General features: G+C 70.1%; 43 protein-coding genes and 5 pseudogenes (2 of these 48 cut by a window edge). 31 read left to right on the plus strand and 17 right to left on the minus strand.

What is annotated here, in order from left to right; translation table 11 throughout:
- The 6 genes from B085_RS0104480 to B085_RS49115 all read left to right on the plus strand — a co-directional run.
- Nucleotides 1-333: the 3' portion of a carbohydrate ABC transporter permease gene (locus B085_RS0104480; protein ID WP_018557361.1), read on the plus strand. Its footprint begins 645 nt before the window's first position; only the last 333 of its 978 coding nucleotides appear in the window; its start codon lies beyond the left edge, outside the window; it ends in the stop codon at nucleotides 331-333.
- Entirely contained in the window at nucleotides 330-1,157 is an 828-nt protein-coding gene (locus B085_RS0104485; RefSeq protein WP_018557362.1) for a carbohydrate ABC transporter permease, read from the plus strand. The genes B085_RS0104480 and B085_RS0104485 overlap by 4 nt, the downstream gene beginning before the upstream one ends.
- Nucleotides 1,158-1,236: 79 nt before the next feature.
- Nucleotides 1,237-2,997, plus strand: coding sequence for an amylo-alpha-1,6-glucosidase (locus B085_RS0104490; RefSeq protein ID WP_018557363.1), 1,761 nt, complete (start codon nucleotides 1,237-1,239; stop codon nucleotides 2,995-2,997).
- 520 nt (nucleotides 2,998-3,517) lie between these two features.
- On the plus strand, nucleotides 3,518-4,519 hold the full coding sequence (locus B085_RS0104500; protein WP_018557365.1) for a hypothetical protein: 1,002 nt from the start codon (nucleotides 3,518-3,520) through the stop codon (nucleotides 4,517-4,519).
- A 254-nt stretch (nucleotides 4,520-4,773) separates the two neighbouring features.
- Nucleotides 4,774-8,541 (plus strand): S8 family serine peptidase, encoded by a 3,768-nt coding sequence (locus B085_RS0104505; protein WP_234018493.1) that lies wholly within the window; start codon nucleotides 4,774-4,776, stop codon nucleotides 8,539-8,541.
- 119 nt (nucleotides 8,542-8,660) lie between these two features.
- A complete protein-coding gene (locus tag B085_RS49115) occupies nucleotides 8,661-8,951 on the plus strand; it encodes a hypothetical protein (RefSeq protein WP_026250667.1) in 291 nt (96 codons plus the stop codon).
- A gap of 1,487 nt (nucleotides 8,952-10,438) precedes the next feature.
- Here the strand turns inward: B085_RS49115 and B085_RS50440 are convergent.
- Entirely contained in the window at nucleotides 10,439-10,798 is a 360-nt protein-coding gene (locus tag B085_RS50440) for a hypothetical protein (RefSeq protein WP_018557369.1), read from the minus strand.
- A gap of 579 nt (nucleotides 10,799-11,377) precedes the next feature.
- Between B085_RS50440 and B085_RS0104525 the strand changes: the two genes are divergently transcribed.
- Both B085_RS0104525 and B085_RS45445 read left to right on the plus strand, forming a co-directional pair.
- Nucleotides 11,378-11,806 carry a hypothetical protein gene (locus B085_RS0104525; RefSeq protein ID WP_018557370.1) on the plus strand — a complete coding sequence of 143 codons (429 nt, stop codon included), beginning with the start codon at nucleotides 11,378-11,380 and terminating at the stop codon, nucleotides 11,804-11,806.
- Between the two features lie 157 nt (nucleotides 11,807-11,963).
- On the plus strand, nucleotides 11,964-15,728 hold the full coding sequence (locus B085_RS45445) for an endonuclease/exonuclease/phosphatase family protein (RefSeq protein ID WP_158689655.1): 3,765 nt from the start codon (nucleotides 11,964-11,966) through the stop codon (nucleotides 15,726-15,728).
- Between the two features lie 801 nt (nucleotides 15,729-16,529).
- Here the strand turns inward: B085_RS45445 and B085_RS0104535 are convergent.
- Nucleotides 16,530-17,579, minus strand: coding sequence for an aldo/keto reductase (locus B085_RS0104535; RefSeq protein ID WP_018557372.1), 1,050 nt, complete (start codon nucleotides 17,577-17,579; stop codon nucleotides 16,530-16,532).
- A gap of 126 nt (nucleotides 17,580-17,705) precedes the next feature.
- Between B085_RS0104535 and B085_RS0104540 the strand changes: the two genes are divergently transcribed.
- A complete protein-coding gene (locus tag B085_RS0104540; protein ID WP_018557373.1) occupies nucleotides 17,706-18,176 on the plus strand; it encodes a MerR family transcriptional regulator in 471 nt (156 codons plus the stop codon).
- A gap of 300 nt (nucleotides 18,177-18,476) precedes the next feature.
- On the opposite strand, the gene B085_RS49120 is transcribed toward B085_RS0104540, so the two are convergent.
- The 3 genes from B085_RS49120 to ctaD form a co-directional block, all read right to left on the minus strand.
- Nucleotides 18,477-18,632 (minus strand): hypothetical protein, encoded by a 156-nt coding sequence (locus B085_RS49120; protein ID WP_018557374.1) that lies wholly within the window; start codon nucleotides 18,630-18,632, stop codon nucleotides 18,477-18,479.
- 63 nt (nucleotides 18,633-18,695) lie between these two features.
- Nucleotides 18,696-19,073: a hypothetical protein gene (locus B085_RS0104550; protein ID WP_018557375.1), complete on the minus strand. Its 378-nt coding sequence runs from the start codon at nucleotides 19,071-19,073 to the stop codon at nucleotides 18,696-18,698.
- On the minus strand, nucleotides 19,070-20,797 hold the full coding sequence (ctaD, locus tag B085_RS0104555; protein ID WP_026250669.1) for a cytochrome c oxidase subunit I: 1,728 nt from the start codon (nucleotides 20,795-20,797) through the stop codon (nucleotides 19,070-19,072). The genes B085_RS0104550 and ctaD overlap by 4 nt, the downstream gene beginning before the upstream one ends.
- 854 nt (nucleotides 20,798-21,651) lie before the next feature.
- On the opposite strand from ctaD, the gene B085_RS50445 reads away from it, so the two are divergent.
- Nucleotides 21,652-21,909 (plus strand): OsmC family protein, encoded by a 258-nt coding sequence (locus B085_RS50445; protein WP_018557377.1) that lies wholly within the window; start codon nucleotides 21,652-21,654, stop codon nucleotides 21,907-21,909.
- 11 nt (nucleotides 21,910-21,920) lie between these two features.
- Here B085_RS50445 and B085_RS0104565 read toward each other — a convergent pair whose 3' ends face one another.
- Complete coding sequence (locus B085_RS0104565) at nucleotides 21,921-22,187, minus strand: metal-sensitive transcriptional regulator (protein ID WP_018557378.1); 267 nt, start codon at nucleotides 22,185-22,187, stop codon at nucleotides 21,921-21,923.
- Nucleotides 22,188-22,389: 202 nt separating this feature from the next.
- Here B085_RS0104565 and B085_RS0104570 point away from each other — a divergent pair, with 202 nt between their 5' ends.
- The 6 genes from B085_RS0104570 to B085_RS0104595 all read left to right on the plus strand — a co-directional run bounded on the left by B085_RS0104570 (nucleotide 22,390) and on the right by B085_RS0104595 (nucleotide 27,471).
- The gene (locus B085_RS0104570; protein WP_018557379.1) at nucleotides 22,390-23,763 is read left to right on the plus strand and encodes an MBL fold metallo-hydrolase; all 1,374 of its coding nucleotides are present in this window, start codon (nucleotides 22,390-22,392) and stop codon (nucleotides 23,761-23,763) included.
- Nucleotides 23,764-23,809: 46 nt separating this feature from the next.
- The gene (locus tag B085_RS0104575) at nucleotides 23,810-24,175 is read left to right on the plus strand and encodes a rhodanese-like domain-containing protein (protein WP_018557380.1); all 366 of its coding nucleotides are present in this window, start codon (nucleotides 23,810-23,812) and stop codon (nucleotides 24,173-24,175) included.
- Nucleotides 24,172-24,918, plus strand: a complete 747-nt coding sequence (locus tag B085_RS0104580) for a sulfite exporter TauE/SafE family protein (RefSeq protein WP_018557381.1) — start codon at nucleotides 24,172-24,174, stop codon at nucleotides 24,916-24,918. The genes B085_RS0104575 and B085_RS0104580 overlap by 4 nt, the downstream gene beginning before the upstream one ends.
- A 41-nt stretch (nucleotides 24,919-24,959) precedes the next feature.
- The gene (locus tag B085_RS0104585; protein WP_018557382.1) at nucleotides 24,960-25,529 is read left to right on the plus strand and encodes a rhodanese-like domain-containing protein; all 570 of its coding nucleotides are present in this window, start codon (nucleotides 24,960-24,962) and stop codon (nucleotides 25,527-25,529) included.
- 296 nt (nucleotides 25,530-25,825) lie between these two features.
- Nucleotides 25,826-27,265: an MFS transporter gene (locus B085_RS41215; RefSeq protein WP_078619790.1), complete on the plus strand. Its 1,440-nt coding sequence runs from the start codon at nucleotides 25,826-25,828 to the stop codon at nucleotides 27,263-27,265.
- The gene (locus tag B085_RS0104595) at nucleotides 27,262-27,471 is read left to right on the plus strand and encodes a hypothetical protein (protein WP_158689656.1); all 210 of its coding nucleotides are present in this window, start codon (nucleotides 27,262-27,264) and stop codon (nucleotides 27,469-27,471) included. The genes B085_RS41215 and B085_RS0104595 overlap by 4 nt, the downstream gene beginning before the upstream one ends.
- 117 nt (nucleotides 27,472-27,588) lie before the next feature.
- On the opposite strand, the gene B085_RS0104600 is transcribed toward B085_RS0104595, so the two are convergent.
- Nucleotides 27,589-28,080 carry a MarR family winged helix-turn-helix transcriptional regulator gene (locus tag B085_RS0104600; RefSeq protein ID WP_037731305.1) on the minus strand — a complete coding sequence of 164 codons (492 nt, stop codon included), beginning with the start codon at nucleotides 28,078-28,080 and terminating at the stop codon, nucleotides 27,589-27,591.
- 123 nt (nucleotides 28,081-28,203) lie between these two features.
- On the opposite strand from B085_RS0104600, the gene lgt reads away from it, so the two are divergent.
- The 3 genes and pseudogenes from lgt to B085_RS51845 form a co-directional block, all read left to right on the plus strand.
- The gene (lgt, locus tag B085_RS41220; RefSeq protein ID WP_051101949.1) at nucleotides 28,204-29,181 is read left to right on the plus strand and encodes a prolipoprotein diacylglyceryl transferase; all 978 of its coding nucleotides are present in this window, start codon (nucleotides 28,204-28,206) and stop codon (nucleotides 29,179-29,181) included.
- Nucleotides 29,145-29,343 (plus strand): annotated as a pseudogene (locus tag B085_RS50450) (IS5/IS1182 family transposase); the annotation flags it as partial. The gene lgt and the pseudogene B085_RS50450, both read left to right, overlap by 37 nt.
- 3 nt (nucleotides 29,344-29,346) lie before the next feature.
- Nucleotides 29,347-29,433, plus strand: a pseudogene (locus B085_RS51845) (integrase); the annotation flags it as partial.
- Between the two features lie 32 nt (nucleotides 29,434-29,465).
- On the opposite strand, the pseudogene B085_RS48025 reads toward B085_RS51845, so the two are convergent.
- A pseudogene (locus tag B085_RS48025) lies at nucleotides 29,466-30,014 on the minus strand (IS982 family transposase); the annotation flags it as partial.
- A gap of 68 nt (nucleotides 30,015-30,082) precedes the next feature.
- Here B085_RS48025 and B085_RS0104615 point away from each other — a divergent pair.
- The gene (locus B085_RS0104615) at nucleotides 30,083-30,550 is read left to right on the plus strand and encodes an SRPBCC domain-containing protein (protein ID WP_018557388.1); all 468 of its coding nucleotides are present in this window, start codon (nucleotides 30,083-30,085) and stop codon (nucleotides 30,548-30,550) included.
- 36 nt (nucleotides 30,551-30,586) lie between these two features.
- Here the strand turns inward: B085_RS0104615 and B085_RS0104620 are convergent, their stop codons facing one another.
- Together B085_RS0104620 and B085_RS0104625 are read right to left on the minus strand one after the other, a co-directional pair.
- Nucleotides 30,587-31,384 (minus strand): DUF4232 domain-containing protein, encoded by a 798-nt coding sequence (locus B085_RS0104620; protein ID WP_018557389.1) that lies wholly within the window; start codon nucleotides 31,382-31,384, stop codon nucleotides 30,587-30,589.
- Nucleotides 31,385-31,518: 134 nt separating this feature from the next.
- Entirely contained in the window at nucleotides 31,519-32,913 is a 1,395-nt protein-coding gene (locus B085_RS0104625) for a serine/threonine-protein kinase (protein WP_026250670.1), read from the minus strand.
- Between the two features lie 9 nt (nucleotides 32,914-32,922).
- On the opposite strand from B085_RS0104625, the gene B085_RS0104630 reads away from it, so the two are divergent.
- The 3 genes and pseudogenes from B085_RS0104630 to B085_RS48030 all read left to right on the plus strand — a co-directional run.
- Nucleotides 32,923-33,510 (plus strand): RNA polymerase sigma factor, encoded by a 588-nt coding sequence (locus B085_RS0104630; protein WP_051101950.1) that lies wholly within the window; start codon nucleotides 32,923-32,925, stop codon nucleotides 33,508-33,510.
- Between the two features lie 204 nt (nucleotides 33,511-33,714).
- Nucleotides 33,715-37,470, plus strand: coding sequence for a kelch repeat-containing protein (locus tag B085_RS0104635; RefSeq protein WP_018557392.1), 3,756 nt, complete (start codon nucleotides 33,715-33,717; stop codon nucleotides 37,468-37,470).
- Nucleotides 37,471-37,657: 187 nt separating this feature from the next.
- Nucleotides 37,658-37,777: pseudogene (locus tag B085_RS48030) on the plus strand (TIGR00730 family Rossman fold protein); the annotation flags it as partial.
- 223 nt (nucleotides 37,778-38,000) lie between these two features.
- Here B085_RS48030 and B085_RS0104640 read toward each other — a convergent pair.
- Genes B085_RS0104640 through B085_RS0104655 form a run of 4 tightly spaced genes read right to left on the minus strand, consistent with a single transcriptional unit; the run spans nucleotide 38,001 to nucleotide 42,802 of the window.
- Nucleotides 38,001-38,909, minus strand: coding sequence for a carbohydrate ABC transporter permease (locus B085_RS0104640; RefSeq protein WP_018557393.1), 909 nt, complete (start codon nucleotides 38,907-38,909; stop codon nucleotides 38,001-38,003).
- Nucleotides 38,906-39,871, minus strand: a complete 966-nt coding sequence (locus B085_RS0104645; protein ID WP_018557394.1) for a carbohydrate ABC transporter permease — start codon at nucleotides 39,869-39,871, stop codon at nucleotides 38,906-38,908. The genes B085_RS0104640 and B085_RS0104645 overlap by 4 nt, the downstream gene beginning before the upstream one ends.
- A 10-nt stretch (nucleotides 39,872-39,881) precedes the next feature.
- Nucleotides 39,882-41,237, minus strand: a complete 1,356-nt coding sequence (locus B085_RS0104650; RefSeq protein WP_018557395.1) for an ABC transporter substrate-binding protein — start codon at nucleotides 41,235-41,237, stop codon at nucleotides 39,882-39,884.
- A gap of 59 nt (nucleotides 41,238-41,296) precedes the next feature.
- Nucleotides 41,297-42,802: an alpha-N-arabinofuranosidase gene (locus B085_RS0104655; RefSeq protein WP_018557396.1), complete on the minus strand. Its 1,506-nt coding sequence runs from the start codon at nucleotides 42,800-42,802 to the stop codon at nucleotides 41,297-41,299.
- 288 nt (nucleotides 42,803-43,090) lie between these two features.
- On the opposite strand from B085_RS0104655, the gene B085_RS0104660 reads away from it, so the two are divergent.
- From B085_RS0104660 to B085_RS0104680, 4 genes are all read left to right on the plus strand, one after another.
- Nucleotides 43,091-44,122, plus strand: a complete 1,032-nt coding sequence (locus B085_RS0104660; RefSeq protein ID WP_018557397.1) for a LacI family DNA-binding transcriptional regulator — start codon at nucleotides 43,091-43,093, stop codon at nucleotides 44,120-44,122.
- A gap of 1,166 nt (nucleotides 44,123-45,288) precedes the next feature.
- A complete protein-coding gene (locus B085_RS0104670) occupies nucleotides 45,289-46,230 on the plus strand; it encodes an ABC transporter ATP-binding protein (protein ID WP_018557399.1) in 942 nt (313 codons plus the stop codon).
- Nucleotides 46,227-47,588 carry an ABC transporter permease gene (locus B085_RS0104675; RefSeq protein ID WP_018557400.1) on the plus strand — a complete coding sequence of 454 codons (1,362 nt, stop codon included), beginning with the start codon at nucleotides 46,227-46,229 and terminating at the stop codon, nucleotides 47,586-47,588. Before B085_RS0104670 ends, B085_RS0104675 begins: the two co-directional genes overlap by 4 nt.
- Before the next feature lie 6 nt (nucleotides 47,589-47,594).
- On the plus strand, nucleotides 47,595-50,369 hold the full coding sequence (locus tag B085_RS0104680; protein WP_026250674.1) for a bifunctional YncE family protein/alkaline phosphatase family protein: 2,775 nt from the start codon (nucleotides 47,595-47,597) through the stop codon (nucleotides 50,367-50,369).
- A gap of 146 nt (nucleotides 50,370-50,515) precedes the next feature.
- On the opposite strand, the gene B085_RS41230 is transcribed toward B085_RS0104680, so the two are convergent.
- From B085_RS41230 to B085_RS0104695, 3 genes are all read right to left on the minus strand, one after another.
- Nucleotides 50,516-50,815 (minus strand): hypothetical protein, encoded by a 300-nt coding sequence (locus B085_RS41230; RefSeq protein WP_018557402.1) that lies wholly within the window; start codon nucleotides 50,813-50,815, stop codon nucleotides 50,516-50,518.
- Between the two features lie 135 nt (nucleotides 50,816-50,950).
- Nucleotides 50,951-51,403 (minus strand): GNAT family N-acetyltransferase, encoded by a 453-nt coding sequence (locus tag B085_RS0104690; RefSeq protein ID WP_018557403.1) that lies wholly within the window; start codon nucleotides 51,401-51,403, stop codon nucleotides 50,951-50,953.
- 40 nt (nucleotides 51,404-51,443) lie between these two features.
- A complete protein-coding gene (locus tag B085_RS0104695; protein ID WP_234018494.1) occupies nucleotides 51,444-52,793 on the minus strand; it encodes an MFS transporter in 1,350 nt (449 codons plus the stop codon).
- A gap of 155 nt (nucleotides 52,794-52,948) precedes the next feature.
- Here B085_RS0104695 and B085_RS0104700 point away from each other — a divergent pair, with 155 nt between their 5' ends.
- The 4 genes and pseudogenes from B085_RS0104700 to B085_RS0104715 all read left to right on the plus strand — a co-directional run.
- The gene (locus B085_RS0104700) at nucleotides 52,949-53,557 is read left to right on the plus strand and encodes a TetR/AcrR family transcriptional regulator (protein ID WP_018557405.1); all 609 of its coding nucleotides are present in this window, start codon (nucleotides 52,949-52,951) and stop codon (nucleotides 53,555-53,557) included.
- A gap of 225 nt (nucleotides 53,558-53,782) precedes the next feature.
- Complete coding sequence (locus tag B085_RS51370; RefSeq protein ID WP_018557406.1) at nucleotides 53,783-54,982, plus strand: hypothetical protein; 1,200 nt, start codon at nucleotides 53,783-53,785, stop codon at nucleotides 54,980-54,982.
- A 601-nt stretch (nucleotides 54,983-55,583) separates the two neighbouring features.
- Nucleotides 55,584-55,874: pseudogene (locus B085_RS51850) on the plus strand (helix-turn-helix domain-containing protein); the annotation flags it as partial.
- Nucleotides 55,875-56,238: 364 nt separating this feature from the next.
- Nucleotides 56,239-57,671, plus strand: partial view of an AAA family ATPase gene (locus tag B085_RS0104715; RefSeq protein WP_018557408.1) — the 5' portion only. 1,354 nt of this gene lie beyond the right edge of the window; the window shows 1,433 of its 2,787 coding nt (coding positions 1-1,433); its start codon is at nucleotides 56,239-56,241; its stop codon lies beyond the right edge, outside the window.

The raw sequence follows: 57,671 nt of genomic DNA on the forward strand, positions 1-57,671 counted from the left end.
GGGTCTCTGCACGAGGCCGCCGCCCTCGACGGCGCGAACGCCTGGCAGCGCTTCTGGCGCATCACCTTCCCGCTGCTGCGGCCGGTCTCCGCCATCACGCTGCTGCTGGGTCTCGTCTACACCCTCAAGGTCTTCGACATCATCTGGATCATGACCAAGGGCGGCCCGGCGGACTCGTCGACCACCTTCGCCACCTGGTCCTACCAGCTCGGTTTCGGCAATCTCCTGCCGGCCTTCGGCCCGGGTGCGGCCGTCGGCAACCTGCTCGTGGTCGCCGCTCTGGTGTTCGGCCTGATCTACGTCCGTGTCCACCGAAGGCAGGCGCTGTCATGAGAACGGACGCTGTCACGAAGACAGGCTGGAAGACGGCCGTCGGCCTGCTGCTGACCGGGATCATGCTCTTCCCGCTCTACTGGATGATCAACGTGTCCCTCACCCGCGACCAGGACATGCGCAGGAGCCCGCCGAACCTGTTCCCCACCCACGGCACCCTGGCCGGCTACCGCACGGTCCTCGACGAGCAGTTGCCCTACCTCGGCACCAGCCTCGTGGTCGCCCTCGGTACCGTCGTGCTGACCGTGGCCCTGGCCGCCCCCGCCGGCTACGCCCTGGCCAAGCTGCGTCCGCGCGGCGGGGGCCTGCTGAGCTTCGTCCTGCTGGCCGCCCAGATGATCCCCGGCATCATCATGGCGATGGGCTTCTACGCCGTCTACCTCCAGCTCGGCCTGCTCCAGTCCGTGCCCGGCCTGATCGTCGCCGACTCCACTTTGGCCGTCCCCTTCGCGGTGCTGATCTTCACCGCCTTCATGTCGGGCATCCCCGGCGAGCTGCTCCAGGCCGCGCAGATGGACGGAGCGAGGGCCCTGCGGACCTTCTGGTCGATCGTCCTGCCGATGAGCCGCAACGCCGTCGTCACGGTCTCGTTGTTCGCCTTCCTGTGGTCCTGGTCCGACTTCGTCTTCGCCAACACCCTGGTCAACGGCGGCGCCCAGGAGCCGATCACCCTCGGCATCTACCACTACATCGGCAACAACAACCAGGAGTGGAACGCCATCATGGCCACCGCCGTCGTGGCGTCACTGCCCGCCGCGGTCATTCTCGTCCTCGCCCAGCGCTATGTGGCGGCCGGTGTGACCGCCGGCGCCGTCAAGGACTAGCCCCCGACCTGCCACAGCGACCGGCGCCCTCCCGCGCCGGCCGGCCGGAATCCCCTGACCGAGAAACGAGTCACGCCACATGACCGCCGCACTGTCCGGCCCGGCATTCTCCGTCCACGACATCCCGTTCAGTGTGTACGGGTCCTGGTTCGACATCTCGCCCGTCATCGCGGAGAAGACGTATGCCGAGGACCTCCACCTCGTCTCGCACCAGAACGGCATGCACGGCGTCCTGCGCCTGGTCCCCCTGGACCCGGTGGGAGGAGGGCGGGCCGAGACCCGCGTCGAGGCGATACCGGGCCTGCTCAGCTGGGTCGGAGAGAGCGGGCGCGTCGAGCTCGCCTATGAGGCCCCGGACGCCGTACGCCTTCGGGGCAGCGGTCTGGACTTCGGCGTCCTCGCCGCCGTACGGACCCTCACCCCGTTCAGCGGAACGTACTTCTTCCACGACCCGGCCGCCAAGGCGCACGTCTTCACCTCGTACGAGACCGGCCGCCGCTACCGGGTCACCGTACTGTCCGGCACCCTCGCGCACGCGCTCGGAGACCAGGCCCTGGGCAGTGGCGATCGTGGTGTCACCGTGGCAGCGCAGGCCGACGGCCGCTGGGAGGTCGCGGTCGAGGAACTCGACACCGCTCGCCCACCCTACGCGTCCTCGGCGTCCTTCGACGACATCGTGTCGGCCGCGCGGGGAGCGTTCGCGGCTTTCGCGAACGCGGTGGCGCCCTGGCGCTCGGAAGCCACCCCGGCCGCCGAACTCGCGGCCTACGTCGTCTGGTCGGCGACCGTAGCGGCCAAGGGCCTGGTCACCCGACCGGCCGTGCTGATGTCCAAGCACTGGATGGACAAGGTCTGGAGCTGGGACCACTGCTTCAACGCCCTCGCCCTGGCGCCGGGTGCGCCGGAGCTGGCCTGGGACCAGTTCCATCTGCCCTTCGACCACCAGGACGAGAGCGGCGCCCTACCGGACTCGGTCACCCACTCCGAAGTCCTCCACAACTTCGTCAAGCCGCCCATCCACGGCTGGGCCTTCGGCCATCTGCGGCGCAGGCTGCCAACCCCCCTGAACCGGGCCGAACTGACCGAGGTGTACGAGCGCCTGGAGCGCTGGACCGGTTTCTGGCTCACCGTGCGGCGCGCGCCCGGCGCCGAACTGCCCTACTACCAGCACGGCAACGACAGCGGGTGGGACAACGCCACCACCTTCGACCCCGGGCGTGTGGTCGTCACCGCGGACCTCACCGCCTTCCTCGTCCTCCAGCTCCGCGAACTCGAGGCACTGGCACGAGAGCTGCACAGACCGGACGCGGCGAGCCGGTGGGCCGGGCTGGCCGAGGAACTCCAGGCGGCGCTGCTCGACCAACTCTGGACCGGAGAGAGGTTCGTCGCGCGATCGGCCGGTTCTGGGGAGACCTGGAGCAGCGCCAGTCTCCTCGACCTGATGCCCATCGCGCTGGGCGAGAACCTGCCCGCCGAGGTCACCAGCGCGCTGGCCGACCACATCAAGGCCCACCTGACCCCGTACGGCCTCGCCACCGAGCTGACCACCTCCCCGCACTATTCGGCCGACGGCTATTGGCGCGGCCCGATCTGGGCCCCCGCCACCGTTCTCATCGAGGACGGCCTGCGCCGCGCCGGCCACCTTCGGCTGGCGGACGACATCAACGCCCGCTTCCGCGCCCTATGCGAGACCCATGGGTTCGCCGAGAACTTCGACGCCCTGACGGGCACGGGACTGCGCGACCGCGCCTACACGTGGACCGCGAGCAGCTACCTCCTCCTCGCCCGCGACCACCAGCTCCGCCTTGCGGGCACCGGGACCGAAAACACCGTCGCCTGATGCGAAAATCCCCCGTCCCGTGTCCGTAGCCGCCGGTCAGGTAGCTCCTTCTGCTTGGAGGATCACTTGGTAACCGAGTTGGCTGAGCTGGCTCACCAGACATCGGGTCTGCCTGGCCCGGCTGGCGTGTTCGAGGAAGTACTGGCCGCCGAGGTCGGTGTATTCGGTGTCGTGGGTGAACGTGCCAGACCGCGATGAGGATCGAGTGCTCCAGGGCGACCAGGGCACGCTTTTTGCCGCGGCATTGCGACGATGCGCCGGTAGCGGGCGGCGAGGTAGCCGCCGGCCGCGCGCTGCGCGCCGAGCCCACCACGGCCTCCCGCCGCGCCGCGGTCCGCCGCTACACCGACGGCATCCACGCCTGGGGCCGCGGCGTCCTCGACTCCTCGCACAAGTCCGCCCGCTACGCGGCCACCCAGGCGCAGGTCCGAGGGGCGAGAAGCGGTTTCCGGCCGCCGCGATGGCTTGTTAGGTTCGTAACCGGTTTCGGGGGCGGCGGTCGGTGACTGGGAGGGTTCTGATGGAGGGTGCTGCGCCGCTCGATCTGGTCGGGGTGGACTCCGAGGCGGAGAAGGCCTACCGCCACCTGCTGGCGCGCGGCGGCGGGACCGTAGACGACGTGGCGGCCGCGTTCGGGGTGGCGTATCCCGAAGGGCTGGCGCTGCTGGAGCGGCTGCACCGCTTCGGGCTGGTCAGCCGCCGCACCTCGGGGGAGTTCCTCACCGTCGACCCCCGGCACGCGTTGCGCGCGCTGGTGGAGTCACGCGAACGGCAGCTCGCTTCGGTGCGCGACGCGGCGGGCGCGCTCGGCGCGCTCTTCGACACCGCGAAGCGGGCCAGAAACGGCGGCCACGGGACCCGTGTGATCAGCGGGCCGGAGACGGTCGGCGACCGCTACTACCGCCTGAAGCAGGATGCGCGCGCCGAGATCTGCTGCCTGGACCGGCCGCCCTTCCTGCTGGTCCCCAACGCGCCGATCGACGAGGCGGCGGTGGGCCGCGGCGTGCGGGTCCGCGCCGTCTACGCGGCCGCAAGCTTCGTCGCGGACGGTGACCGGCAGGAACTCGGCAGCCTGGTGTCACGGGGGGAGGAGGCCAGGGTCATCCCGACGCTGCCGATCAAGCTCGCCATGGCCGACCGGTCGGCCGCGATGGTGTCGCTGAGCCTGGACCCCGGGAACACCGAGTGCCTTTACACCGAGGCGCCCCCGCTGCTGGAGGCACTCGCCGAACTCTTCGAGCGGTACTGGGCGGCCGCCTCCCCGCTGGCCGGCACCCCCGGTCCCGGCGAGCCGCCGCCCTCCCGGGCCCCTGCCCCGGAGCGGGAGGAACGCAGGCCCACGGATGAGGAACGCAATCTCCTCGCGCTGTTCGCGGCCGGTGTCAAGGACGAGGCGATAGCCCGGCAGTTCGGGATCTCGTCACGGACACTGCGCCGGCGTATTCAGGACCTCTACGCGGAATTGGGGACGACCAACCGTTTCGGCGCCGGCGTCGCGGCCGCGCGCCGCCACTGGGTCTGAGCGCGCCGGCGATTCCTCCCGTTCCCGCAGCTCAGACTATCTACTCAGACAACTTTTCGCACCTGAAAAGGAATTGACGACACGTCATTCCGAGGCAATATGTTCGTAACAAAGCGCGGGAATTGCCGTGGACGAACCGGCGCCTGTCCAGTTGAGGCCAATGGCAGTCAAGGGACATGGCCTCTTCTTTACAGCGAGGCAAAAGGATGGCTGACTACACACATCTTTCGCACGCCTAGCCTCTTGAGGTTCCCTTGCGCACACCTCCGTCCCACAGACGCGGGCTGACCGTTGCTGTCTGCGTCCTCGTGGCGCTGACGGCGACCGGGCCGGTCGCTTCGGCCGGGACCCGCATCTCTCCCACGCCGGCCACCGCGTCCAGCGGGCTCGCCGCGCCCAGCGCCGCAGGCCCCGACGCGGCGGGCACCGTCACCCTGATCACCGGCGACAAGGTCGAGGTGACCGTCAGCAACGGCCGCACCACCGCGACCGTGTCCGATCCGCAGGGCAGGCCGGGCGGCGCCCATGTCATGTCGGTCGGCCCCGACACCTACGTGTACCCGGACGAGGCGCTGCCCTGGATCGCGTCGGGCGCACTCGACGAGCGACTGTTCAACGTCAGCGAACTGCTCAAGGACGGCTACGACGACGCCCACAGCGACGGGCTCCCGCTGATCGTCACGTACACCGACGCCGCCGCCCGCGCCCGCAGCGCGAGGACCCCGGACGGCGCGCGCAAGACCCTGACGCTCAGCAGCATCCAGGGCGCCGCGATATCCGCCGAGCACGCGCGGGCGAGCGACTTCTGGTCCTCCCTCACCGGCGCCGCCGCCAAGAGCGCGGCAGGTGCCCAGCCCTCCGGCCGGCTGACGGGCGGCATCGCCAAGGTGTGGCTGGACGGCAAGGCCAAGGCGACGCTGGCCGACACCACCGCGCAGATCGGCGCGCCCGAGGTCTGGCAGGGCGGCGACACCGGGCAGGGTGTGGACGTCGCCGTCCTGGACACCGGCATCGACGCCGCGCACCCGGACTTCGCCGGCCGGATCGCCGCGTCGCAAAGCTTCGTCCCGGACCAGGACGTCACCGACCGGAACGGCCACGGTACCCACGTCGCCTCCACGGTCGCGGGCACCGGCGCCGCGTCCGGCGGCACGGAGAAGGGCGTCGCCCCCGGGGCCTCGCTGCACATCGGCAAGGTCCTGGACAACGACGGCAGCGGCCAGGACTCCTGGATCCTGGCCGGCATGGAGTGGGCGGTCCGCGACCAGCACGCGAAGATCGTCAGCATGAGCCTGGGCGGTCCCCCCACCGACGGCACCGACCCGCTCAGCCAGGCCGTGAACAAGCTCAGCGAGGAGACCGGGGCGCTGTTCGTCATCGCCGCCGGCAACTCCGGCCCCGTGCCGTACTCCATCGGCGCGCCGGGCGCGGCCGACGCCGCCCTGACGGTGGGCGCGGTGAACGGCCCGGGCAAGGGCGTGGACCAGCTGGCGGAGTTCTCCAGCCGCGGTCCGCGCGTCGGCGACAACGCCGTCAAGCCGGACCTGACCGCCCCCGGTGTCAACATCCTCGCGGCCCGCTCCCGGTACGCCCCGGAGGGCGAGGGCGCCTACCAGACGATGAGCGGCACCTCCATGGCGACGCCCCATGTCGCGGGCGCCGCCGCCCTGCTGGCGGCCAAGCACCCCGACTGGACCGGGCAGCAGCTCAAGGAAGCGCTGGTCAGCACCACGTCGAGCACCCGGCGGTACAGCCCCTACCAGGGCGGCAGCGGCCGACTCGACATCGCCACGGCCGTGAAGGCCACGGTGATCGCCTCCGGCGCCGCCTTCGCCCAGGTCCACTACCCGTACACGCCCGGCCAGACGGTCCGCAGGGACGTCACCTACACCAACACCGCCGCTCAACCGGTCACGCTGGACCTGGGCCTGATCGCGGACGACATCCCCGCCGGGATGTTCACCCTCACCGGCAACCGGCTGACCGTGCCCGCGCACGGCACCGCCACCGTCGGTGTCGTCACCCACCTCGACCTGGCCGCGGACAACGCCGCCTACACCGGCCAGCTCACCGCGGCCGGCCCCGACGGCGCGGTCCTCGCCCGTACGCCGATCGGCGTGAACAAGGAGGGCCGGCGCGTCAAGCTGTCGGTCACCGCGAAGGACCGTAAGCACGCCGGGCTGCCCGGCATGGTCGTGCTGAAGGACGTCGACCGGGACACCGACCCCAAGGTCTACGCCGTCGACTCCTCCGGCTCCCTGGACCTCAGCCTGGTCCCCAGCACCTACGCGGCCTGGATGTACACCGACGTCCCCGGCATCGACGGCACGCACACGCTCGGCCTCGGCCTGTTCTCCGCGCCGCAGATCGACCTGAGCAAGGACCGCTCGATCCGCTTCGACGCCGCCGACCTCCGCAAGGCCGCGGCCTTCACCCCGCAGCCGACGGCCAACAGCTTCCTGCGGGTGGACCAGTACCGGTCGAACGGCGACCTGTTCCCGTTCGTGGACAGCTACTCACCGGACTACTGGCGGTACGACAGCCTCTGGGCGGCCCCGACGTCCAAGGTGACGCACGGCTCGTACACCTTCGCCACGCGCTGGCGGCAGATCCAGCCGCCGCTGACGTTCGCGTCGGGCTCGCAGAGCTATGACGGCGTCACCGTGCAGGCCCTGTCTCCCGTGCTGCCCGAGGGCAGCCGCAGCTACCGGGCGCTGTGGGCCGGGGACGGCACGGCCGCGGAGTTCGCCAAGGCCAAGGTCCGCGGCCAGGTGGCCGTCGTCCGCCGCAGCGACTCGGTGTCCGCCCCCGACCAGGCGGCCGCCGCCGCCAAGGCCGGCGCGAAGCTGCTGCTGATCCTGAACGACGGCTACGGCAAGCTGGACGCGTGGGCCGACCTGCCCGACGCGGCCCCGCTGCCGGTGGCCTCGCTCGGCACCGACGACAGCGTCCGGCTGCGCGCCCGGCTCGGCCGGGCCGGAACGGCGACGCTGAAGGTCGTCTCGCGCCCCCACCCGCGCTACCTGTACGACCTGGTCCGGCACTACAGCGGCGCGATCCCCCGGACGCTGACCTACCGGCCCGGCCCGGGCGACCTCGCCAGGATCGACGAGTCTTTCCGCGACACCAAGCAGGGCGAGGCGGCCGAAGGCCGCGACGACATGTCCGTGGACGGCAGTTGGTCCATGCTCGGCCGGTCCGTCCCGGTCGCGGCGCAGGGCACGCTCACCTCGTGGGTCACGGCGGGTCCCGGCGTCAGCTGGGTCTCGGGCGCGGGCACGGCGGATCTCGGTCAGGGCGGCGCCCCGCGCTCGTACAAGGCGCGCGGAACGTACCGGGAGACCTGGTTCTCACCCGTCCAGCACCCGCGGCTCCTGAACGACGCGGTCCACACGGCCCCGTTCCGGGTCGGCGACGTCATGAGCCCGTCGTCGATCAGCGCCTGGGGCGACTCCGCCGGCCACGCGGGCGTGGTCTGGGCCGACGGCGACACCTCGAAGGTCTCGCTCTACCAAGGCACCCAGCTGCTTGGTGAGACGGCCAACGACGGATTCTTCTCCGTCGAGGGCCTGCCCACCGAACGGCTGCCCTACCGCCTGGTGGTCGAGGGGAACCGGAACCTGCCGGGCCGGCCGTACTCGACCCGCACCCGCACCGACTGGGGATACACCTCCGGCACCACGGACTACACCGTGCTGTCTCCCCTGCCGCTCATCCAGCTGGACTACGCGGTGGCCACCGACCTGTCCGGCCGGGCGGGCAGGCGCTCGGCGGTGTCCGTCACCCCCTCGCACCTCAAGGGCGTGACCGAAGGCGGCACGATCCGCACGGTGACCCTGGACATCTCCTACGACGACGGCGCCACCTGGCACCGCACCACGCTGCGCCACAAGGGCGCGGCCTGGACGGCGTCGCTGAACGCTTCGCCCAAGGCCCGCTTCGCGAGCCTGCGCACGACCGCGAAGGACGCCAAGGGCAACACGGTCAGCCAGACCGTGATCCGCGCCTTCGGCCTCAAGTAGCGCCGCCGGCACGACCCGTGGGCCCCTGTCCGCCACCGCGCGGGCAGGGGCCCCCGCCGTCGGCGGACACCCGCCCCCACGGCGGTGAGGACCATCTCCGGACGGAGGTCGCGGGCGGAGTGGTCGATGGAGTGTCCTTCGTCGACAAGGTCCAGACGCAGTCGGTCGGCGAGTTCGGGGGTGTTGCGCAGCAGCAGGCCGAGCTTCTCGGTGGTGACGACAAGGACGTCCGTGTGGTCCAGGAGCTGGAGTGCGCGACCAGCACGACCGGTCCGCTGATGGAGTCCGGCAGACTCGCCATGTACGGGGCGTCGGTCGGGATTCTCCGCAGCGGGGTGGACCCGGCGGCCGTCACCTCGACCGCCGGCAGAGCGTCGGCGAAGAGCCGGCCTCCCCTACAAGCGTGCTGAGCTGGGCGGATAATGTGTCGCCCCCCAGAGCCACCAGCTGCTCAACGAGCGCACCCGACCTGGGTCAAAGTCAGGGCGGGGTCCGAGCTGAGCGCCCATGTCGTGCCAGTCCAGACGACCCAGGGCGTCGGGACGAACTGATCCCCGGTCGCGTCGGTGACGGCCCCGCCGGTGATGGCCGCGCAGATGGCTTGCAAAGTCTCCGACCGCAATCCGAGGTTGAGACCGTTGATCATCGGCCCGTTGCACAAGGAACTGGCTGCGGTTGTGGTGCTGCTCGCACACGTGAACGTCGCGCCGTGCACGATCTGGGTCGGGAGGAACTGACCGAAGACCGGTTCGGACCCCGGCGGCCCTGCCGGCCCGGTGTCGCCCTGCGGGCCCTGCGGGCCGGTGGGACCCGCCGGCCCTTGCTGGCCGGGATCGCCCTTCGGCCCTTGGGATCCGGCCGGCCCCTGCGGCCCGGCGGGGCCCTGGGTGCCGGCCGGTCCAGCGGGGCCCTGGGGGCCGGGAGGCCCGGGCGGACCGGGGCGACCAGGGCGGCCGGGGTAGCCAGGGCAGTACCCGGGAAGGGCCGGGATGAAGAAGCAGGGGCCGGCAGAACCGTTCCGAGCGCCGGGTTTCACACCGTCAGCGTGGCCACCGTCCGCATACGCCGCACTCGTCACGGCACAGGACACCAAGGCCGTGCCCACGGCCGCCATCCACACCCGCATACAGCCTCGACGCCGCCACATAGACGCCTGAGGCCCGTCCAGTCGGGACAACAAGTCACCTCCAGCCAGGGGGCCCGCAACGCGGCAGACGCCGCTCATCAGGAGAGAAGAGCTGTTGGAGACAGCAGCGAACCCACAGCCAGAATCGCCCAACGTAGCGGCATGACCACTTTTGGTAGCCGAATGGGTGATCCTCCCCTCCACATGCTGCTCGAACGGCGCGAGCCCTGAGCAGTCACAACCCCGGTGCCGCGCGGTCCGCGTCCCGCGCAGCCGCCCGCGCTTTCCGCCCGCTTCCCACCGCAACCACCCCCACTCGGATGGTCACGCGCGGGCCGCGACGACCGTTCCGATGCGGTCGGCGGCGGCCGATCGCCGGGCTCGGCCCGGAGCCTGGTGCCCAGGCGGGCGGCGGCCTGACGGTGGGGGTCCGCTCGGGGGCAGCGTTCCGCCGAACGACACGGGCGGCGCCCTGCCGCTCGATCGCAGCAGTCAACCCGCCCGTGGAGGAGGACCGAATACTCCCCCTGGCCGAGAAGTACGTCACCGCGGCAGAGTGGCGGCAACTGGGCGAGTACAGCATGGGGCAAGTTCCGAAGAAGGCCCACCCGCTCGCTTTCGGCATGGCGATGTACGAGGGAGACATCGAGGTGGTCAAGTCGGTCCTCGCCGACGCTCCACTACCCGCGCGATTGATCTTGCCGTTCCTTGCGCCGCGCCTTTGCGCCAAGCACGCCATGCGGGTGTACGGCACCGCTACCCCGCCACGCATCACACGCCCATCATCCGCACCTCAGTTGGTGCAACTCCCACGCGGTAGTTGGTTGCCACGCCGATGATCGGACGCCAGGACCTCGTGGTGCGCGTCCCTCGGTGAGGACAGACGGCAAATGACTCGTAGCAGCAGGGTGAGACCACCAGACGACGGCCAATTGTCGCCTGACTCCCTATTTTGAGCAGGGTGTGACGGAGCGCCAGGTAGGTGATCTCGATCTCCCACCGCTCGTGGTAGAGACGCACCAGGTGGTCGGCGGGATCGGTGCGGTGGTCGTTGAACGTGGTCAGCAGGCGGTAGGCGCCGCCGAAGTCTCCGCCGTCGGTGGTGCGGGAGTGGATCTCGGCCTCGATCACCCGCAGAGGAAGGGCCCCCGATGCGGGTCAGGTAGGAGACGTCGGGCAGCAGCGCCAGCACGGGCGGTCGTTGGATGCTGGTGGCGCGTATGAGGAACTGAGTCCCCTGAGCTGCGATGTCTGCGAGCAGTTCGTTGCTGTCGAAGGCGCGGTCCGCCAGACCCACTGGAAGCCCATCGCTTACCTGTTCGACAGGCAGGGCTTCAAGACCTTGGAGGCCGACGCCCAACTCCGTTCGACGACGGCCGTTTCGCCACAGGCGCAGCTGTGCCGCCTCGGCTACGGTGCCAGCTGGGAAGGTGGCCAATGTGCACTGCGCTGCGGCAGCACAACGGATTTCTATGTCCCATCCCCTTGGCACTCACGTTCTAGTGCCTCGCGTGGTGTCCGTGGTTGCATGGCGGCGCCGCCGCTCCGCGAGCGTCCACAGGCACCCAGCCGACAAGCTGCATTGGCAGCTACGACGTGAGGTCCATATGCGGCGGCGCTGCCTTACCCATGACAGGTCCGTCACTCCTACGTGGTCAGAGGTCGCTTCGGCATGCCTGCGGACCGGAAGCGCATAGAACGGAAAGACCTATGTCCAAGATCAAGAAGGCACTGCGAGGACTCGTCGCGCCGCTCGCCGCGGTAGGCCTCGTTGCGGGGCTGTCCGTGGCCGCCGCGGAGCCTGCCTCGGCGTCCACCATCAGGGACGGTTGGGTACAGCTGTGCCCCTGGGGCAACTACAAGGTCCACCTCGAGTACGCCGGCGAGGACAACACGTTCCGGCAGCTCGGGCCGGTCCTTAACCCGGGTGCTGACTGCTGGTGGGGTCCGATTCCGAGCGGCAGCAAGCCTGGCTTGATCGCCGTCGTCGGCCACTACAACACCTCCAGCGGGACGTTCAACGTGATCGGCCCCAGCCGGGAGTACCTCTGGTTCTACAACGGCAAGGACGGTGTGGGCATCGCCGCTGAGGGCACCACCGCGAACCACGGTCTGAGCTCGTACTACTACACGTACTGACGGGAGGTCGTTCGCCCGGCCGTCCGGCGCCGCCCACGACCTGTGAGCCCGAGTCGGTCCCGGCATCGCCCGACATCGATGTCAGGACCGACTGTCCGGTCTCGCCGCCAAGGCGCTCAGGCATCAGCACACCACGATGACGCAGAAACGAGCTCACGTGAGAAGACTCCGACCAGCAGCCGTACTCCTGTCCGGTCTGCTGCTCTCCACCTCGCTGCCGGCGCTCGCCTCGGCGGCGCCGGCGGCCCGGCCCGTTGAGGCCGTCTCGGCCGCCGCCGGTCCGGGGGCCGAAGGCCCGGACCTCGGTTACGCCAACCGTACGGGGCCGCCTCCCGGCATGCCGGACTGGTCGCGAGTGGGATACCGCGGCGGTGCGTCGCTGCCGGGTGACGGCAGCGTGACAGGTGACGCCTCCTGCCGCATCACACCGGCCCAACTCGCCTCGAAGTTCAAGGTGGTCGCGGACGACGGCATCGACGACACCACCGGCCTGCAGAACGCGATCGACGACATCAAGAGCCGGTGCACGCCGAACGCGAGCTTCGACCGGCTGTCGCTCATCTCGCTGCCGTCCGGACGTGTCGACGTCACCCGTCAGATCTCCGTGGACGCGAGTTTCCTGGTCCTGCGCGGTCAGGGATCGGGAGACGGCGGCACCCGCATGGTGTTCCGCCCCGACACGAACACGCGCTACGACACCGTCGCCAACGGCCGCTGGGACCAGGACAGCATGACGGCCGGCAGCGGCAATGACGTCGGCAAGGGCGGCTGGATCTGGCCGGGCCGGGGGATGCTCCGGGTGCAGACCCGGGATGTGGCCGACCGGTACGTGGACGACCGCGCGGCCGCCCCGGCCAACCGCAAGGACCTGTTCGAAGGCAGCGTCAACCAGCACTGGGTCTCCGGCATCAAGGTGTCGGCCCGCAGCGACGACCCCGGTTTCTCGGCCCGCCAAGGCGACGACGTCGTCCGGCTGGCCTCCAACGCCGCCATGTCGAAGTTCTCCGTCGGCGGCTATGTCTGGGTGGGGGCGGCCAACAGCGTCAAGTTCTACGAACAGCAGGGCGTCACCGACTGGAGCATGATGGAGAACCTCCACATGCGCCAGCAGATGTTCCGGGTCACGAGTGTCGACAGCGAGGCCAAGACCATCAGGCTGGACCGGCCGCTGGAATGGGACCTGCCCGTGGACTCCACCTCGGACGGCTCCAACTCACTCAGTGACACGCCGTACACCAGCAAGGTCACGCCGCTGAAGGTCGTCGAGGGCGTCGGGTTCGAGGATTTCGCCTTCACCCAGGACATGAGCGGACTGCCCAAGCTGGGCGGTGGCACGTACCAGTTGACCCCTGAGCAGGCCAAGAACAACTACGGCAACATGGCGCCCGAGTACGCCATGCACGGCATCGTCTTCAAGTGGGCCGCCAACAGCTGGGCGCGTGGGCTCAAGGCGACGATGACCGGCTCGCACCCGATCGTCACGGAGAACGCCCGCAACCTCCAGATCGAGCGCAACAGCTTCGACGGCGCCTGGAACAAGGGCAAGGGCGGCAACGGCTATCTGCGGGGCAGCCGGGTGTGGGACTCGCTGTGGGCCTACAACCTCAGCCGCAATCTGCGCCATTTCACCTTCCAGTGGTCGGCCAGCGGCAACGTGGCCTTCCGCAACGACCTGGACTCCGATCTCAACCTGCACGGAGGCTGGGAGCACCACAACCTGTTCGAGCAGAACACCGTGCGCATCCCCTACGAACACCGCTCCGCCAACTGCCAGAGCAACTGCGGTGGTGAGGGCGGCGAGGTGGACGAGGGGACCTGGTACCCGATCTGGTGGGCGGCCGGTCCCAAGGCGGTCAAGTGGTCCGGCTCGTCGGGACCGCAGAACGTCTTCCACAACAACACGCTGATCAAACAGACCACGCCGGGCGGTGCGTTCGAACCGTACGGTCCCTACTCCACGGACAGCCCCGGTTCGCACGGCGGCACCGCCTATCAGTTCGGCTCCGAGAACGGCAATCCGCGGTCGTTCAGGCCGCTGGGCCAGGGCGGCCAGGCCATCGAGGACTGGACCGGCAGGGAGACCCTGGACTACGCGGGCCAGGGAGTCGTACCCACCGACGTCGGCAAGCGCTCGTCTCTGTTCCTGCGTGACACCGGCAGTGAACTCGACCCGCGCGAGGACCATCGCCGCAAGGTCGTCAGCTGGAACATGCAAGGGGCGGGCAGCCGGGACACCGACTCGTACCAGAACAAGTACAGCGTCGATCTGCCGGCGTTGCTCCGCGCCACCGCTGACCCGGGCACCGCATCCAATCCCGCTGACGTCGTCCTGATCCAGGAGGGCGGGTCGCCCCCCGCTTCCGCTCAGCCGCATGGGGTCATCGCGCACAACCAGATCGACTACTTCGACGGTCTGGGTAACCCGCGGCCGGTCCGTGAGTACCGCCTGGGGACGGGACGGGGGCAAGGAGGATGGCTCTACTGGCTGCACACGGACACGAACACCGCCAGCCCGCCGGGGCGGGTGAACCTGGCCATCTGGACCCGAAACAGGGTGAATGCGAACGACGTGTACGTCGTCCGACCGGCGTTCATGAACAGCAACGGCGATTACTCCTCGAGGCCCGCACTCGGTGTGAACGTCGACGGTGTCGTCTACTTCACGGTGCACGGCAACTCTCCCGGCGGTAACGACGACGTGGGCCTGCTGGCCAACATCCGGCAGCGGATGAACACCGCAGGGCTTCCCTGGGTCGCGATGGGCGACTACAACCGGGCGCCGCACAACGGTGTGGCTGGGAACCTCACTGCTGGACTCGAGGCCTACTACCCGAACACATTCCGGGTGTGGGCCCCATCGACCCCGACGCATCCCACAACCGGCGGCGGGACTCAGCGCACCCTGGACTACGCCGTGCTGCCCGCCGGTCAGGGGACGAGGGTCGATGGCATCGACCGGGTCGGAGGTATGACGGCATCGGACCACTACCCGGTCCTCATCCACCTCGGCAACCTGCCCAACGCCCCCACGCCACCGCAGTCCACGGTGGACCAGGACGCACTGGGCACGAAGGTGTTCCGCAACGTTGCCACCACCAACGGGGCAGGTCCGTCCAGCAGCACCAGCAACGTGATCAGCGATCAGCCGATCACCCAGGCGAGCCTTCCGGCGCAGCAGTTCGCGCTGACCCTCGATCCCGAGTATCCCGGCTACTACCGCGTAATGCATGAGGCGGACCGCCGCTACCTCGGCCAGGAGGGCGGCCGCCGTGACGCGCGGATGGTGCTCTGGCCGGACCCGGCGGTCGACCAGCTCTGGGCGCCGGTCCCGCAGGGCGACGGCACCTGGACCTTGCAGAACTACTGGACCCAGCAGTACCTCACGGACCTCGGCGGTGGACAGACCCTCGTGGGACGTGACTACGACGGCTCTGCCGGCCAGCGCTGGTTCCTGGAGACCCCCGCGGACGCGCTGGGCGTCAACGAGGTCGCCCTGCGATCCCCCGACGCGGGCTCCTTGGTGATGGGTCTCGACGATCTTGAGGAGGGCGAAACGCAGTTGGTCGTGGAGGGGGATGCCGACGATCCCGACCAGCGCTTCGTGACGATCCCGGTGGGCCGGATCGACAACGAGGAGTGCTACTACCTGTCCAACGGCGGAAAGTACGTCACCTCGACGTCCGACCACCCCTACGAGCCGAGGAACGACAGCCTCGTCAAGCTGAGTACGTTCCGCATCGACGACGACGGCTACCTGTGGTGCGCCACGGCACACGGGACGGACGGGGTGTTCCTCAGCAACCGCACCCGCGACGACGAGCGCATGTACCTCACCGTCGACGAGCCGTCCGACGAGCTGACCGTCCACGCGCTGCGGCCCGGCATCCCGGTGACACTCTGGGAGTTCATGTCGGCCACGTGACCGAGGCCACCTCGTACGCCCAAAGGCTCACGCGTTGGAACGTCTCGGCGCCTGACGGGACAGCCGTAGGGCCCGGTTCCACCGAGCCCTACGGCTGAAGCACTTTTGCTTCACCGTCCGGCGCGTTGCCTCGAGGAAGGCAACACGGACAAGCCGCCGCTTGCTGCACAGCAGAGGCCAGGATCGACCAAGTCACGAGTCCGCCCCCGCGGCGGTTGCCGTGTGACTCGTGGTCGACGCGGGCAACGAGGACTCCGGTGAAGCCCAGCGGGAGACCCTCCGCTCGTCCAGTCGACGCCTCCTGCTGGTCAAGGCGCACCGCGGACTTCACGCTCACGCTGTCCTGGCTGGCGCTTCCATGCCTCTCGAAACCCTGTACGACGACGGCGCCACCTGGCACCGGCGGAACGCCGCGCAGCACGACGGCTCCGAGAAGGCGATCGTCGTTACGCCCCGCTCGGACGTCATGCGGTGTCCCTGCGAACCATGGACAAGGACGACACGGGCGGTTTCGTCGGCAGACCGTTCTCGCGCTGGTGCTCATTACAACGGACCCGAGGGCCAGTCACACGACGTGCTGCCGCACACAAGGATCAGGAGAGCGGGGTGGGCGCTTGGGCCCCGGTGCACGCTGGACTCCCCGCACCTGGGGCAGGTCCCGTCGGATAGGGGTGCCACCGGGTCCGGCCCGGGGCGACCGGCGGTGCGCTATGCCCCGGGTTCCGCGGCGCCTTGTTGCCTGATCGGGCGACAGTGCCCGTGCAGCCCGAGTGAGGAACCCGTTCACCACGATCACGTCACTCAGGCCGCGGCGCGTTCAGCGAGTGGGCGGCGCCGCAAGGCGGTGTCGGTCAGTGATCGCGGAGGGAGGGAGGCGTACGGGTTGTACAGGTTCACCCCGGGCGGCACGATCTCGTCGATCCGGTCGAGCGTAGCGTCGTCGAGGGTCAGCGCGGCGCCCTTGAGGAGACCCTCCAGCTGCTCCATGGTCCGCGGCCCGATGATCGCCGAAGTGACGGCCGGGTGGGCCACGGTGAAGGCCACGGCGAGCTCCGGAAGGGTGCAGCCGATGCTCGTCGCGAGTTCGATGAGCTGCTCGACGGCGTCGAGCTTGGCGGCGTTCGCCGCAATTGCGGGATCGAAGAGTGCAGGCCGGATTGCGGCACGGCCGGTTTCCAGGTCGATCGGCTGGTTCTTGCGGTGCTTGCCGGTGAGGAACCCGAAGGCGAGCGGGCTCCAGACGAGTGCGCCCATGCCGTGACGCGCGGCGGCGGGCAGAAGTGAGGCCTCGATCCCGCGGGCCAGAATCGAGTAGGGCGGCTGGGCGGTGCGGAAGCGCCCGAGGCCGAGCCGCTCGGAAACGTGGTGTGCTTCGACGATTTCATCGGCCGGGAAGTTCGAGCAGCCAAAGGAGCGGATCTTCCCCTGGCGCACGAGGTCGCTGAGCACGGACAGCGTCTCCTCGATGTCCGTGGTGTGGTCGGGGAAGTGGACCTGGTACAGGTCGATCCAGTCGGTGTTCAGGCGCCTGAGGCTGTCCTCGACAGCCTTGAGTATCCACCGCCGCGAGTTGCCACTGCGGTTACGGCCCTCGCCCATCGAGAAGTGCACCTTGGTGGCGAGCACGATGTCGTCGCGGCGCCCCCGCAGCGCCTTCCCCACGATTTCCTCCGACTCGCCCTGTCCGTACATATCGGCGGTGTCGACGAAGTTGATCCCCTGGTCGAGGGCGGCGTGGATGATGCGGACACAGTCGTCGTGGTCGGAGTTGCAGCCATCCTGGAACATCATCGTCCCGAGGCAGTGGACACTGACCTCGATACCGGTTCTGCCGAGGGTGCGGTAGCGCATGGTGATGCTTCCTTACTGGGGTCAACCGATGAGGCGGACCGACAGAGCGTCGATCGCACGAGGCACCCTAGGAACTAGAGTCCCCTCTAGATCAACCCCCCGATCACCCCCAGATACCCTGGTGGCATGGTTGCGGTCACAACAACTCTGAGCATCGGAGAGGTCTCCGAGCGCACTGGCTTGAGCGTGCACGCGCTGCGCTTCTACGAGCGCGAGGGCCTCTTCATCAACACCGTGCGACGGGGACCTGGCGGGCGCCGCGTCTACAGCCAGGACGACGTGGCCTGGCTGAACGTCTGCATCATTCTCCGCGCCTCGGGCATGCCCTTGACGGCGCTCCGCCGGTACGCCGACCTCGTCAGAGACGGCGCAGGCAATGAGGAAGAGCGACTCGCCCTGATGCGCGAGCACCAGGAGCGTGTCACCACCCAGATCGGCAGGCTCACTGAGTCCCTGGACCTGATCAGGTTCAAGGTCGGAGTGTATGAGGACCTTGCTGACCAAGGCAGCGCCGCCGCCCACCAATGTCACGCCCCATCCCCTTCGGCCGACGAAGAACGCACGCCACTGCCTCGCCACAAAGCAGTGGTCCAGTAGCCGGCAACGCGCCACGATCGCCCGCCGCAGCTTCGGCGGCGCCTCCGGCGTCCGACCAGTGCGCGCAACCGCCAGACCTCGGCCATCGACCCCCTGTCCAACACCACCTTCGATAGCCTGCCTGCCACCCACTCGCCGTTGTACAGACGTATCGGTTCAGCCCATCGAGATAGACGGCCGGTGTCTATCGGTCCGACTCCTTCCGGAGCCGTCCACCCCGACCACGATCGGTTGGGTCATCGGTTCGCTCCCTCCGGGCCGGGCTCCTACGTCCAGGTCACGGCGGAGTGCCGCGATCTCCTACTCCAGCCGTCGCAAGAAGCCGGTCAGTTCATCCGTCTCGGACGCGCCGAGGCGCTCCGATGCCGGCCCGTAGTACTCCGGCGGCGGGTAGTGGCTCGGCGGGCAGGGGTACATGTAGTGGTTCCAGGGGCCGTGCCCACACCAGCAGTTCATCGTCGGCTCCTTCCTTCTCCTTCCACGATCCGGCACCCCGGCTACCGGGGCATCTCAGGCTGTTCACCCTTTGCCGGTCGTGAGGAGGAGCAGGGGCACGGGCAGGCAGACGGCGGCAGCCGCGAGGACGGCCGCGACGGTGGCGCGGAATAGTCGTCGCCGCAGTTGGGCGTAGTGCCGGGTGTAGTGGTCGTCGAGTTCGGCCGCGCGCTGGGCGGTGCGTTCATGGATGTGGCGGGCCAGGTCGAGGCGGTCGGCGGTGTAGACGCGGACGACCTCCTCGCGCTGGGCGGTGGTCAGCCAGGGCAAGCGGTCGGCGAAGGCGGCTGCCTTGGCCATGGCGTCCCGCAGTTCGGTGTGGCGCTGCAGGAAGGCCTCGACTTCCTCGGTCAGCCCGGTGACGCCTTCCCGGCCCCGTCCATGGTCGCCGCGCTGCGTCACTGCTGGTCCCCCTCGCCGAGTGGCCGTGCCGTGCCTTTGCCGGGTTCGACGATGTCGCGGCGGCCGACGTTGAGTTCCTGGTCCATCGCGGCGACGTCGGGGTGGTGGAGGTCGAAGGCGGGGGATTCGGAGCGGATGCGCGGGAGGGTGAGGAAGTTGTGCCGTGGGGGTGGGCAGGAGGTGGCCCATTCCAGGGAGCGGCCGTAGCCCCAGGGGTCGTCGACTTTGATGGGGATGCCGTACAGGCTGGTCTTCCACACGTTGTACAGGAAGGGCAGCATGGAGGCGCCGAGCAGGAATGATCCGATGGTGGAGATGGTGTTCAAGGTGGTGAAGCCGTCGGCGGCCAGGTAGTCGGCGTAGCGGCGGGGCATTCCCTCGACGCCGAGCCAGTGCTGGACGAGGAACGTGGTGTGGAAGCCGACGAACAGCGTCCAGAAGTGGATCTTGCCGAGGCGTTCGTCCAGGAGCTTGCCGGTCCACTTGGGCCACCAGAAGTAGAAGCCGGCGAACATCGCGAAGACGACCGTGCCGAAGACGGTGTAGTGGAAGTGCGCCACGACGAAGTAGGAGTCCGACACGTGGAAGTCCAGTGGCGGTGAGGCCAGCAGGACACCGGTCAGGCCGCCGAAGAGGAAGGTCACGAGGAAGCCGAGCGACCAGAGCATCGGAGTCTCGAAGGACAGCGAGCCCTTCCAGATCGTGCCGACCCAGTTGAAGAACTTCACCCCGGTGGGGACGGCGATCAGATACGACATGAACGCGAAGAAGGGCAGGAGCACGGAGCCGGTCACGAACATGTGGTGCGCCCACACGGTGGCCGACAGGCCCGCGATGGCGATGGTGGCGCCGATCAGGCCCGTGTAGCCGAAGATCGGTTTGCGGCTGAAGACGGGGAAGATCTCCGAGACGATCCCGAAGAACGGGAGCGCGATGATGTAGACCTCCGGATGACCCCAGAACCAGAACAGGTGCTGCCACAGCAGCGCCCCGCCGTTGGCGGCGTCGAAGACGTGGGCGCCGAACTTGCGGTCCGCGGCCAGTACGAACAGCGCGGCGGTCAGCACGGGGAACGCCAGCAGCACCAGCACGCTGGTCAGCAGCACGTTCCAGGTGAAGATCGGCATCCGGAACATCGTCATGCCCGGGGAGCGCATGCAGATGATCGTGGTGACGAAGTTGACGGAGCCGAGGATCGTGGCGAATCCCGAGAACGCCAGGCCCAGCACCCACATGTCCGCGCCGACACCCGGCGTGCGCACGGCGTCCGACAGCGGCGAGTACGCGGTCCACCCGAAGTCCGGAGCGCCCTGGGTGGTCAGGAACGAGCCAAGCACGATGAGGGAACCGAACAGATACACCCAGTACGAGAACGCGTTCAGCCGGGGGAAGGCCACGTCCGGCGAACCGATCTGCAACGGCATGATCGCGTTCGCGAAACCCGCGAACAGCGGCGTGGCGAAGATGATCAACATGATCGCGCCGTGCATGGTGAACGCCTGGTTGTACTGCTCGTTGGACATGATCTGCGTACCGGGCCGCGCCAGCTCGGCCCGCATCACCAGCGCCAGAACTCCCGCCACCAGGAAGAAGCCGAACGAGGTGGCCATGTACAGATTGCCGATGACCTTGTGATCGGTCGTGGTCAGCCAGCTGACCACGACCCGCCCCGGCCGCCTTCGAGAGACCAGGACAGGAGCGGCGGATTCTCCGACGGCGGTCATGCGTATCTCCCGAACCTGCGACGAACGTCACGCTTCAGTGACATTTGATCACGCTAGGTAGCGCCTCGATGCGTCGCAATGCGACACACGGGTACGGAACCAGTCGGCGGGCGGGGACGGGGCGCGTGCTCACCCAGCAGGTGCTCTGCGCGTTGACACAGGCAGAAAGGCGAGACCGGCAGCGGATCACCGAACCGGCTCATCGAGCAACCGGGGCCGTGGGCAGGGCGCAGTCACGGAACAGGCTCGCCCGAGGGGACGCTTCCGGGTTAGGCCTTGCGAACGCTCAGCGCGATCGCCGCCGAGACGGTGGCCACGATGCCGGCCAGACCCACCCACCGCCCAGGAGAGCGAATCCCGCCACGACGGCGAACGCACCCGTCAGGGCTCCGGCAAAGGCCAGGGGCGACAGTCCGCGATCGTCTTCGCGGCGCCCGCCGCTCTGCTTGTCCGCCCGGCCCACCCTGGCCACCTGACCGACATGGAGCGCAGGCGGGCCCTTGAGGAGGCGACGGCGCGTCATCTTGCGGACGTTGACGACGGGACCGTGGCACCGGACGCGAAACCGAGGGGCAGTGGCAGCGGGGCCGGACGGCCCTGGGCCCGCCGACGGTCGGCCCTTCCCTTCCCAGGCGTGCCGGCGGTCGGCTGAGAGGTGAGGCAGCAGGCGGCGCGAAGGAGGGCATCATGACCCAGACGTCGGCAGAGACCGTGCACCACTTGGACGTGACCCATGCAGGAGGCGACGCGTATGCCGTCGCGGTACGCGGCCACCGTGTGCTGGTGAATCAGCCGGCCGAAGCCGGAGGCGGTGACAGCGCGCCCACTCCGACCGAGCTAAGTTCGCCGCGTCTTTGGCCACTTGCGTCGCCTTCTACGCAGGCCGGCACCTCGAACGCCACGGCCTGGACCGCGGAGGGCTGTCCGTCCGCAGTGACTTCACCATGTCCACCGACCGCCCGGCCCGCATCGCCGGCATCCGGGTCACGGTCACCCCGCCACCCGGGCTTCCTCTAGAACGGCGCGCCGCGCTCCTGGCCGTGGCCTCGCACTGCACCATCCACAACACGCTGCGCGAGCCACCCGGTATAGGCATCGAGCCGGAACCGTGAGCCGTTCCGGGTCACGCCAGGGCGAGGAAGAGCTTTTCCAGTTCCTGCTCACTCATGGGGGGCGTCTGATCGTCCGCGGCGGCCATGCACTGGCGCATGCCGCTGGCCACGATCTTGAAGCCGGCCCGGTCCAGGGCGCGGGAGACCGCGGCGAGCTGGGTGACGACGTCCTTGCAGTCCCGGCCGGCCTCGATCATGGCGATCACCCCGGCCAACTGTCCTTGAGCCCGACGCAAGCGGTTGAGCACCGCCGCTGTCGCTTCCTGGTCCACCTGCATCCGATGCCTCCTTCGCGACCAACGACTCATCATACCCCACCGGGTATACCCGCCCAGAGACTTGACGCAGCCACGCAGTCTGATCCAGGCGGGGCGTTCGTGGGCGAGGGGGGGTGGCTTACGTGCACGTGGTCAATACGGGTGGGGGTATATGCTGTCTCTCGTGAGATACCCCCCCGGGTATCCAGGAGAGGAGTCGGAAATGTACTTCGTGGAGACACTTCCGGTCGAGGGACTGGGAAACCGCAGCTACCTGGCGGGCGGGGCGATTGCCGCCGTGGCGGTCGATCCTCCGCGTGACGTCGAGCGGGTCATCGCGGCGGCGGCACGCAGGGGCGTGCGGATCACGCACGTCGTGGAGAGCCACATCCACAACGATTACGTCACCGGCGGCCTGGAGCTGGCCCGGATCACCGGGGCGGCCTACCTGGTGCCCGCCGGGGCGCACGTCTCCTTCGACCGGATACCGGTGGCGGACGGCGACACCGTCTCCATCGACGAGGGCCTAGTGCTCCGGGCGGTCGCGACGCCGGGCCACACCCCGCACCACACCTCCTACGTCCTGGAGGACGCCGGGACTGCGGTGGTCGCGTTCACCGGCGGGTCGCTTCTGATCGGAACGGTGGGGCGGCCGGATCTGGTCGAGCCCCGGCTCACCGAGCAGCTCGCCCGCGCGCAGCACGCTTCGGCGCATCGGCTGGCGGAGCTGCCCGACGAGGTGCGGGTGCTGCCCACCCACGGGTTCGGTTCCTTCTGTTCCTCGGCCCAGGCCGAGGGCGAGGCCAGCACCATCGGCGTAGAGAGGGTCCGTAACGACGCCCTGGTCAAGGATGTGGACACCTTCGTCGCTGATCTGCTGGCCGGGCTGGACGCGATCCCCGCCTACTACACCCACATGGGTCCGGCCAATGCCGCGGGCCCCGCCCCGGTCGACCTGACCGCGCCGAAGCGCGCGGACGCGTCGGAGATCGCCGCACGGCTGGCCGCCGGCGAGTGGGTGGTGGATCTGCGCAACCGTGTCGCCTTCGCCGAAGGGCACGTCGCCGGTTCCCTCAACTTCGAGCTGGAAGGGCAGCTGGCCACCTACCTGGCCTGGCTGATCCCGTGGGGCAAGCCCGTCACGCTGCTCGCCGAGAGCCCCGAACGGATCACCGCGGCCCAGCGCGAGCTGGTTCAGGTCGGCATCGACCGCCCTGCCGCGGCGGCCGCCGGTGGCCCCGACCAGTGGGTGGCGGACTCCGGGGGCCTGCGTTCCTTCCGCCGCGCCGACTTCCCCGCCCTGGCCAAGGCACGCGAGACGGCCTCGGCCGGGAACGACGCCGAGCGGCTCGTGGTCCTGGATGTGCGCCGTGACACCGAGCGGGCCGGCGCCCGCATCGACGGCTCGGTGCACATCCCCCTCCACCAACTGCACCGGCGCCTGGACGACGTTCCGGCCGGGACGGTGTGGGTGCACTGCGCGGGCGGCATGCGCGCCGCGATCGCCGCCTCCCTCCTGGACGCGGCAGGCCGCGACGTCGTGGCCGTCGACGACTCCTTCGACACCGCCCGCGAGATCGGCCTGGCCACCGGCTGACCACCGGGTCCCGGCCGCCCCCATCGACACCGAACGCAGGACGACCATGCCGCTCTTCTCCCGCAACCCCGCTCCCGAGGAGCTCACCGTCACCGAAGCGCACGAGCGCGTGCGCACCGGGCAGGCGGTGCTGCTCGACGTCCGCGAGGCCGACGAATACACCGCCGGCCACGCCCCGGGCGCCGTGTGGCAGACCCTGACCGCAGTCGCCGCCGGAGCCCCCCTCCCCGAGGGTGCCGGGGACCTTCCCGTGCTGGCAGTGTGCCGCTCCGGGAACCGCTCCCGCAAGGCCGCCGAGCTTCTGTCCCACCGGGGCGTCCACACCCTCAACGTCACCGGCGGCATGCGCGCCTGGGCCGCCGCCGGACTGCCGGTCCGCACCGGCACCGGTCGCGACGGGCACGTCATATGACCGTCCTCGTCCTCGCCCTGATCGCCGGAGCCCTGGTCGGCCTGGCACTGGGCGGACTCGGCGGCGGCGGCAGCATGCTCGCCGTCCCGGCCCTGATCTACCTGCTCGGCTTCACCGCCGCGCAAGCCACCACCGCAAGCCTGCTCATCGTCACCGTCACCTCGCTCACCGCACTGATCGCCCACGCCCGGGCCGGACGGGTCCGCTGGCGCACCGGAGCCCTGTTCGCGGCCGCCGGACTGCCCGCCGCCGCAGCCACCGGCGCCCTGTCCTCGACCATTCCCGGCGCCGTGCTCACCGCCGCATTCGCCCTTCTGGCCGCCATCGCCGCCTGGCGCATGCTCACCCCACCGCGCAGCAGAGGCCTCGTGCGGCCAGCGGGTCCCGGCCGGTCGGCGGCCACCGGTGCCGGACTCGGCGCCGTGACCGGACTGCTGGGCGTCGGCGGCGGATTCCTCGCCGTCCCCGCCCTGGTGTCCGTGCTCGCGCTGCCGATGGCCGAGGCCGTCGCCACCAGCCTGCTGGTCATCTCCGCCAACGCCGCCGCCGCCCTCGCCCCCCGCCTGGGCACCGCCACAAGCATGGACTGGGCCATTGTCGGCCCGTTCACGGCCGCCGCGATCCTCGGCGCATGGGACGGCAAACGCCTCGCCGACAAACTCTCCGGCGCCACCCTCCAGAAGATCTTCGCCATCGCCCTGCTCGCGGTGGCCGCCCTGATGCTCCTCGACGCCCTCAGCTGAACCCCCACACCGAACAGCACCATGCGAAAGGAACCCGTCCCATGGCCCCCACACCCCTGACCGCCGCACAGCTCCAGCCCCGCCTGGGCCAGCTCACCGTCATCGACGTCCGCTCCCCCGGCGAGTACGCCTCCGGTCACATCCCCGGCGCCCACAACATCCCCCTCGACCAGATCCAGCGCGCCCTGCCCGCACTGCGCGCCGCCGCCGAACGCGGCGAACTCGCCCTGGTGTGCGCCTCCGGAGCCCGCTCGGCCACCGCCTGCGACCAGCTCGCCGCCGCCGGCATCCCCGCTGCCACCCTCCTCGGCGGCACCACCGCCTGGGCCCAGGACGGCAACCCCCTCGACCGACCCGCGGACGGCCGCGCCACCTGGGCCATGGACCGCCAAGTCCGCCTGGCCGCCGGCTCCCTCGTCCTCGTCGGCATCCTCGCCGACCTCGCCCTGCCCGGCGCCCGCTGGCTCTCCGCCGCCATCGGCGCCGGCCTCGTCTACTCCGCCCTCACCGACACCTGCGCCATGGGCAACCTCCTCGGCAGGCTCCCCTACAACCGCCCCCGCACCGCCGCAGCCGACCTCGACAACACCCTCGCCGCCCTCCACCAGTAACGAGCCCGGCCTCACCGGCTCCGCTCTCGTCCGCGGAGCCGGACCCGCATCGCACCAGTCAACGGTGCTGTCATCGTCGATCGACCGCTGCCCCGGCAGCCGATCGCAGGACTGACGCCCGCCCGAGTCGCGGACCGGAGGTCACCTTCGCGCCAAGCATCGGCAACAAAATATTTCGGTAGCCGATGTAATGTTGTGGGCGTCCAGCGCGACAGTGACCACAGGTGCGAGTAGGAGGAAATGTGACCGGCCGGACGGCACCTCCTCTTGCGGCGCGGCGCAACAAATTGAGCGCGATCCTGTTGTATGAGCGTGCTCGCCCGGAGCGGATAAGCAGCCGTCCCTCCGCGTGGTGGCTGGCCGTGGTCACCGTGTGCTTCGGGGCGTTCATGGGGCAACTGGACGCGAGCATCGTGACCCTCGCGTACGGAAGTCTGCGACAGGAGTTCCGCGCGTCGCTGGCAGCTGTCGAGTGGGTGTCGCTGGCGTACCTGCTGGTCCTGGTGGCGCTGCTGGTGCCGGTGGGGCGCCTGTCGGACGCGTACGGCCGCAAGCTGTTCTACCTGTACGGGTTCGTCGTGTTCACCGCCGGTTCGGCGGCCTGTGGTCTGGCCCCGTCGCTGGGGGCGCTCGTGGCTTTCCGGGTGGTGCAAGCGGTTGGGGCGGCGATGATGCAGGCCAACAGCGTCGCCTTGGTGGCCACGAGCGCCCCGCGCGAGAAGATGCGCTCCGCGCTCGGAGTGCAGGCGGCCGCGCAGGCGCTCGGGCTGGCGCTCGGGCCGACGGTGGGTGGGGCACTGGTGGCCATGCTCGGCTGGCGCTGGGTGTTCGGCATCAACGTGCCCGTGGGCCTGGTCGCGTTGGTGGCCGGCCACTACCTGCTCCCGAGGACCCGCAGTCGGCAGCCGGTGGCGGGCTTCGACTGGCCGGGACTGGCTTTGCTGGCGGTCGCGACCACCAGCGGGCTGCTGGGGCTGTCCGCGGCTTCCGGGCTGCCGGTGCCCGGGTGGGCGGTCGCGGTGCTGTTCGCGGTGGCCGCCGGGTCGGGCTGGGGCTTCGTACGGCGGCAGGGGCGGACCGCGGCGCCGTTGCTGGATCTGGCCCTGCTACGGGTGCGAGCGGTGTCGGCCGGGCTGGCCGGGGCCCTGAGCGGCTACCTGGTGCTGTTCGGACCGCTGGTCCTCGTGCCGACCGCGATGACTGCGACCGGTTCGTCCGAGCTGGCCGCCGGGCTGGTGCTGACCGCGCTGCCCGCCGGATTCGCGGTCGCGGCGACCGGGGCGGACAGGGTCGTGCCGCGCTCCCTGACCGGCTCCGGCCGCTGCCTGTTCGGGGCGGCGGTGTGCGTGGGCGCGCTGGCCGTTCTGCTGGTCGCCCCGCTTTCCGCCGGCTGGCTTGCGCCTCTGCTCGGGCTCCTCGGGATCGGGTTGGGTACGTTCACCCCGGCCAACAACGCGATGATCATGGGGGCCATCCCGGCCGGCTACTCGGGCACCGGTGGCGGTCTGGTGAACATGGCCCGCGGTCTGGGTACCGCCCTCGGGGTGGCGCTGGTCGCCCTCGCACTGCACCTGGCTCCGGGCAAGGGACCGCTCGACGGGCCCAGGACGGCGGCCGCGGTTCTGCTGGCGGTGGCGGTGCTGACCGTGCTTGCCACCGTGCTCGGCACCCGGCATGACCGACCGGAGGTCGCCCGCTGCGGGAGCCTCGCGGAAAGGAACGGACGCCTCGGATGAGGAAACATCACGGTGTGGTCAGGGGGCCGCGTGAGCGGTGGGTGCGGGACGCGGGGGCGGCGGGCGTCGACCTGCTGGTCACGGCAACCGTGATGACCGGAACGCTGCTCGGGCACTCCCGCCGGCCGGCGGCCGTTGCCGGGCTGTGGACCGTGCTGACCCTACGGCAGGGGTATCTGGTCGCCCGCTCGCACCAGTCGAGGTGACGGGGCGGCCGAGAGGGGCAAAGCGCGTGCTCACGCAAGACGGTTACCGCCCAGTGGCCCACATCTCCACCGCGACGACGGCAGTCGGGGCTGCACGGCCCTGCCCCCGTGCAACTGTCAGGCGCCGGTGTCGTCGAGGTGCTCGGCGAGGCGGAACAGGGCGGGCAGCGCGGCTGCCAAGGCGGCGCGGTCAGCGGCGTCGAGGGACGACAGGGCGGTCTCCAGACGGCGTTCGTGAGCGAGGGTCCAGGCGGTGAGCTGGTCCCGGCCGGCGTCCGTGAGGCCGACCACAGAGGCGCGGCGGTCGGCGGGATCGACCTCGCGGGTCACCAGCCCGGCGGTGATCATCTGTCCGATCAGGCCGCTGACGGTGCTCGCCGCCAGCCGCTGCCGCGCTGCCAGGTCCCCGATCCGGGCCGGGGAGTGCTCGCCGAGCACCTGCAGCAGCTCGACCTGGGCCATGGGCAGCGTCTCCCACGGGTAGTCGGTGCGGATCGAGGCACGCAGCGCACGGCGCAGCCGGGTGACCGCCTCGGTGAGCCTGCGGGCGTCCGGGGTCGCGGCGCCCGGAGGGGTTGCGGGGGCCTTGGAGTGGGGCTGCGGGGGCATGGTGGAACTGTAGCCCGGGACGGCTCTCTGGCCCGGCCCCACGAAAAGTTCGGTGTCCGATGTAATCTCGTACGCATCCTCCCGGCGCCGTGCCGGGACCGGCGCCTGGAGAGCAGTCCAGACATGAAATTGGCATACCTGCCGAGCCCTTCCCAGGGAGTCTGGCACCTCGGTCCGGTGCCGCTCCGCGCCTACGCCTTCTGCATCATCGCCGGGATATTCACAGCCGTGTGGCTCACCCAGCGACGCTGGGCCGCACGCGGCGGCAACCGGGACGACATCGCCGACGTCGCACTCTGGGCGGTGCCCTTCGGGCTGCTGGGCGGGCGCCTCTACCACGTCATCACCGACCCGGAGCTGTACTTCGACCCGGGCAGGCAACCCATACGCGCCCTGTACATCTGGCAGGGCGGCCTCGGCATCCCCGGAGCGGTCGCACTCGGCGCGGTCGGCGCATGGATCGGCTGCCGCCGCCGCGGCATCAAGCTCGCAGACTTCGCCGACGCACTCGCCCCCGGCCTGGTGCTCGCCCAGGCCATCGGCCGCTGGGGCAACTACTTCAACCAGGAACTCTTCGGCGGCCCCACCCACCTGCCGTGGGCGCTGCGGATCGACCCCGCCCACCGGCCCGAAGACAGCCCCGCCGTGGCCCTGTACCACCCGACTTTTCTGTACGAGTCACTGTGGGACCTGGGCGTCATGGCCTTGCTGCTGTGGCTGGACCGCCGCTACCGGCCGAACCGCGGCCGGCTGTTCGCCTGCTACGTCCTCGCCTACACCGTCGGCCGGGCCTGGATCGAAGCCCTGCGCATCGACCACGCCAACCACTTCCTGGGCCTGCGCCTGAACGACTGGGTCTCCGCCGTCTTGTTCACCGGCGCCCTCGCCCACCTCCTCGCCACCCGCCGCGCCCGGCCCTCGGCCGAACCGCCCACCCCGGCGAACAGCACGCCCCCAACAGACGACGCCGAACCCGACACCGGCACCCCGCGGAACGAGTGCCTTAAGAACGGCCCGGCACCTGGAACGACGACTGCCTCGCCCACCGATACACCCGCCCCAACGAGAGCTGGGTCGACGTCGGCTTCAAGAACGCCGTAGTTGAACCGGGGCCAACCTCGAAATCGACATCGAAGTCGTCACCAGGGGCCCGGAGACCTGCGGGTTTCACGTCGCGCAAAGACGCTGGGAGGTAAAGCAGAGTATCGCTGGATCATGCTGCACCGCCCTCTCACCCGCGACCACGAGACGCCCACCACCAGCTATGCCCGGCACCCCGACGTCCTCGCCGCCCAGCGGAAGGAGCGTGCTCGCGTCCGCAGCGAGAAGGGTCTGCGCTGGGGCGGACGACCAACGTCGATGAGCTGGCGGACCTTCCCAGGGTCGGCGTCGATCTCCAGCATCGCGGCCAGTACCTCGCGCTCGCCGAGCTTCGGATCGGCCAGGGCCCACAGGATCGGCATCCCGGCCGGCGTGCACACCAGGTACAGCCGCAGTCCCCAGAAGAACCGTGAATGCGACGCGCAGTAGCCGTAGTTCGCCCAGCCGGCCAGTTGCGACCGCTTGACGGTGGGGCGGGACATCCCGCACGGCACCGGAGTGGAATCGGCGATCCACACGGTGTCATGCCAGAAGTCCGTGTCCCTCGCCAGCGTCCGGATCACTCGCTTGACCTGCGGCAGCGCGGCCCGCAGCCGCTTGTTGTAACCGGAGTCCTGCGGGATGTACGGGAACAGGTGTCGGTAGTGCGCGCGCAGGTGCCGCAGCCAGCGGGCCTCTCTGTGGAAGCCCAGCAGTGCCTGCATGACTGCCAGGCACAGCAACTCCGAGTGACTGAGCTTCGGCGGACATCCGGGCAGGCGGAGGATCCCGGCCCACTCATCGTCGATCTTCACGTACAGTGCGGTCACGAGGGTGTTCAGTTCCGTCGTCACAAACGGATCTTGAACACCCTCTCTTCATGCCCGCAGCCATTCGGACAGACTCGTCTAGGGTGGCCCGCATGTACTCCACACAGGTCTCGCGCCGCGTGCGGGCGACCCCCGCCGCCGTGTACCGGGCGCTACTTGACCCGCGGACGGTGGCACAGTGGCGCGTCCCGGACGGTATGAGCGGTCACGTCCACGCCTTCGAGGCCCGCGAGGGCGGCCGCTTCAGGGTGTCCCTGACGTACGACGGGCAACAGGGCGAGGGGAAGTCCGGCGCGCACACGGACACCTACCACGGGCACTTCGCGCGCCTCGTCCCGGACGAACTGGTCATCGAGGTCATCGAGTTCGAGACCGAGGACGCCGCGTTGCACGGCACGATGACGATGACGACGTCGCTCACCGCGGTGGACGGCGGGACCGACGTCGTCGTCGTGCACGAGGGCATCCCCGATGTCATATCCCGCGAGGACAACGAGACGGGCACACGGATGGCCCTGGACCACCTCGCCCGACTGGTCGAGGGCGCCGGGGCAGAGTGACGGGGCCGCCGGGCCGTCGTGCGCGGCCCGGCGGGATCAGGCGCCGGTGCCCGCCTGGAGCGGGCCGAGCCGCGGCACCGAGGCCTTGCCGGTGTTGGAGACCTTGCCGCCGTTCCACGACACGCGCAGGGACGTGCGCTCGTCCGGCGGCGTGACGAGTACGGCTGCCGGGACCACAGTGGTGACCCCGGTGATGTCCGGGTTGCTGAACGACATCGGCGACCAGGCGCTCGCGCCCGGCGCCAGGGTGACCCGCCGCTTCGGCAGGCCGGTGTCCCGCTCGGGGTCCACCGTCACCTGCTGTCCCGCGCTGTTGACGAACGCCAGGCCCGGGAACCCGTAGACGGTGCAGGTGCGGGAGGACCGGTTGGTGAGGACCACCGGGAAGTTCTCCTGGCCCGCGCCCGGGTCGTTCGGGCCGATGGCGGCGCGCAGGTCCGCGGTGTGGCAGCGGTCGGCGCCGGCCGCTGTCGCGCCGGTGCCGCCGCTGCCGCCGTTCGCGGTGGTCGTCGTGCCGGGCGTGCCGGGCGTGCCGGTGCTGCCTGTGGCGCCGGTTGCGGGGGAAGCGGTGGTGCCCGGCGCCGCGGCGGAGGACGTGTCAGCCGGGGCGGAGTCCGTCGCGTCACCGCTCGCCGGGTTCGCCGAGCCGGGGAGCGTCCGCGGGGCGCTCACGTCGCCGCTGCCGCCGCCCTTCGCGCAACCGCTGAGGACCGCCGTCGCGAGGGCGGCGCCCAGAAGGACGGGGATACCGGCCCGGCGTGCGCGGCGGCCGGCGAGCGCCGGGCGGCCGCCGTGCTGCCGCGCCGGGGATACGTCGTGGTGCTGGTTCGCCACGTCTGTTCCTCTTTCCGTCCTGTGGTGCGGCCGCGACGCCTCGGGCGGTCGGCGGGCCTCGGAGTGGAGGGCGACCCTCCTCATAGGGGGATGCCACCGGTCCGGCAGAAGTTCACGGTCCTTCCGCGTGATGATCAATCGACGTCGAGGCCGCCGAGGACGGCGTCGGTCATGTCGGCGCCACCGTCCTGCCTGACCTGGACGTACACCTGCGGCTGGACGGCGCCGTCACGTCCCAGGCTGATCTCGTCGATCGACCCGCCGGCAGTGCCGCACCCGGTCCAGTGCCGGACCCGGCCGCGCCACTTCGTGCCGTGGTAGCCGCGGGACTCCTGACGGCGGCAGAGGTCGTGTCGGACGGCGCCGACGCGGCCGGCGAGGTCGCCGTGCTCGCTCAGTCCGACGAAGACGCCGTCGACCCGCGCCTCCAGGTCCGGCCAGCGGGAGGCGTCCGCGGCGATGACGAGCCCGGGCTCCTGGGCACCGGGCAGCCCCAGCGCCTTCGGGTTCCACCCGCCCCCGACCAGTTCGCGGCCCCACGCCGCGGGCACCGTCACCGTGATCCGACCGGTGGCGTCGCTCACCGCGACCGTCGCCGGGGTCCGGGGCGGAGCCGTACGGGTGGCGAGCAGGCCCGCGCCGGTCGCCGCTGCCGCCAGCACCGCGCACAGCGCGAGCACCGAAGCGCGCCGGTGCCCCCCGAGCCGCCGCAGCGCCCCGCCGGTGACGGGACGGCCATGACGTGCGGCCAGTGCCTCCAGTTCGGCTGCGAAATGCCCGGCGTCCGGCCAGCGCTTCCTGCGGTCGGTCCGCAGAGCGCGCAGCACCGCCCGCCGCACCTCGGCCGGCAGGCCCGGGCGGAGCCGGTCGGGCCGGGTGATCCGCCCCGCGGGGCCGGGCACCGTACCGGTCAGCAGGTGGTAGAGGACGGCCCCGAGCCCGTAGACGTCGGCCCGCACGTCCACGCCCCCGTCGGGGGTCGCCTGCTCCGGCGCCATGTAGCCGGCCGACCCTGCGACCATCGTCAGGCCCGACGCCTGGGCGAGCGCCTTGGCCAGACCGAGATCGGCCACCAGGATCCGCTGCGTGCCGTCCCGTGCGGTGCCGATCAGGACGTTGGACGGTTTGATGTCCCGGTGCACCACCCCCGCCTCGTGCAGGGCTGCCACACCGCGGGCGGCCTCCGCGGTCAGCCGCAGTGCGTCGTGCAGGGGCAGCGGGCCGTCGGCGAGCAGGTCCTCCAGCGTGCCCCGGTCCGCGTACTCCATGACGAAATAAGGGCGTTCGTCGGCAAGTTCTCCCATGTCGAAGACCTGCACCAGGCGGCTGGAGGCGGCCTTGCGCAGCAGCCGGGCCTCGGCGAGGAAGCGCTCGCGCAGATCCATGCGGTACGCCCAGTTCTCCGCCATCACCTTGACCGCGACGGGGGCTTCCAGGGTGTCGTCGTGCGCGAGCCACACCATCGCGAACGCCCCTGCTCCGAGCGGCCGCACAAGCCGATAACGGCCGATCTGATCAGGTGGGGGCATAGGCATATCATGCACCGGGCGCCCACCGACCCGAGGAGGACCCCCGTGACGTCCGACCAGGGGACAGAGGAACTCGCGGCGCGCGCGGCGGCCGGCGACTCCGCGGCCCTGGACCTGTTGCTCGGGCGGATCCGGCCGGAGGTGCTGCGGCGATGCGGCCGCTTCCTGGTGCACCGGGAGGACGCCGAGGAGGCCGCACAGGACGTCCTGTTCCAAGTCGCCCGCAAGATCGGCACCTTCGAGGGCCGCAGCCGGTTCCACACCTGGCTGTACACGGTGGTCGCCAACTGCTGCCGGCAGAAGTACCGCGAACTCAAGCGCCGGCGCGGTGAGCAGTCGCTGTCCGTGACGGACACCGACACGCCCGATCCGCGCCGGACGAGCGTGATCGCCGGCACGCGCATCGACCTGCTGGAGGCGCTGGAGCGCCTGGAGAGCGTCAGTCCGGAGCTCGTCGCGCCCCTGGTGTACCGCGACATCTGTCAGATGGAGTACCGGGAGATCGAGGAGCAGCTCGGCGTCCCCATGGGCACGGTGAAGTCCCGCCTGCACAACGCGCGGCGTCAGGTGCGGGGCTGGCTGGTGGACCCCGGCTGAGAGGGTCCGGCGGCGTCCGGAGAGAATTTCCCGAAGAAATATCGAGAGTTCGGTGAACTTTTCCGGTCCGCCACGCAACTCATTGATCCAGGGGCGGTGTGTGCCGCCGCGCAGGATGTACACAGGAGTTGTGATTTGTCCATACTGAACTGGATCACTCCGCGACGGGGGCGACGGTCGCCCCTCCGTGCGGGGACGGCCAGCGTGACGGTGATCGCCGCGCTCGCCGCGCTGGGCGCCGCGGGACCGGCTCCGGCGGCCGCCGCGGAGTCCGCCCTTCCGGCCCCGAAGGCGTCCGCCCGTACCCAACCGGGCCACGTCGAGCCGCTCTGCGGACCGGCAAAACCGCATGAATTCACCTGTTTCGGCCTGCGACGCACCGACGTCCCGGCCCGGAAGGGGTTCCGGACGGCCGGACAGGCCCCCGACGGATTCGGGCCGTCCGATCTGCTCAGCGCCTACGGCCTGCCCGCGAACGGCGGCGCGGGACGCACGATCGCCATCGTCGACGCCTACGACAACCCCGACGCCGAGGCCGACCTGGCCGTCTACCGCGCTCAGTACGGCCTGCCCGCCTGCACCACCGCCAACGGCTGCTTCACCAAGGCCGACCAGCGCGGCGGCACCGCCTACCCCGACCCCGATCCGGGATGGGCCACCGAGATCTCCCTCGACCTCGACATGGTCTCCGCGATCGCCCCGAACGCACGCATCGTCCTTGTCGAGGCCGACACCGCGACCAGCGACGACCTCGGCGCCGCCGTGGACCAGGCCGTGGCGCTCGGTGCGCAGTACGTCTCCAACTCCTACGGTTCCAACTACGCCTTCTACCCGGAGGACCCGGCCGAGTCCGCCCTCGACGTCCACTACGACCACCCGGGCGTCGCGATCATCGCCTCGTCCGGCGACTCCCGCTACGGCGTCGCCTACCCCGCGGCCTCCCCGTACGTCACGGCGGTCGGCGGCACTTCGCTCACCAAAGACCCCGCTACGTCCCGCGGCTGGACCGAGTCGGTGTGGGACCACGACGGCGGCGGCGCCGGCTCCGGTTGCTCCCTCCACGAGCCCAAGCCCGCCTTCCAGCAGGACACCGGATGCCCCGGGCGCACCGTTGCCGACGTCTCGGCCGTGGCCGACCCCGCCACCGGCGTCGCGGTGTACGACAGCTACGGCTCCGGCGGCTGGGGCGTGGCCGGCGGTACCAGCGCCTCGGCGCCGATCATCGCCGGTGTGTACGCGAACGCCGGCGCCCCGGTCGCCGGTACCCACCCCAACGTCTACCCGTACGCCGCGGGCGGCCTGAACGACGTCACCGAGGGCAGCAACGGCCGCTGCGCGCCCGCCTACCTGTGCACCGCCGGCCCCGGCTACGACGGCCCCACCGGCCTCGGCACCCCCCACGGCCTCAACGCCTTTCGCATGGGGCCGCACGGCACGCTCTCCGGCACCGTCACCGACCGGTCCTCGCACGCACCCGTCGCCGCGGCGACGGTGAGGAGCGGCCTGTTCTCCACGACCACGGACAGCGCGGGCCACTACACCCTCGCGCTGCCCGCCGGCCGCCACGAACTCTCCGTCACCGCCTACGGCTACGCGCCGGGCACGGCCACGCAGGTCGACCTCGCCGACGGCGCCTCGGCGACCCGGGACCTCGCGCTGCTCAAGCTCGCCACCCACCGCGTGTCGGGCGCCGTGACCGACGCCTCCGGGCACGGCTGGCCGCTGCACGCCAAGATCACCGTCGACGGCGTTCCGGGTGCCCCCGTGTGGTCCGACGCCGTCACCGGCGCGTACCGCCTCGATCTGCCCGAGAACCACACGTACACCCTGCACGTGGTCGGCGACGACCCCGACTACCTGTCCCTGACCCGCACGGTGGACGTGCGCCGGACGGACCTGAAGGTCGGGCTGGGGCTGCCCGCCGACACCTGGGCCACCGACAATCCGGCGTACCGGCTGCGCGTGGACACGCTGGGGACCGAGCCCTTCGACTCCACGTCGGGTGCGCCCAAGGGCTGGAGCGTGACCGACCTCGCGGGCACCGGGCACGGCTGGTCGTTCGGCGACCCGGGCGGCCGGGGCAACAACACCGGCGGCTCGGGAGGGTTCGCCGTCGCGGACAACGACCACGCCGGCTGGGACGTGGCCATGGACACCGTACTGACCGGCCCGGTCTGGGACTTCGGCCGCGCAGGTGATCCGGAACTGGCCTTCAGCACCGACTACGAGGGTTCCGCCGAGCAGAGCGGTGACGTCGAGGTCACCGCCGACGGCGGCAGGAACTGGACCACGGTGTGGCATCAGGACCAGGGGTGGGGCAGCGGACGGGTGGAGATTCCGCTGACCGCCTGGGCCGGCGAGCGCGCGGTGCAGGTCCGCTTCCACTTCACCGGTCCCGGCCAGCTGTGGGCCGTCGACGACGTGACGGTCGCCGAGCGCGTCCTGACCCCGGTCCGGGGCGGGATGCTCACCGGGCTCGTCACCGACGCCAACACGCGGCGCGGGCTGATCGGCGCCCAGGTGCGGTCCGGTTCCGGCGACGGACCGGTGGCTCCCACCCTGGCCACCGCGGGCGACCCGCGGGTCGGCGACGGCCTGTACCGCCTGTTCGTCCCCGGCAACGGCGGCCACAAGGTGGCCGCCGGCAAGCCCTCCTACAGCACGGCCTCCCGCACGGTCGCGGTACCCGCCGACCGGACGTCGCAGGCCTCGTTCGCGCTGAAGGCGGGGCGCCTGTCGACACACGTCACGGGCATCGACGCGACCACGGCGCCCGGCGGCACGGTCACCCGGAAGGTCACCGTGCGCAACACGGGCACCGCTCCGTTCACCCTCCGGCTCGGCGAGCGCACCGGCACCGGTCCGGACACCGCCGCGCCCGGCACGGCATGGCGTTCCCTGCCCGACCTGCCGGTCCCGGTGATGGACAACGCGGTCGAGAGCCACGGAGGACGGCTGTACTCCGCGCTCGGCACGGGCGACGGCGACACCCCGACCGGCGACCTGTACGTCCTCGACCCCGCGGCGGGCACCTGGAACCGCGGCACGAGCGCGCCCGAACCGCGCCAGGCCACCGCGCACGGCTTCATCGGCGACCTCCTGTACACCGTGGGCGGCTGGGGACCCGGCGAGCAGGTCAGCGCGACCACCCAGGTCTACGACGCGGCGCGGAACACGTGGTCGAAGGGCCCGGACATTCCCGAGGGCCGCTACGGCGCCGCGGGGGCCGTGCTCGGCGGCCGCCTCTACGTGGTCGGCGGATGCACCAACACCGGCTGTTCCAGCACCGTATCCGTGCTGGACCCGGCCACCGGCACGTGGTCCCGGGCGGCCGACTACCCGCAGACCGTCAGCTGGGAGTCGTGCGGCGCGATCAACGGCAAGCTGTACTGCGCCGGCGGTAACCACGAGTACGTCGAGACGGGCGCGGCCTACGTCTACGACCCGGCCTCCGACAGCTGGCAGCCCGTCGCCGCGATGCCCACGGGCCTGGCGACCGCCTCGTACGCCGCCGCCAACGGACGGCTCCTGGTCTCCGGCGGCTTCAAGCGGGTCGGCATCAACCGCGTCCTCACCCCCGAGGGTTACGCCTACGACCCGGGCACCGACACCTGGACCCGTCTGCCGGACGCCCCCACCGCGCTCTACCGCGGCGGCGGGGCCCCGGGGATGTACCAGGTCGGCGGCAGCAACCAGAGCCGCTTCCCGGTCCCGGTGGCCACCGCCCGGCAACTGCCGGGCTGGGACCAGACGGAGACCGACGTGTCCTGGCTTTCGGAGAACCCCGGGCGCCTGACGCTGCGCCCGGGCGCGAGCGCGACATTCACGGTCACGCTCGACGCCCGCGGCCTCCGGACTCCCGGCGACTGGACGGCGTCGGTGATCCTGCGCACCGACACGCCGTACTGGGTGCCGCCGATCCCGGTCGCGCTGCACGTCAGGAACGCCGCGGGCCACTGACGCGGTCGTCACGCAGCACCGGGCCCCTCGGGCAGGTCACCCGACCTCCCCGAGGGGCTCCGCCTGTGTCGTCTCCGCCGTTCCGGGGCGGGCGAATTGGTCCGGACTTCCGTCGCGGGAAATGGACCGCATCGGCACGCTGCCGCGCACGTACGGTCGGCACCATGACGCCGACCGTTCCCCCGCCTTGAACATCTGTGTCTTCCTGTCCGCCGCCGACCTCGACGAGCATTGGACCCGGCCGGCCCGTGAGTTCGCGCAACTGCTCGGCGGGCGTGGTGGCGGAGCCGTTCCAGGCGTTCAGGACGGCGCGAGCCTGCTCGGCGCGCTCGGCCCGCTCGGTCTTGCTCGCGAAGTTGCCAGACGCAGCACGCACGGCCGAGAGCCTCGAAGCTCGTTTTCTCTTTCTAACGTCGAGGCCTTCACCCGACCAGTCATGCCACCTGCGGCCGCGCCTGAATCTCCGTTCAATCACCTGCCGCCTGGAGCCCTTTTTGCCGCTCATGGCCGCTCCAGTTCCCCAGAGCGATCTATCCCTTGAGACCTGATCGGGAGACTCCCTCGATGACCCAGCGCTGGGCCACGATGTAGAGCAGAAGGACGGGGACGCTCGCGATCACGGCTCCCGCCATCAGCAGGTCGTAGTGGATGTTGTTGGCGTTCTGGAAGTTGGCCAGGCCGGCGGGCAAGGTCAGCGACTCCGGGCTGAGCAGCACGTACAAGGGCCACAGGAAGTCGTTCCAGTTGGCGAGGAAGGCGAGCATGCCCAGCGTGGTAAGTGCCGGCTTGGACAGGGGCAGGACCACCTTGACGAAGATCTGCCAGCGGTTGCAGCCGTCGAGTTCGGCTGCTTCTTCCAGTTCCAAGGGCACGGTCAGGAAGAACTGGCGAAGGAAGAACACGCCGAACGCGCTTGCTGCGCCTGGCACGATCACCGCGGGGAGGCTGTCCACCCAGGCGAACTCGTTGACGATCAGGAAGTTCGGGATGAGAAGGACCATGGGCGGCACGAACAGGGTGGCGACGATCGACGTAAAGATCACTCCTCGCCCTCTGAACCGCAACCGTGCGAGTGCGTAGGCAGCGGGGGTCGCCGTCACCAGGACCAGGGCGGCGTGCGCAGCGGCGGCCAAGACGCTGTTGAACAGCCACCGCAGGACGGGGCTGTCGGTGGCGCCCAGGACGTCCTTATAGGCCTGCACGGTGAAGGGGGAAGGGATCCACTGTGGATCGGTCGACCCGGCGGCTTCGCCGGTCTTGAACGAGGTGACCAGCATGTACAGGAGAGGACTCAGGTACAGGGCCGCCACGATCGCCAGGACGAGGTGGAGCAGGGAGCGGCGCATCCGACGGGCCGCCGGGGACGGTGTCGCGGAGGACCGCTCTCCGCCGTACTCCGTGTCCGCCGCCCGCCGGGTTGCGGTCTGGCTGTTGGTCATCGGTCCTCCTGGCGTTCACGGAAGACGCGGAAGACGACGGCACTGGCCGCCATCAGAGCCAGCGCCAGGATGAAGCTCATGGCGGACGCCGACCCCATCTCGAAGCGGCGCAGACCGGTCTCCGCGATGAGGAAGATGGCTGTCTTGGTCTCATCTGCCGGCGCGCCGCCGGTAATGATGTATGCCTGGCCGAACATATTGGCCGAGGCCAGCAGGGTGGAGTTCACGACGAACAGGGCCACCGGTCGCAGGCCCGGCAGGGTGACGTGCCGGAAGCGTTGCCACGCGTTGGCCCCGTCGACCCGTGCGGACTCGTACAGCTCCGCCGGGATGTCCTGCAGACCGGCGAGGTAGATGACAGAGTTCAGTCCAAGGGTCCACCACACGGTCACCAGCACGAGACCCCACCAGGCGGCCGGCGTGTCGGTGGTCCACTGGATGTCGTCCGGCAGGCCGAGCGCGCCCAGGTAGTGGTTGACCAGGCCGATGTTGCCGTCCAGTAGGAACCGCCACAGCAGTCCCACGACGGCGACGCCGAGTACGTACGGTGCGAAGTAGACGGCCCGGTAGAGGTTGCGTCCGCGGAACCTGCCATTCATGAGCATGGCTGTGAAGAGCGGCACGATGAGCAGCAAGGGCGTCGAGAGCAGGGTGAAGATGCCGGTGGCGCGCATGGCTTGCCAGAACCGGGGGGCGTCTACGCCGTCGGCGTCGAACAGCTCTCGGTAGTTGTCCAGCCCGACGAAGGGTTTCGCCGGCAGGTTGATGTCCCAGGCGTGCAGGCTGATCCAGAGTCCGAAGCCGATGGGGGCCACCACGAAGGTGATGAAGAGCACCAGGTACGGTGCCATGAACACGTAGGGCGTCCACCACTGGTAGGACCGTGAGACGGCCCGGACCGCGGTGCGGTCCGGGACGCGCGGTTCACTCGTGCTGGACGGCGGGGTTTTCAGCCGTCGCACCCGGATCGCCTCACTTCGCGTACTTCTGCTTGTTCTCGGCCAGGATCTTGTTGGCGGTCTTCACGCCGTCGGCAAGGGCTTCGGCGGGTGACTGATGCCCCAGGACGGCCTTTTGGACAGCCAGTTCGAGGGCCTTGCTCTGCACGTCGCCGAGGCCGGGAAGCGCCGGGAGGAAGCGGAAGACGTCGACGTTGGCGGCGAGTGGCGTCTGGGGGAGCTGGGCCACCTCGGCCTGGGAGCGCACACTGTTGCGCGCGGGGATCATGCCGGCCTGCGCCCACTCCGTGGAGCGCTCGCTCATGTAGTCGATGAAGAACTTGGCGGCCTGGATCTTGTTGTCGTCCCGTCCGGCCTGGGAGGTCAGTACGAAGTTGTGGCTGGCCGTCCACACGGCGGGAGTGGACCCGATCGTGGGGATGGCGGACATGCCCCACTTGATCTTCGAGGCGGTGGACTTGAGGTCGTTGATCTGCCAGATGCCGTCCCAGGTGAAGCTGACCTTGTTGTTCTTGAAGGCGTTGTACTGGGAGTCCTGAGCGACCTGGGCGGGGCTGTAGCCCTTGCGAATCTGTTCCACCATCCAGCCCAGCGCCTCCTCCCCCGCGTCCGAGCCCCACAGCGCGGAGGTGCCCTCCTGGTTGTAGAGCTCGCCTCCGAACTGCCACAGCAGGCTCATGAACATCAGGTGCGCCGGCCACTTGTTCGGCATCCAGAACGGGTGGTCGACCCCTGCGGACTGCAGTTCCTTCAGGGCCCCTTCGTAGCCGGCACGGTCGCCGGGGGCCTTGTCGAGTCCCGCGCGGGTCAGGTGGGAGCTGTTCCAGTAGTCGGCCAGGCAGTGCACGTCGAGCGGGACGCTGTAGCGCTTGCCGTCGAAGACACCGGCCTGCCAGACCGCTGGTATGAAGTCTGATTCGGTCAGTTTCAGGGCGGACACCACGTCGTCGAGCGGCACCAGGGTGCCGCGTACCGCGAACGTCGCAATCTGGTCGTTGTGGATGACGGCGACGTCCGGGCCCTTGCCTGCGCTGATGGCCGTGGGCAGGGCGGGGTACAGGTCCTCCCAGCGCCGGGTGGTGTTCTTGACGGTGATGCGGCCCTCGTACTTCTTGTTGAACGCGGCCACCATGGCCTGCATGTGCGGGCCGTCTCCGCCGGTGAAGCCGTTCCAGTACTCCAGCGTGACCTTGGGCCCCTTGTATTCACCGCCGCTGAACGTCGGGGCGCTGCCGGCCTTGTTCTGCCCGGCGCCGACCTTCGTTCCGCCGCCGCACGCGGTAAGGAAGCCGGTGGCCGCCACTCCGGCGGCCGCGCCGAGGAAGGCTCTCCGCTCGACCGGGCGGATGGACGAGGTAATGCTGCGCATTCTCTGCTCCTTGGATTCGGGCCCGCCATTGGACCCGTGGACAGCGGTGTTGGCTTCGCTTAGGCAGCGGTCAGGCGGATCATGGTCCAGCTCACGGGCGGCAGGTCGGTGCTGAGCACCAGGTCGTCGATCTTGGTGCCGGCCACGTCGACGGGCTGCACACGTTCGGGAGCGGCCTCGGTGTTCGTCGCCGAAGGGTCAGCGTCGTGCAGGAGTACGTGCTCGGCGACGCGGTGCCGGGGGAAAGCCCGCAGATCGACGGCGAGGGCCAGGTTGTCGTGCCGGCTGCGGTTCACAGCGAACAGCACGACCTCCCCGGTCTCCTCGTCGTGGGTCGCGGTGGCCCACAGGGCGGGCACGGGTCCGTACTTGACCGTGTCCACGAGGGGCGACTGCGGTTCCACGCGCAGCACCGTGCCGCGGGCGTGGCGCGCGGTGCGGGCGAAGGGGTGGAAGATCGTCTGCCGCCAGGCTGGCCCCTGGGCGCGCGTCGTGATCGGCGCGATGACATTTGCGAGCTGCGCCTGGCAGGCTGCCCCTACCCGGTCGGCGTGCCGGAGCAGGGTGATCAGCAGGCTGCCGACCACCACCGCGTCGGTGACGTCGTAAACGTCCTCGATGATTTCGGGGGCCTCTCGCCACGGAAGCGAGGACTCACCGCCGAATCGGCTCTGGTACCAGACGTTCCACTCGTCGAAGGACAGCTTGATCTTCTTGTCGCTGCGGACCTTCGCCCCGACGTGGTCGGCGGTGGCCGTGATCGCGGAGATCATACGGTCCATTTCCTCGCCGCTGGCCAGGAACGAGTCGAGGTCTCCGTTCTCGGGCTGGTAGTAGGCGTGCAGCGAGATGTAGTCGACGAACTCGTAGGTGTGCTCGAGTACCGTCGCCTCCCAGGAGGCGAAGGTGTTGATGTAGGCATTGGAGCTGCCGCAGGCGACGAGCTGGAGGGCGGGGTCGAAGCGCTTCATCGCGCGGGCCGTTTCCGCCGCCACCCGCCCGTACTCGTGGGCCGTCTTGTGGCCCATCTGCCATGGTCCGTCGAGTTCGTTGCCCAGGCACCACATGCGTACGTCGTGCGGCTCGGCCACACCGTGGGAACGGCGCAGGTCGGACAGCGCGGTGCCCGAGGGGTAGTTGCTGTACTCCAGCAGGTCCAGCGCCTCGGCCACCCCGCGAGTGCCCAGATTGAGCGCCATCATCGGTTCCACGCCGGCCTTTGTGGCCCATGCCATGAACTCGTTGAGGCCGAAAGCATTGCTTTCCAGGCTGCGCCAGGCGAGGTCCAGCCTCCGGGGCCTGTCGGACACGGGCCCTACCCCGTCCTCCCACCGGTAGTTGGACACGAAGTTGCCGCCCGGGTAACGCACCGTGGTGACGCCGAGCTCGCGGACCAGCTCCAGGACGTCGGTCCGGAAGCCCTGCTCGTCTGCTTCAGGGTGTCCGGGCTCGAAGATGCCGGTGTAGACCGATCTGCCCATGTGTTCCACGAAGGAGCCGAACAGCCGGCGGTCGATGCCGCCGACCTGAAAGGCCGGGTCGAGGGTGAGACGGGCAGTGACCATGCGGGTTGCTCCTGGATCTTGCAGGTGAAGAGGCCGAGTGCCGCCCGCCTCCGGGCTGGTGGGGACTCCAGCCCGGAGGCGGACAGCTATAGCGCGGCGAGGCGCGTCGTCTGTGAGGAGTACGATTACATCGTTGGAACAGCGTCGTAAAGTCTTCGTAGGATACTTTTTCGCTTCGCGACCTCAACCAGGTGGTCAGCGGTTGCCGGCCCCCGGGGGCGCGATGTGCCAGTGTGGGCCTCGGCGCCCTAGCGACAGCGCCTTCCGCGGCGTAATGGAGGTGACTTGGTGGGAGCCAGTCTCAAGGACGTCGCGGCCCTGGCCGGAGTCTCGGTCAAGACCGTGTCGAACGTGGTCAGCGGAAACACATACGTCGCGCCGCCGACGCGGGAGAAGGTTGAACTCGCCCTGGCGGAGCTGAACTACCGTCCCAACCTCTCCGCCCGGAACCTGCGCCAGGGCCGTACCGGGGTCATCGCCCTGGCACTGCCGGAACTGGACGCGCCCTACTTCGCGGAGCTGACACGCTTTGTCATCGACGCTGCGACCGAGCAAGGGTGGACCACCATCATCGAACAGACCGACGGGCGACCGGAACGCGAACGCGAGGTCCTCCAAGGCATCCGCGAACAGCGCATCGACGGCCTCATTTTCAGCCCCATCACGGTGGGAGCCGACGAGCTGGCCGACCGCACCGACACCACCGCACTCGTGCTGCTCGGCGAACGCGTCATCGACGGTCCCACCCACCACGTCGCCATCGACAACCAGCGAGCCGCGCGGGAGGTCACTGAGCACCTCATTTCCCTAGGGCACACCCGCATCGCCGCGATAGGACGCCAGACGAACCCCAGCGCAAACACCGCCCACCTGCGGCTCGCCGGATACAAGGAAGCTCTGACGGCGGCCGGCCTGCCCTACGACGAAGCCCTTGCCCCGCCCACCAACTCCTACCACCGCTCCGACGGTGCTGAAATCATGGCAAGCCTGCTCGCCACAGCTCCTCCCCCACAAGCAGTCTTCTGTTTCAACGACCTCCTGGCACTGGGAGCCCACCGAACCACGCTCGCCCAGGGCCTGCGTATCCCCCAGGACATCGCGATCGCGGGCTTCGACGACATCGAGGACGGCCGGTACAGCACGCCAACCCTCACCACCGTCGCGCCCGACAAGGCACAGATCGCCCGGGCCGCCGTACAGATGCTGGACCAGCAGATCCACGGCCGGCGTGGCACGCGAAGGTATGACTTGCGCGAAGTAACCGCCGCCCATCGGCTCCTCGTCCGGGAGAGCACGACGTCTTCACGAACGAGTGAGTAAATACTTGTCTCGGGTAACGGTGAACGACACGACTTCACACCAGCGCGCCGTCGACACATCCTCCGCTACGTACCGCCGCCCGCCCAAGGTACGGGCCAACAGCCATGATCAGCGACCTGGACACCTCACCAGCCGATGATCTGCTACTCCTGTTGCGACGCGCCGACTCACCATCCCGGAAGCGATCACCACGACCGACCCCGAGTTCGACCGGCGTGGTGGTTTGGCAATGTAGTCGCTACCGGCGCGTCAACCTGCGGTGGCTCAGTTGAACACGACAGGCACCGGTGCTGATCGTTGGACGGGCATGGACGACACCACGGCTACGCCAGGACCGCCCACCGCTCCACCCCGCACCATTCAGCCTGACGCCGGACGAACTCATCACCGACCGACAACATCCAAGCCCGGACTAGGGCTATCCCCGCAGACGCGAGGAACAGCACCAGGCCGTCCAGCCCCAGTTCCTGATCCTGGAACCACCCCCGCGGGAACGGGGAATGGCGTTCGATGATGACGCCGACGTCGGTGCTGGAGGGACCATCCCCGCTGACGCAAGGAGCAGCCGCCGAAGCCGTTCGCGCCGTAGGGCGTAAGCGGACCACCCCCGCGAGCTCGAGGAGCGGTTCGCACCGTAACGCCACCAGTGCTGGCCGAAGGGACCATCCCCGCTAGCCCGTGACCTGGTCGTCCAGGCCGCCGGCATCACAGGCGGTGCAAGCATCGGCGTCATCGGCCGTCGGATCCTGGCCGGGCTCCTCCCACCAAGGCGCCCGCGTGTCAGCACCCGATAGGTCAAGTCACCGATCTCCCGCTACCACGACCACCAACAAGACGGCCGCCCGGACGCTAACCGCACCATCACCAGCCTCGACATCACCATCCTCGAACCTGAACCACAGCTACCCCCTGCCTCCCACGACGACCGTCACACCCCGCCGGAAGACCGCCGCAGGCAGCCCGCCCATCCGGTCCCGGCCCGCGCCCTGTGACCTACGACCTGCGACCTGCGACCTGTTCTGTCCAAGTCCGTCTCGATGACGCACACTTCGCACACCCGGACTTGCCGATGTCTTGACGATACGTTCAATGGCCATTCAACCGATCGTCCCTGGCGGGGGCCCACACCCTTCCTAAGGTCCTGGGCGTTGAGGAAGAAGGGACTCATGGACACACTCCTCGCGGTCCGCGCTCGCGGAATCACGAAGTGCTTCGGGGACGTCGTCGCGCTCGACGGCGTCGACCTCGACGTGACACAGGGACAGATACACGGCCTGGTCGGACCGAACGGCGCGGGCAAGACCACGTTGCTCGGCCTGCTGCTGGGCCTCGCGGTCGCCGACGGCGGCGGTCTCGAGATCCTGGGCACGCCGGTCGGGCGGGCGCTCGCCGCGCCCGACGGTGTCGCCGGCTTCGTGGACGGGCCCGGCCTCTACCCGTCGCTCACCGCCCGGCAGAACCTGGCCGCGCTGGCCGCGCTCCGCGGGCAGGACGCGCGGACGGCCGGGATCGACGACGTACTGGCCCAGGTCGGCCTCACGGACGTCGCCGACGACCGGGTCCGCGGGTTCTCGCTCGGCATGCGCCAGCGGCTCGGGCTCGCCGCCGCCCTGCTCACCAGGCCCCGGCTGCTCGTGCTGGACGAACCGTCCAACGGCCTGGACCCGGCGGGCAAGAGGCACGTTTACGAAGTCCTCACCCGGCTCGCGGACGAGGGGACCGCCGTCGTGCTGTCCAGCCACCGCATGGACGAGCTGGAGGCGCTGTGCTCCGAGGTCACCATCCTCGCCACCGGGCGGATCGTCTTCTCGGGCCCGCTGGGCAAACTGGCCGCCGAGAACCGTGAACTCGACTACCGGCTGCTCACCTCCGACGCGCACTCCGCCCGCGAATTGGCCCTCGGTACGGACGGCGTCCGCGTCGTCAACGACGCCGGCATACGGAACGACGCCAACGTGCTCGTCGTGCGCGCGCTGGTGCCGGCCCTCGACGAACTCGTGGTGGGGCTCGTGCGGGCGGGCATCGCTCTGCGCGAACTCGCGCCCGTCGTCTCCCCGCTGGAGGCGGCTTTCCTCGCCCTCACCCAGCAGCAGGAGGCCGGTCGATGACCGCCGCGACCGTCGTCGCCGACAACGTTGTCCCCACCCGCCGCGTCCCGGTGTCGCGCGGCTACCGCTTCGAGCTGGTCAAGCTGGTCTCGCAGTGGCGGATCCGCCTGCTGGTCCTGGCCTGCTGGGTCGCGCCGGCGCTCTTCGTCGCCGCGGTGAGCCAGCAGGGCACGCTCCCCGTCGACACCCTCTTCGGCCGCTGGATGCACGCGACAGCATGGGCCGGGCCGCTGGTGGTGCTCGGCTTCGCGGGCACCTGGGCGCTCCCGCTGCTGACCTCGTTGGTCGCCGGCGACGTGTTCGCCTCCGAGGACCGGCTCGGCACCTGGCGTCACCTGCTGGTGGCGGTCCGCTCGCCGGGCCGGATCTTCGCGGCGAAGGCGCTGGCCAGCCTCACCGTCCTGCTCCTGCTCGTGGCCGGGATGGCCTGCTCGAGCGCGGTCGGCGGGGTCGTGGCGGTCGGCAACCAGGCTCTGGTGGGTCTCGACGGCCACCTGCTGACGCCGTCCGACGCCGCCGGGCAGGTCTTCCTCGCCTGGGCCTGCGCCCTCGCCCCGACCCTGGCCCTGGCCGGGATCGGCCTGCTCGGCTCCATCGCCCTCGGGCGGTCCCCGATGGGGCTGTTGCTGCCCGCACTCGTCGCCCTCGCGATGCAGCTCGCGCAGATGATGCCGCTCCCCGTCGCCGTACGCCTGGCCCTGCCCGGATACGCCTTCATCTCCTGGAACGGCCTGTTCACGGGCCCCCAGCAGCTCGCACCGCTGCTCATCGGCATCGCGGTCAGCCTGGTGTGGGCTGTGACCGCGACGGTCCTGGCCTATCTGCTCTTCCTGCGGCGCGACTTCACCAACCTGACCGACGACGGTTCGGCGCGCCGTGCGCTCCTCGCCGGAGCCCTGCCGCTGGCCGGGCTGCTCGCGGCGACGGTCGCCGTCGTCACCGTCGCGACCCCGGCCACGGGCTCCGGGATCGAGCAGGAGAAGGTGCAGCGCTCGGTCGCCACGGCCTTCGCGCACCTGTACCGCATGCAGACCGACCAGCTCAACCGCCCCGCCGTCACCGAGAACCAGCTCAAGGCCACGGCGGCGTGCACCAAGGGCGGCGTCGCGAACGGCGCCGAAGGCGCCGGCAACGACTGGCGCTGCGTCGTCTCCTGGCACCTCCCCGACGTCGCGACCACGGGCCAGGCCATCTACCAGCTCGACGTCACTCCGGACGGGCGGTACGTCGCCGACGGCGACGGACCGAAGGAAGTCAACGGCTACTTCCTGGTACGGACCCCCGTGGGGGACGCGCCGAACCCGCTCTGGCAGTTCGACGGCAACGTCGAACTGCTCGCCACCTCCCCGAAGGGATAACTCAAGATGCAGGTCACTCGTCGCCGCCGCGTGGACGCCGAGAGGAACACCCACGCCCTCCTCGGCCGTCGGTTCGGCAGCCGCAGAAGCCTCACGCTGGCTGCCGCCACCGCCGTCGTCCTCGCCACCGGCACCGGGATCGGGTTCGCGCAGACCACCCAGTTCGACCACGACCAGGTCGGCCAGGTCACCGACCGCGGTCAGGTCGTCTCCAGCGACCAGTACATCGCCCCGTACGGTGAGCGCCTCGTCATCGACAACGGCAAGATCATGTCGTCCTCGGTCAGCCCGGACGGCACCCACCTCGCGGCCTCGGTCACCGACGGCGGCGTGGCGCTGGCCGTCGTGGACCTGAAGAGCTGGAAGGTCCAGCAGCTCGTCGGCAACTCCGCGTCCGCGAACCTGCGCATCGCCAGCAACAGCGTGGGGCAGGAAGGCCCCACGTACTCGCCCGACGGCACGCAGCTGTGGCTGGGCCAGACCGACGGCTACACCCGGTTCACCGTCAACCCGGACGGCAGCCTCGCCAACCCGACGTCCGTCACCATCCCGGCTGACGGCTCCAAGCACGCCCTGGTGGGCGAGCCGGTGTTCTCCCCCGACGGCTCCACCGTGTACGCGGCGGTCAACGGCCAGAACCGCGTGGTCGCCATCGACGCGGCCACCGGGACCGTCAAGCAGAGCTGGGCCGTGGGCAACGCCCCGCGCGACATGATCGTGGTCGGCTCCAAGCTGTACGTCAGCAACGAGGGCGGCCGGCCGGCGAAGCCCGGCGAGACGACGATCAACTCGTACGGCACCCAGGTGCCGGCCGACCCCAGGACCGGCGCGACCACCACCGGCACGGTCAGCGTCATCGACCTCGCCGACCCGGCGGCCGCCGTCGCGAGCATCGACGTGGGTCTGCACCCGACCGCCCTGTACGCCAAGAAGGGCGCGCTGTTCGTCACGAACACCGCCACCAACGACGTGTCGGTCATCGACACCCGCAAGAACAAGGTCGTGCAGACCATCGCCACCCAGCCGTGGCCGGAGTCGTCGGTGGGCTACGAGCCCAACGCCGTCACGCTCACCGACGACGGCCACCTGCTGGTGACGCTGGGCCGCGCCAACGCGGTCGCCGTCTACCGGTACGACTCCCCTCAGGAGCCGGTCAGCTACGTCGGCCTCCTCCCGACGGACTACTTCCCCGCGGAGATCGCCACCGTCGGCGACCAGGTCGTGGTCTCCAACACCCGCGGCATCGACGCCCGCCGGCCCACCAACAGCGCCGGGCGCGGCACCCACGACACCACCTCGAGCGTCCAGCGGTTCACGCTACCGAGCGAGAAGGTCATCAAGGCGCAGACGGCCAAGGTCTTCCAGCAGAACGGCTGGACCGACGGCTCGGTCAAGCTCGCGAAGGACAAGGGCAAGGACAAGGGCCACGCGAAGCCGGTGGCCGTCCCGAAGCGGCTCGGCGACCCGTCGACGATCAAGCACGTGTTCATGATCGTCAAGGAGAACCGCACCTACGACCAGGTCTTCGGTGACATCCCGCAGGGCAACGGCGACCCGTCGCTGGCGGAGTTCGGCGAGAACGTGACGCCGAACCAGCACGCGCTGACCCGGCAGTTCGGCCTGTACGACAACACGTACGACATCGGCACGAACTCCGCCGAGGGCCACAACTGGCTGATGCAGGCCGACAACCCGGAGTACACCGAGTCCTCCGCCGGTGAGTACGCCCGCAGCTACGACACCGAGGACGACGCCCTCGGCCACCAGCGCACCGGCTTCATCTGGAGCGGCGCGCAGGCGGCCGGCAAGAGCGTGCGGAACTTCGGCGAGTTCCACCAGTTCCTCACCAAGCCGGCCGGCGCGACCTGGCAGAACCTGTACTGCGACACCAAGAACATGCGGGCCACCGGGCAGGACACCGCCTACAACCTGGTGTCGTCCTCGCCCATCCCCTCGCTCAACAGCGTCTCGGTGCCAGGCTTCCCGAAGTTCGACACCAGCGTCCCGGACGTCTACCGCGCCGAGATATGGAAGCGGGACTTCCAGAAGAACGGTCCGGCGAACCTGAACATGTTCTGGCTCTCCAGCGACCACACCGGCGGAACCGCGGGCCCCGCCGCCCAGGTCGCGGACAACGACCTCGCGGTCGGCCGGATCGTCGACGAGATCTCGCACAGCGAGTACTGGAAGGACTCCGCGATCTTCGTGGTCGAGGACGACTCCCAGGCCGGCCTCGACCACGTCGACGGCCACCGTGCCCCGATCCAGATCATCAGCCCCTGGGCGCGGCACGGCACCGTCGACAGCCGTTACTACTCGCAGATCACGATGATCCGCACCATCGAGCAGATCCTCGGGATCCACCCGATGAACCAGAAGGACAGCGCGGCCACCCCGATGTTCGGCGCGTTCACCAAGAAGGCGGACTACACGCCGTTCACCGCGCTGCCCAACCGGACCCCGCTGACCGACGGCGTGAAGACCGCACCCGCCTGCGGCCTGGACACCCCGGCCCCGCAGGACCCGAACGCCGCGGCCGTCCCGACGACGAAGGTGCCGGCAGGCAAGAAGGCCCTCGCGGAGCAGTGGGAGGACTGGCAGTCCAAGCAGCGACTGACCGGCCCCGACGCCAGGCCCGACTTCGCCAACCCGGCGCAGCTGAACCACCTCACCTGGTACCGGACGCACGCTTGGACGGAGCCGTACCCCGGCGAGCACGAGATCTTCGCGCCGGACGACGTACCGGGCGCCTACATCCCGTCGGCGGAGAACGACGGCTGAGGCACGCGGCCCGCACGTACCGCACGCAAGGGGCCCCGGTCGGCACCGCCGCCGGCCGGGGGTCCCTTGCGTTCCCCGGGTGGCACAACAGGACGAGCATCGTCCGTTTCGCCTTCCCGCGATGCCACCCGCGCTCGCCACCTCACTCAGGCGGTCGCCTCGAGGGCGATCCGCGCGAAGAGGGATGCGCAGGCCGCGGGCACGAACAGGAACGGTGAGTGGCGACTGGGCAGCCGGTGCACCGGTCCGGCGGTGCGGACGGCCGTGTCCTCCTGGCGCGCCGGCGCCAGGGCCCGGTCCCGCCCGCGGACCACGTAGCCGGACGCGACCGTGCACCAGGCCGCGCGGGAGAGCGGCCCGGTGAACGACTCCGGGCTCTGCGGCACCAGCCTCGCGACCGCCGTCTCGGCCTCCCGCGCCGGTACGTCTCCGTGGAAGGTGGCCAATGGATCGTCGGGAACCAGACGGAAGCCCCGCGACTCGGCCTCGGCGGGAGCCCCGTGATAGCCCTGGACGTTCTCGCCGATCTCCAGCCGCTACGCGGCCAGGTAGGTCGCGTGGGCGACCCCGGGCGCCTGCGCCTACGGCTTCGGTTGTGCTCCACCGGGGGCAACAGCATTGCCTATCACCCGGTACATGCCGATGGAGTCGTGGGTGGTGGTGTCGGCGAAGCCGAATTTCTCGTACAGGCGGCGGGCGGGGCCGTCCGCGATCAGCGAGACATAGGCGGTGGCGGGGGCCCGGCGCTCCAGTTCGTCGGTGAGCGCGGCCATGATGCGCCTGCCGAGGCCGCGTCCTTGGTGTTCGGGGTGAACGCATATGTCGACGATCTGGAACGCGGTGCCGCCGTCACCGATGATGCGGCCCATGCCGATGGCTTGCCCCTCGTGGTGGACGAGCACGCCGTACCAGGTGTTGGGCAGGGCAAGCGCAACCGCCTCGGGGGCCTTGTCCGAGAGGCCGGCCTCAGTGCGCAGTCGGCGGAAGACCTCGACGGAGGGCACACCGGGGATCAACTCGTATGGGTCGTACATGCTGGTCTCTGTTCTGGTGCGGGCCGGTGTCGGCTTCGGCCTACTTGGTCTTGGCTGGGATCAGCCACAGGGCGATGACGGCGGAGGCTGCCGCCGTGCCGGTGGCGGCGAGAAACGCGTTGTCGAATCCTGAGGCGGCTCGGGCAACACCCGTGTGGACGGCGATGCTCGTGGCTGCGGCGGTGGAGGCGGCCGCGGCTCCGACCGAGGCGCCGAACTCGTGGAAGGTGCTGACGATGCCTGACGTGACCCCGGCCTCGTGGGGTGCGACGCTGGCGAGTGCGGTGGTGGAGGCGACGACGAACAGGGCGCCCAGTCCCGCCGCGGCGACGCTCACGCCGGTGACCATAGCGGTGGTTCCGGACCAGAGCACCGGTACGAGGAACCCGGCCGCTGCCACGGCCATGGCGGCCACAGCCAGCAGTCGTGCTCCCATCCGGCCGATCAGGGTGCCGGCGACGGTGGCGGCGGCCATGGTCAGCAGCGCCACCGGCAGGAACAGCACACCGGTCATCAGGGCACTGTGGCCTTGGCGCTCCTGGAGGTAGAAGGATCCGAGGAAGAAGACCCCCACCATCAGCGCGGTGGCGACGGCGATCACGAAAATGCCCGCCACGACCGGGCGCCGGCCGAGCAGGCGCAGGTCCATCAGCGGTGCGGCCGCCCGGCGTTGCCAGGCGGCGAAGGCAGCGTAGGCGGCTGCGGCAGCGGCAACCAGGGCGATGGTGGCGGCGTTGACCCAGCCGTGGTCGCCCGCACGAATGAGGGCGTAGATGAGGGCGCCGGTCGCGGCGGCCACCAGGGCGGCGCCGGGTATGTCGAGCGAGCCGGTGGCCGCGCGCGGCAGGTGGGGCAGGATCCAGGCGAGCAGGACGAAGACGATCACGCCGACGGGGACGTTGACGAAGAAGACCCAGGCCCAGCCAGGGCCTGCGGTGATCAGGCCGCCCACCAGCACGCCGAGGGCGGCTCCCCCGCCACCGAGTGCCGACCAGATGCCCAGCGCGCGGTTGCGTTCGTCGCCGTCGAACAGCCGCACCACCACGGACAGAGCGGCAGGTGACAGCATCGCGGCGGCCGCCCCCTGCGCGATCCGGGCGGTGAGCAGCAGCGGGGCGCCGGTGGCGAGTCCGGCGGCCAGGGATGCGGCGGTGAAGATGGCAAGGCCGGCCAGGACGACCCGCTTGGGGCCGAACAGGTCGGCGGCCCGGCCGCCGAGCAGCATCAGGCTGCCGAAGGTGAGGGCGTATCCGCTGACCACCCAGGTCAGTGCCGCGCGGTCCAGGCCGAGTTCGGCGCCCATGTGAGGAAGTGCGATCGCGACGACGGTGATGTCGAGGATCAGCATCAACTGGGCCATTCCCAGCAGTCCCAGAGCTGGCCACCGCATCGGATGCGGTGTCTGCGATGCGCTGTGGGTGGTTGTTTCCGTGTCGCTCATGACGCTCAACCCCTCTTCACTAATCCGTACAGCGATGTTCAGGTTATACACGCCAGGGGTCCAATCCAAACAGGATTGTTCGAGTTCTGGGGTACGGTGAGCGCATGAGCAGCAAGAGCACCACCAAGCGCGCCGACGCTCTGCGCAGCATCGAGGCGATCGTGCAGGCCGCGACCGAATGCCTCGGACGGAACCCGGACGCGAGCCTGAGCGAGATCGCGCGGGCCGCGGGTGTGGGCCGGGTGACGCTGTACGCGCACTTCACCTCCCGGGCGGAGGTCGTCGATGCGGCGATGAGCCGCGCCCTCGACCGAGGCAACGAGGTACTGAACGCGGTCGACCTGACCGGTGATCCGCTGCTCGCCCTGGAGCGCTACATCGATGCAGGCTGGCACCTGGTGGACCAGGCTCAGGCACTACTCGCCGCCGCCCAACGCGAGCTTCCCGCGGGACGCATCCGGGAGTTGCACGCCGGACCCGCCGCCCGGGTCGAGGCGCTGGTTGCCCGCGGACGGGCCGAGGGGGCCTTCCGTACAGACCTGCCCATCGCCTGGCTGATCAATGTCCTGCAGGCGGTCATGCACAGCGCGACGGAAGAGATCCGCGCCGGCCGCCTGAACCCCGACCGCGCGGCCAGCCACATCACGGCCACGGTGCTCGCCGCCTTCACATCGCCAGGCACCCCGGTACCCGAGCCCCGCGGCAGAGCATGACACCGGCGACCCTCCGCGAAAAACTCACCGGCACAGCTCCGGATAACCACGAGAACTCCTCGCGCACGCCGTCTACACCTTCGGTGCCATGCACGATCCGCAGGCCCACCCACTGATCGAGCCCGGCGGCCTGAACCGGCCGGGGCGGTCGTCCGTCGACTCCGGCGGTGCCGGGGCCGCGAAATGCCACGGCGCGAGATGTGCTCGGGTCGGTAGCCTCCGGCCGTGCGAAACATCGAGCTACTGGCACCGGCCGCTCGGCAGGTCGACGCCGCCGGCCTGCGCGAACTGGACGCCGACGAACTCGCCCGGTACGTGGCCGATCCGGCCCACCCGTGGTGGCGGCGCGAGCCGTGCGTGCGGGCGCTGGCCGGTCGAGTGCCGGAGGGGCGGGTCGCCGAGCTGATCGCCCGTGTCCAGGATCCGGACGACACGTCCGAAGTCCGCATCGCGCTGCTCGACCTGCTGGGGACCCGGGCGGAGTTGCTGCCCTGGCTGCGGCACGAGGACCGACGGGGAGACGACGGCTTCGGCATGCGCGAGGCCTTCCTCGCTGCCCGCGGCAGGCTCGGCGACCGCTCGGCGCTACCAGAGCTGGCAACCCTCGCCGCCTCCGAGTGGCCTCGTCAGCAGGCGGTCGGCAAGGCCGGGCTGTACGCGCTGGCCCGGCGGTACGGGAACGAGGCGATCCTGGCCGACCTCGGCGACGAGCGGCCCGAGGACCGGGCGGCCCGCCTCGGGCTGCAGGACGAGGAACTGAATGTATTCGCGCTGGCCGACCCCGACCGTTCCGTCGCCTTCCTGGCCCAGTCTCTGCTGACGGACGAGCACCGCCTGCGCGCCTACCTGAACGAGGCGCCGACCACAGAGGCGAAGCTCTGGGCCGCGTACGCGCTGTACCACCTCACGGAGGACGCGGCCGAGGCCCGAGCGATGTACGACCACCTGGGCCGCCCCCGGGTCGAGGTGGCCGGCCTGGACGAGGAACTGCGTGGCGTGATCGTGCACGAGTACGCCGGGGGCTGCGAGGAGCGGAGCGACCCGCGTTGGCGCATCGAGGTGCTCTGCACCGAGCCCCCGGCCCGGCCCGACCAGGACGAGCAACTCGGCCGGGCCATGGCCGCGCTGACCGCCGCGGGCTTCGAACCGGCGTCCCCGGTCTCCGCCGGCAACCACCACCAGCAGGGCGAGGGGACCTACCACGTGATCGCGTGCCGGGGGAACCTGGTGCACATCAGCACCCTCGGCCGTTTCGCCACCGGCTACGACGCCGACCCCACGGCCCGTCAGGCCCTGGAAGCGGCCGGATTCCGCTGGATCGACGACGAGACCGGTGCGATCAAGGTCACCGACCTCTGCGTCTACTACTTCGGTGGACGGGTGCCCCTCACGGTGGACACCCTGCTGTTCTACTGGCAGGACTAGCGAGACAAGCCCTGCCCAGGCCGGCCCATCCACACATGTGTTCGCGCTGGGAGCGTTGCGTCGCGGCAAGGGGTTGAGCAGTTGCTCGGACCGGTGGAGCGGGGCGGCCGGCGCGGCGTGCGCTGGATCGCACCCAGCCCTGGCCGTGCTGGCGTCGGGGGGCGGGCTGCCCCGTGGGCGGGCAACGCCTGCGCCGGCCTCAAGTGACGCCGCCCTTGTAAGAGGTAGAAGGTGATGGCGGCCGGGCGTCGTTGCGGCGGCGGCCGGGGCGGGGACGATGATGCGATGCCCGTCATGTACGCGCCGGACCGGCTATCGGCCGACGATCACCGACCCCGCTCCGCGGCAGGCGTCCGGGCGAGTCCTCGGCGCTCTGAACGCTCGCGACCACCCCGACAGAGTGCAGCAGCCGTGGCGCGCTTCTGCGGATAACCCGCAGCGTTTCCGTCGCGTGGCCCGCACGCGACGAAAGCGATCTACCGTTCAGGTGCCGGTTTCCGGCCACCCTGGGGATCGCGCAGGGGTGCTCCAGGGCGTCTTCGTGATTCGGCTCTCACTGAAGCGGAGGCATCATGAGCAAGGCGTTCCGCACCGGCGGGACCTCTCTCCGGCCACGATCGCCGCGGCTCACCGCATGTCCGTGCGCTATGTGCACAAGCTGTTCCAAGACGAGGACATGTCCGTCAGCCGGTGGATCAACCACAAGCGTCTGGAAGCCTGCCGCGAGGATCTGGCGCGTCCCGCCACGGCCGGCTCGACGGTGGGAGAGATCGCGCGGAGATGGGGCTTCGTCAGCCCCGCACACTTCAGCCGGAGCTTTCGTGCCGCCTACGGCCTGTCCCCTGGCGAGTGGCGCCGCACGACCAGTGACCGGCCACCTGAGCGTGCGTGACCGGTCGCCACGGCGACATGCCGCCGGCAGCCGCGCGCGACGCGTCGTCGCCGCGGCCGTCCTGCCGTCCTGCCGTCCCCGACCGATCCTGGGCCGTAACACGCCGCTGCGGCCATGAAAGCCCCGTGAGGAGCCTGGCACAGCGGCCCGAGCCTGGCACACAACGCCGGGCAATGGCCGTTCGGAGGACAGTGGGCGCCTCACCGGCCGGCGCGAACAGCGTCCGGTCCGGGATCACGTCGTCGGCAGGCGTTCACCGGACGCCGGACCCGTTGCGGCTCCCCCGCAACGGCGGGACAACCACAGCAGCGGGGTGGACCGATACCGTGCACCCTGCGTGACCGGAAGTTGTTGGGAGACGTACGTGAGCCGCGATCACCATGCCTATGACCGCGAACCGGAGAATTTGGTCGGACGTCGGCAGGACCTGGAACTGATCGACGACCTCCTCGACCGTCCGGCAAACGCCCCGGGGGCCTTGCTGCTGTCGGGCGAGCCCGGGGTGGGTAAGACCGCCCTCCTGAACGCGGTCGCTCGGCGCGCTTCGGCGGCCGGTGTCCGGATCCTGCGGGCGGCGGGTGCGCAATACGAGACGGACACGACGTACTCCGGTCTCAACCAGTTGCTTCTCCCCCTCCATGAGGAGATCGAGGCCCTCGACGACCTCTACCGTCAGTCGCTCCAGGTGGCCCTCGGTTTCGGTACAGGGCCACCGCCCCAGCGTCTCGTCGTCGCCAACGCCACACTTGCGTTGCTGCGTCGGGCGGCCGTGCAACAGCCGTTGGTGCTGATCGTGGACGACCTTCCCTGGATCGACCGGGCCAGTGCGATGATCCTCGGTCTTGTGGCGCGGCGCCTCACCGGTACCGGCATCACCTTCCTTGCCGCGGCTCGCGCGGAAAGCGGTGGCTTCTTCGAGAGGACCGGCCTGCCCACGCACGAGGTCCTTCCGCTGGACGACCGATCGGCACGCCAACTCGTCGGTTTCCGTCATCCGGGCCTGGTGTGGAGCGTGGTGCACAGGGTTGTCACCGCCGCCCAGGGCAACCCGCTTGCGCTGCTGGAGCTGCCGGCCGCCCTGACCGGACCCCAGCGTGCCGCGCTGGAACGGCTCCCGGAGGTTCTGCCCTTGGGCCAGCGTCTGGAAGCCCTCTTCGCCGCACGTGTGGCGGGCCTGCCGTCGGCCTCCCGCCGTCTGCTCCTGATCGCCGCGCTGGACGGGACCGGCGACCTGGCCGTCCTGCAGCGCGCGGGAGAACTTCCCTCCGTCCAGGCCACGCTGGTGGACCTTGGCCCCGCTGAACAGGACGACCTGGTCCGGATCGATGAGGGCGACCACCGGCTGCGCTTCCGGCACCCTTTGATCCGCTCGGCGGTCGTCGGAGCCTCCACCGCCGCGGAGCGCCGTGCGGCACACTGCACCATCGCCGAGGTGCTGCATGATCGGCTCGAGCGCCGGGCATGGCATCTGGGCGAAGCGTCGGTGGAACCCGACGAGGATGTCGCCGCCCTCCTTGAACGCAGCGCTCACATGGCAAGCACACGCGGTGACTCCTATGCGGCGATTCGCGCTCTCACACGAGCCGGACACCTGAGTCCCGCGGTACACGACCGCGCACGCCGGCTCGCCCGGGCAGCCTTCATCGGCGCCGACGCGACCGGCGAGCTGGTCAACGCCTCCCACCTTCTCGAAGACGCCCGGCAGGCGGGCACCGACGACCACGCTTCCCTCTACTCCGCGGCGACCACGGTCCACGTGATGCTCAACGGCACGGGTGACATCGACATGGCTCATCG

The organism is Streptomyces sp. BoleA5 (assembly GCF_000373665.1).
Taxonomy (GTDB): domain Bacteria; phylum Actinomycetota; class Actinomycetes; order Streptomycetales; family Streptomycetaceae; genus Actinacidiphila.

Bases quoted from the DNA above. Each gene is read 5' to 3' on its own strand.
- B085_RS0104485 (WP_018557362.1), top strand. From the start codon at position 330: ATGAGAACGGACGCTGTCACGAAGACAGGCTGGAAGACGGCCGTCGGC.
- B085_RS0104490 (WP_018557363.1), top strand. From the start codon at position 1,237: ATGACCGCCGCACTGTCCGGCCCGGCATTCTCCGTCCACGACATCCCG.
- B085_RS0104500 (WP_018557365.1), top strand. From the start codon at position 3,518: ATGGAGGGTGCTGCGCCGCTCGATCTGGTCGGGGTGGACTCCGAGGCG.
- B085_RS0104525 (WP_018557370.1), top strand. From the start codon at position 11,378: ATGTCCAAGATCAAGAAGGCACTGCGAGGACTCGTCGCGCCGCTCGCC.
- B085_RS0104535 (WP_018557372.1), bottom strand. From the start codon at position 17,579: ATGCGCTACCGCACCCTCGGCAGAACCGGTATCGAGGTCAGTGTCCAC.
- B085_RS0104540 (WP_018557373.1), top strand. From the start codon at position 17,706: ATGGTTGCGGTCACAACAACTCTGAGCATCGGAGAGGTCTCCGAGCGC.
- B085_RS49120 (WP_018557374.1), bottom strand. From the start codon at position 18,632: ATGAACTGCTGGTGTGGGCACGGCCCCTGGAACCACTACATGTACCCC.
- ctaD (WP_026250669.1), bottom strand. From the start codon at position 20,797: ATGACCGCCGTCGGAGAATCCGCCGCTCCTGTCCTGGTCTCTCGAAGG.
- B085_RS0104565 (WP_018557378.1), bottom strand. From the start codon at position 22,187: ATGCAGGTGGACCAGGAAGCGACAGCGGCGGTGCTCAACCGCTTGCGT.
- B085_RS0104570 (WP_018557379.1), top strand. From the start codon at position 22,390: ATGTACTTCGTGGAGACACTTCCGGTCGAGGGACTGGGAAACCGCAGC.
- B085_RS0104575 (WP_018557380.1), top strand. From the start codon at position 23,810: ATGCCGCTCTTCTCCCGCAACCCCGCTCCCGAGGAGCTCACCGTCACC.
- B085_RS0104580 (WP_018557381.1), top strand. From the start codon at position 24,172: ATGACCGTCCTCGTCCTCGCCCTGATCGCCGGAGCCCTGGTCGGCCTG.
- B085_RS0104585 (WP_018557382.1), top strand. From the start codon at position 24,960: ATGGCCCCCACACCCCTGACCGCCGCACAGCTCCAGCCCCGCCTGGGC.
- B085_RS0104595 (WP_158689656.1), top strand. From the start codon at position 27,262: ATGAGGAAACATCACGGTGTGGTCAGGGGGCCGCGTGAGCGGTGGGTG.
- B085_RS0104600 (WP_037731305.1), bottom strand. From the start codon at position 28,080: ATGCCCCCGCAGCCCCACTCCAAGGCCCCCGCAACCCCTCCGGGCGCC.
- lgt (WP_051101949.1), top strand. From the start codon at position 28,204: ATGAAATTGGCATACCTGCCGAGCCCTTCCCAGGGAGTCTGGCACCTC.
- B085_RS0104615 (WP_018557388.1), top strand. From the start codon at position 30,083: ATGTACTCCACACAGGTCTCGCGCCGCGTGCGGGCGACCCCCGCCGCC.
- B085_RS0104625 (WP_026250670.1), bottom strand. From the start codon at position 32,913: ATGCCCCCACCTGATCAGATCGGCCGTTATCGGCTTGTGCGGCCGCTC.
- B085_RS0104630 (WP_051101950.1), top strand. From the start codon at position 32,923: ATGCACCGGGCGCCCACCGACCCGAGGAGGACCCCCGTGACGTCCGAC.
- B085_RS0104640 (WP_018557393.1), bottom strand. From the start codon at position 38,909: ATGACCAACAGCCAGACCGCAACCCGGCGGGCGGCGGACACGGAGTAC.
- B085_RS0104650 (WP_018557395.1), bottom strand. From the start codon at position 41,237: ATGCGCAGCATTACCTCGTCCATCCGCCCGGTCGAGCGGAGAGCCTTC.
- B085_RS0104655 (WP_018557396.1), bottom strand. From the start codon at position 42,802: ATGGTCACTGCCCGTCTCACCCTCGACCCGGCCTTTCAGGTCGGCGGC.
- B085_RS0104670 (WP_018557399.1), top strand. From the start codon at position 45,289: ATGGACACACTCCTCGCGGTCCGCGCTCGCGGAATCACGAAGTGCTTC.
- B085_RS0104675 (WP_018557400.1), top strand. From the start codon at position 46,227: ATGACCGCCGCGACCGTCGTCGCCGACAACGTTGTCCCCACCCGCCGC.
- B085_RS0104680 (WP_026250674.1), top strand. From the start codon at position 47,595: ATGCAGGTCACTCGTCGCCGCCGCGTGGACGCCGAGAGGAACACCCAC.
- B085_RS0104690 (WP_018557403.1), bottom strand. From the start codon at position 51,403: ATGTACGACCCATACGAGTTGATCCCCGGTGTGCCCTCCGTCGAGGTC.
- B085_RS0104695 (WP_234018494.1), bottom strand. From the start codon at position 52,793: ATGCGGTGGCCAGCTCTGGGACTGCTGGGAATGGCCCAGTTGATGCTG.
- B085_RS0104700 (WP_018557405.1), top strand. From the start codon at position 52,949: ATGAGCAGCAAGAGCACCACCAAGCGCGCCGACGCTCTGCGCAGCATC.